57 protein-coding genes and 2 pseudogenes (1 of these 59 running past the window's edge) are annotated in these 56320 nt (G+C 53.5%); 38 read left to right on the forward strand and 21 right to left on the reverse strand.

The window, feature by feature from the left end; translation table 11 throughout:
- The 6 genes from NK55_RS07355 to proB all read right to left on the reverse strand — a co-directional run.
- On the reverse strand, positions 1-764 hold the 5' portion of the coding sequence (locus NK55_RS07355) for a DUF6671 family protein (RefSeq protein WP_024125129.1). It extends 91 nt beyond the left edge of the window; 764 of the gene's 855 nt are visible here — the first part of the coding sequence; the start codon lies at positions 762-764; the stop codon falls past the left edge of the window.
- On the reverse strand, positions 757-1527 hold the full coding sequence (locus NK55_RS07360) for an ABC transporter ATP-binding protein (RefSeq protein WP_024125130.1): 771 nt from the start codon (positions 1525-1527) through the stop codon (positions 757-759). Before NK55_RS07360 ends, NK55_RS07355 begins: the two co-directional genes overlap by 8 nt.
- Entirely contained in the window at positions 1528-2574 is a 1047-nt protein-coding gene (locus NK55_RS07365) for a serine hydrolase (protein WP_225871743.1), read from the reverse strand. It lies immediately after the preceding gene.
- Positions 2575-2579: 5 nt separating this feature from the next.
- Complete coding sequence (locus NK55_RS07370) at positions 2580-3332, reverse strand: RNA methyltransferase (protein WP_024125132.1); 753 nt, start codon at positions 3330-3332, stop codon at positions 2580-2582.
- Positions 3333-3920: 588 nt separating this feature from the next.
- Positions 3921-4928 carry a GntR family transcriptional regulator gene (locus NK55_RS07380; protein ID WP_024125134.1) on the reverse strand — a complete coding sequence of 336 codons (1008 nt, stop codon included), beginning with the start codon at positions 4926-4928 and terminating at the stop codon, positions 3921-3923.
- A gap of 158 nt (positions 4929-5086) precedes the next feature.
- Positions 5087-6196 (reverse strand): glutamate 5-kinase, encoded by a 1110-nt coding sequence (gene proB / locus NK55_RS07385; RefSeq protein ID WP_024125135.1) that lies wholly within the window; start codon positions 6194-6196, stop codon positions 5087-5089.
- 70 nt (positions 6197-6266) lie between these two features.
- Here proB and NK55_RS07390 point away from each other — a divergent pair, with 70 nt between their 5' ends.
- From NK55_RS07390 to NK55_RS07400, 3 genes and pseudogenes are all read left to right on the forward strand, one after another.
- Entirely contained in the window at positions 6267-7070 is an 804-nt protein-coding gene (locus NK55_RS07390) for an inositol monophosphatase family protein (protein WP_024125136.1), read from the forward strand.
- A gap of 325 nt (positions 7071-7395) precedes the next feature.
- Positions 7396-7643, forward strand: a pseudogene (locus tag NK55_RS14225) (DUF29 domain-containing protein).
- Positions 7644-7713: 70 nt separating this feature from the next.
- Positions 7714-7899 carry a hypothetical protein gene (locus tag NK55_RS07400; RefSeq protein WP_024125137.1) on the forward strand — a complete coding sequence of 62 codons (186 nt, stop codon included), beginning with the start codon at positions 7714-7716 and terminating at the stop codon, positions 7897-7899.
- Here the strand turns inward: NK55_RS07400 and NK55_RS07405 are convergent.
- Together NK55_RS07405 and ggt are read right to left on the reverse strand one after the other, a co-directional pair.
- Positions 7896-8480 carry an L-threonylcarbamoyladenylate synthase gene (locus NK55_RS07405; RefSeq protein ID WP_024125138.1) on the reverse strand — a complete coding sequence of 195 codons (585 nt, stop codon included), beginning with the start codon at positions 8478-8480 and terminating at the stop codon, positions 7896-7898. The genes NK55_RS07400 and NK55_RS07405 overlap by 4 nt on opposite strands.
- Before the next feature lie 9 nt (positions 8481-8489).
- Positions 8490-10217, reverse strand: a complete 1728-nt coding sequence (ggt, locus tag NK55_RS07410; protein ID WP_024125139.1) for a gamma-glutamyltransferase — start codon at positions 10215-10217, stop codon at positions 8490-8492.
- Between the two features lie 98 nt (positions 10218-10315).
- Here ggt and NK55_RS07415 point away from each other — a divergent pair, with 98 nt between their 5' ends.
- The 10 genes from NK55_RS07415 (at position 10316) to NK55_RS13190 (ending at position 20992) form a co-directional block, all read left to right on the forward strand.
- A complete protein-coding gene (locus tag NK55_RS07415; RefSeq protein WP_024125140.1) occupies positions 10316-12145 on the forward strand; it encodes an NAD(P)H-quinone oxidoreductase subunit F in 1830 nt (609 codons plus the stop codon).
- A gap of 5 nt (positions 12146-12150) precedes the next feature.
- On the forward strand, positions 12151-13626 hold the full coding sequence (locus tag NK55_RS07420) for an NADH-quinone oxidoreductase subunit M (RefSeq protein WP_041429702.1): 1476 nt from the start codon (positions 12151-12153) through the stop codon (positions 13624-13626).
- Positions 13623-14765, forward strand: a complete 1143-nt coding sequence (locus NK55_RS07425) for a CO2 hydration protein (RefSeq protein WP_024125142.1) — start codon at positions 13623-13625, stop codon at positions 14763-14765. Before NK55_RS07420 ends, NK55_RS07425 begins: the two co-directional genes overlap by 4 nt.
- Positions 14766-14898: 133 nt before the next feature.
- A complete protein-coding gene (gene glyA, locus NK55_RS07430; RefSeq protein ID WP_024125143.1) occupies positions 14899-16176 on the forward strand; it encodes a serine hydroxymethyltransferase in 1278 nt (425 codons plus the stop codon).
- Between the two features lie 28 nt (positions 16177-16204).
- Entirely contained in the window at positions 16205-17251 is a 1047-nt protein-coding gene (locus NK55_RS07435) for a glycosyltransferase family 4 protein (RefSeq protein ID WP_024125144.1), read from the forward strand.
- On the forward strand, positions 17244-18506 hold the full coding sequence (locus tag NK55_RS07440; RefSeq protein ID WP_024125145.1) for a competence/damage-inducible protein A: 1263 nt from the start codon (positions 17244-17246) through the stop codon (positions 18504-18506). Before NK55_RS07435 ends, NK55_RS07440 begins: the two co-directional genes overlap by 8 nt.
- Positions 18503-18931 carry a hypothetical protein gene (locus NK55_RS07445; RefSeq protein ID WP_024125146.1) on the forward strand — a complete coding sequence of 143 codons (429 nt, stop codon included), beginning with the start codon at positions 18503-18505 and terminating at the stop codon, positions 18929-18931. The genes NK55_RS07440 and NK55_RS07445 overlap by 4 nt, the downstream gene beginning before the upstream one ends.
- 13 nt (positions 18932-18944) lie before the next feature.
- The gene (locus tag NK55_RS07450) at positions 18945-19907 is read left to right on the forward strand and encodes a glycosyltransferase family 9 protein (RefSeq protein WP_024125147.1); all 963 of its coding nucleotides are present in this window, start codon (positions 18945-18947) and stop codon (positions 19905-19907) included.
- Entirely contained in the window at positions 19900-20490 is a 591-nt protein-coding gene (locus tag NK55_RS07455; protein ID WP_024125148.1) for an HAD-IIIA family hydrolase, read from the forward strand. Before NK55_RS07450 ends, NK55_RS07455 begins: the two co-directional genes overlap by 8 nt.
- Before the next feature lie 145 nt (positions 20491-20635).
- Complete coding sequence (locus NK55_RS13190) at positions 20636-20992, forward strand: hypothetical protein (RefSeq protein ID WP_162147178.1); 357 nt, start codon at positions 20636-20638, stop codon at positions 20990-20992.
- Here the strand turns inward: NK55_RS13190 and NK55_RS07465 are convergent.
- Entirely contained in the window at positions 20981-21676 is a 696-nt protein-coding gene (locus NK55_RS07465; protein WP_024125149.1) for a Crp/Fnr family transcriptional regulator, read from the reverse strand. The two genes, NK55_RS13190 and NK55_RS07465, sit on opposite strands and share 12 nt — an antisense overlap.
- Before the next feature lie 428 nt (positions 21677-22104).
- On the opposite strand from NK55_RS07465, the pseudogene NK55_RS14275 reads away from it, so the two are divergent.
- The 4 genes and pseudogenes from NK55_RS14275 to NK55_RS07480 all read left to right on the forward strand — a co-directional run.
- Positions 22105-22197 (forward strand): annotated as a pseudogene (locus NK55_RS14275) (DUF2997 domain-containing protein); the annotation flags it as partial.
- 53 nt (positions 22198-22250) lie between these two features.
- Positions 22251-22331, forward strand: coding sequence for a zinc finger domain-containing protein (locus NK55_RS14280; protein WP_225871802.1), 81 nt, complete (start codon positions 22251-22253; stop codon positions 22329-22331).
- A 3-nt stretch (positions 22332-22334) separates the two neighbouring features.
- Positions 22335-22721: a DUF1257 domain-containing protein gene (locus NK55_RS07475; protein ID WP_024125151.1), complete on the forward strand. Its 387-nt coding sequence runs from the start codon at positions 22335-22337 to the stop codon at positions 22719-22721.
- A gap of 24 nt (positions 22722-22745) precedes the next feature.
- Positions 22746-23156 (forward strand): ferredoxin, encoded by a 411-nt coding sequence (locus NK55_RS07480; RefSeq protein WP_024125152.1) that lies wholly within the window; start codon positions 22746-22748, stop codon positions 23154-23156.
- Here NK55_RS07480 and NK55_RS07485 read toward each other — a convergent pair.
- The gene (locus tag NK55_RS07485; protein WP_024125153.1) at positions 23149-23574 is read right to left on the reverse strand and encodes an NfeD family protein; all 426 of its coding nucleotides are present in this window, start codon (positions 23572-23574) and stop codon (positions 23149-23151) included. The genes NK55_RS07480 and NK55_RS07485 overlap by 8 nt on opposite strands.
- 231 nt (positions 23575-23805) lie before the next feature.
- Here NK55_RS07485 and NK55_RS07490 point away from each other — a divergent pair, with 231 nt between their 5' ends.
- The 3 genes from NK55_RS07490 to NK55_RS07500 all read left to right on the forward strand — a co-directional run bounded on the left by NK55_RS07490 (position 23806) and on the right by NK55_RS07500 (position 25522).
- A complete protein-coding gene (locus NK55_RS07490) occupies positions 23806-23982 on the forward strand; it encodes a hypothetical protein (RefSeq protein ID WP_024125154.1) in 177 nt (58 codons plus the stop codon).
- Positions 23983-24123: 141 nt separating this feature from the next.
- Positions 24124-24786 carry an EI24 domain-containing protein gene (locus tag NK55_RS07495; protein ID WP_024125155.1) on the forward strand — a complete coding sequence of 221 codons (663 nt, stop codon included), beginning with the start codon at positions 24124-24126 and terminating at the stop codon, positions 24784-24786.
- Positions 24767-25522 (forward strand): DUF429 domain-containing protein, encoded by a 756-nt coding sequence (locus NK55_RS07500; RefSeq protein WP_024125156.1) that lies wholly within the window; start codon positions 24767-24769, stop codon positions 25520-25522. Before NK55_RS07495 ends, NK55_RS07500 begins: the two co-directional genes overlap by 20 nt.
- On the opposite strand, the gene NK55_RS07505 is transcribed toward NK55_RS07500, so the two are convergent.
- Positions 25519-25818 carry a DUF6825 family protein gene (locus tag NK55_RS07505; RefSeq protein ID WP_024125157.1) on the reverse strand — a complete coding sequence of 100 codons (300 nt, stop codon included), beginning with the start codon at positions 25816-25818 and terminating at the stop codon, positions 25519-25521. The genes NK55_RS07500 and NK55_RS07505 overlap by 4 nt on opposite strands.
- A 293-nt stretch (positions 25819-26111) precedes the next feature.
- On the opposite strand from NK55_RS07505, the gene NK55_RS07510 reads away from it, so the two are divergent.
- A complete protein-coding gene (locus NK55_RS07510; protein ID WP_024125158.1) occupies positions 26112-27797 on the forward strand; it encodes a SulP family inorganic anion transporter in 1686 nt (561 codons plus the stop codon).
- On the opposite strand, the gene NK55_RS07515 is transcribed toward NK55_RS07510, so the two are convergent.
- Genes NK55_RS07515 through dnaK form a run of 4 tightly spaced genes read right to left on the reverse strand, consistent with a single transcriptional unit; the run spans position 27794 to position 32497 of the window.
- Positions 27794-28306: a DNA-3-methyladenine glycosylase gene (locus NK55_RS07515; protein ID WP_255325343.1), complete on the reverse strand. Its 513-nt coding sequence runs from the start codon at positions 28304-28306 to the stop codon at positions 27794-27796. The two genes, NK55_RS07510 and NK55_RS07515, sit on opposite strands and share 4 nt — an antisense overlap.
- A 46-nt stretch (positions 28307-28352) precedes the next feature.
- The gene (locus NK55_RS07520) at positions 28353-29438 is read right to left on the reverse strand and encodes an acyl-CoA dehydrogenase family protein (protein ID WP_024125160.1); all 1086 of its coding nucleotides are present in this window, start codon (positions 29436-29438) and stop codon (positions 28353-28355) included.
- Positions 29439-29441: 3 nt separating this feature from the next.
- Positions 29442-30422 carry a DnaJ C-terminal domain-containing protein gene (locus NK55_RS07525; RefSeq protein ID WP_024125161.1) on the reverse strand — a complete coding sequence of 327 codons (981 nt, stop codon included), beginning with the start codon at positions 30420-30422 and terminating at the stop codon, positions 29442-29444.
- Between the two features lie 50 nt (positions 30423-30472).
- The gene (gene dnaK, locus NK55_RS07530; protein WP_024125162.1) at positions 30473-32497 is read right to left on the reverse strand and encodes a molecular chaperone DnaK; all 2025 of its coding nucleotides are present in this window, start codon (positions 32495-32497) and stop codon (positions 30473-30475) included.
- A 288-nt stretch (positions 32498-32785) separates the two neighbouring features.
- Between dnaK and NK55_RS07535 the strand changes: the two genes are divergently transcribed.
- Together NK55_RS07535 and ribD are read left to right on the forward strand one after the other, a co-directional pair.
- A complete protein-coding gene (locus tag NK55_RS07535) occupies positions 32786-33100 on the forward strand; it encodes a DUF6679 family protein (protein WP_024125163.1) in 315 nt (104 codons plus the stop codon).
- A 9-nt stretch (positions 33101-33109) separates the two neighbouring features.
- On the forward strand, positions 33110-34249 hold the full coding sequence (gene ribD / locus NK55_RS07540; protein WP_024125164.1) for a bifunctional diaminohydroxyphosphoribosylaminopyrimidine deaminase/5-amino-6-(5-phosphoribosylamino)uracil reductase RibD: 1140 nt from the start codon (positions 33110-33112) through the stop codon (positions 34247-34249).
- Here ribD and NK55_RS07545 read toward each other — a convergent pair.
- Complete coding sequence (locus NK55_RS07545) at positions 34221-34691, reverse strand: hypothetical protein (protein ID WP_024125165.1); 471 nt, start codon at positions 34689-34691, stop codon at positions 34221-34223. The genes ribD and NK55_RS07545 overlap by 29 nt on opposite strands.
- 661 nt (positions 34692-35352) lie before the next feature.
- On the opposite strand from NK55_RS07545, the gene NK55_RS14285 reads away from it, so the two are divergent.
- From NK55_RS14285 to NK55_RS07560, 3 genes are all read left to right on the forward strand, one after another.
- Positions 35353-36627 (forward strand): M23 family metallopeptidase, encoded by a 1275-nt coding sequence (locus NK55_RS14285; RefSeq protein ID WP_255325233.1) that lies wholly within the window; start codon positions 35353-35355, stop codon positions 36625-36627.
- 3 nt (positions 36628-36630) lie between these two features.
- The gene (gene cobA / locus NK55_RS07555) at positions 36631-38151 is read left to right on the forward strand and encodes a uroporphyrinogen-III C-methyltransferase (RefSeq protein WP_024125167.1); all 1521 of its coding nucleotides are present in this window, start codon (positions 36631-36633) and stop codon (positions 38149-38151) included.
- 71 nt (positions 38152-38222) lie between these two features.
- Positions 38223-38813: a chromophore lyase CpcT/CpeT gene (locus NK55_RS07560; protein ID WP_024125168.1), complete on the forward strand. Its 591-nt coding sequence runs from the start codon at positions 38223-38225 to the stop codon at positions 38811-38813.
- On the opposite strand, the gene lgt is transcribed toward NK55_RS07560, so the two are convergent.
- The 3 genes from lgt to rpmI are packed head-to-tail and all read right to left on the reverse strand — an operon-like array spanning position 38810 to position 40228.
- On the reverse strand, positions 38810-39616 hold the full coding sequence (gene lgt, locus NK55_RS07565; RefSeq protein WP_024125169.1) for a prolipoprotein diacylglyceryl transferase: 807 nt from the start codon (positions 39614-39616) through the stop codon (positions 38810-38812). The two genes, NK55_RS07560 and lgt, sit on opposite strands and share 4 nt — an antisense overlap.
- Positions 39617-39630: 14 nt before the next feature.
- Positions 39631-39981 (reverse strand): 50S ribosomal protein L20, encoded by a 351-nt coding sequence (gene rplT, locus NK55_RS07570; protein WP_024125170.1) that lies wholly within the window; start codon positions 39979-39981, stop codon positions 39631-39633.
- A 49-nt stretch (positions 39982-40030) separates the two neighbouring features.
- Positions 40031-40228, reverse strand: coding sequence for a 50S ribosomal protein L35 (gene rpmI / locus NK55_RS07575; protein WP_024125171.1), 198 nt, complete (start codon positions 40226-40228; stop codon positions 40031-40033).
- A 65-nt stretch (positions 40229-40293) separates the two neighbouring features.
- Between rpmI and NK55_RS07580 the strand changes: the two genes are divergently transcribed.
- From NK55_RS07580 to NK55_RS07590, 4 genes are read left to right on the forward strand one after another with little or no spacing between them, the layout of a single operon-like run.
- Positions 40294-40692, forward strand: a complete 399-nt coding sequence (locus NK55_RS07580; RefSeq protein ID WP_024125172.1) for a hypothetical protein — start codon at positions 40294-40296, stop codon at positions 40690-40692.
- The gene (locus NK55_RS07585; RefSeq protein WP_225871744.1) at positions 40693-41247 is read left to right on the forward strand and encodes a hypothetical protein; all 555 of its coding nucleotides are present in this window, start codon (positions 40693-40695) and stop codon (positions 41245-41247) included.
- Positions 41244-41423 carry a S4 domain-containing protein gene (locus tag NK55_RS13840; RefSeq protein WP_225871745.1) on the forward strand — a complete coding sequence of 60 codons (180 nt, stop codon included), beginning with the start codon at positions 41244-41246 and terminating at the stop codon, positions 41421-41423. Before NK55_RS07585 ends, NK55_RS13840 begins: the two co-directional genes overlap by 4 nt.
- 4 nt (positions 41424-41427) lie before the next feature.
- The gene (locus NK55_RS07590) at positions 41428-42219 is read left to right on the forward strand and encodes a YdcF family protein (protein WP_024125173.1); all 792 of its coding nucleotides are present in this window, start codon (positions 41428-41430) and stop codon (positions 42217-42219) included.
- On the opposite strand, the gene NK55_RS07595 is transcribed toward NK55_RS07590, so the two are convergent.
- The gene (locus NK55_RS07595; protein ID WP_024125174.1) at positions 42216-43103 is read right to left on the reverse strand and encodes an alpha/beta fold hydrolase; all 888 of its coding nucleotides are present in this window, start codon (positions 43101-43103) and stop codon (positions 42216-42218) included. The two genes, NK55_RS07590 and NK55_RS07595, sit on opposite strands and share 4 nt — an antisense overlap.
- A gap of 298 nt (positions 43104-43401) precedes the next feature.
- On the opposite strand from NK55_RS07595, the gene NK55_RS07600 reads away from it, so the two are divergent.
- The 8 genes from NK55_RS07600 (at position 43402) to NK55_RS07635 (ending at position 55186) form a co-directional block, all read left to right on the forward strand.
- Positions 43402-44412 carry a PstS family phosphate ABC transporter substrate-binding protein gene (locus NK55_RS07600; protein WP_024125175.1) on the forward strand — a complete coding sequence of 337 codons (1011 nt, stop codon included), beginning with the start codon at positions 43402-43404 and terminating at the stop codon, positions 44410-44412.
- Positions 44413-44484: 72 nt separating this feature from the next.
- Positions 44485-45498 carry a phosphate ABC transporter permease subunit PstC gene (gene pstC, locus NK55_RS07605; protein ID WP_024125176.1) on the forward strand — a complete coding sequence of 338 codons (1014 nt, stop codon included), beginning with the start codon at positions 44485-44487 and terminating at the stop codon, positions 45496-45498.
- Positions 45499-46428 (forward strand): phosphate ABC transporter permease PstA, encoded by a 930-nt coding sequence (gene pstA / locus NK55_RS07610; protein WP_024125177.1) that lies wholly within the window; start codon positions 45499-45501, stop codon positions 46426-46428.
- Complete coding sequence (pstB, locus tag NK55_RS07615; RefSeq protein ID WP_024125178.1) at positions 46422-47231, forward strand: phosphate ABC transporter ATP-binding protein PstB; 810 nt, start codon at positions 46422-46424, stop codon at positions 47229-47231. The genes pstA and pstB overlap by 7 nt, the downstream gene beginning before the upstream one ends.
- A 183-nt stretch (positions 47232-47414) precedes the next feature.
- Positions 47415-47690: a Uma2 family endonuclease gene (locus NK55_RS07620; RefSeq protein WP_024125179.1), complete on the forward strand. Its 276-nt coding sequence runs from the start codon at positions 47415-47417 to the stop codon at positions 47688-47690.
- A gap of 158 nt (positions 47691-47848) precedes the next feature.
- Positions 47849-48715 carry a cyanophycinase gene (locus tag NK55_RS07625; protein ID WP_024125180.1) on the forward strand — a complete coding sequence of 289 codons (867 nt, stop codon included), beginning with the start codon at positions 47849-47851 and terminating at the stop codon, positions 48713-48715.
- Between the two features lie 93 nt (positions 48716-48808).
- Entirely contained in the window at positions 48809-51499 is a 2691-nt protein-coding gene (gene cphA / locus NK55_RS07630; RefSeq protein ID WP_024125181.1) for a cyanophycin synthetase, read from the forward strand.
- 42 nt (positions 51500-51541) lie between these two features.
- A complete protein-coding gene (locus NK55_RS07635; RefSeq protein WP_024125182.1) occupies positions 51542-55186 on the forward strand; it encodes a hydantoinase B/oxoprolinase family protein in 3645 nt (1214 codons plus the stop codon).
- 24 nt (positions 55187-55210) lie between these two features.
- On the opposite strand, the gene NK55_RS07640 is transcribed toward NK55_RS07635, so the two are convergent.
- Positions 55211-55612 carry an AbrB family transcriptional regulator gene (locus tag NK55_RS07640; RefSeq protein ID WP_024125183.1) on the reverse strand — a complete coding sequence of 134 codons (402 nt, stop codon included), beginning with the start codon at positions 55610-55612 and terminating at the stop codon, positions 55211-55213.
- Between the last annotated feature and the right edge of the window lie 708 nt (positions 55613-56320).

Raw genomic sequence — 56320 nt, forward strand, 5'->3', positions numbered from 1 at the left:
CGGCTAGCTTTGATTGCACTTGTGGGTGCCCCACACAGTTCACAGGGGAGCCCCGGCAGGTGCTCACGAGCCACAAACCCCGGCGAACCACACTGGGGACAGCCCTGAGCCATTCCTTGAACAAGGTCAGCAGCAGCTTGAGCTATCACCTGCATGCGCGTGGGGTTCATGTGGGCACGCATATCGGTTTCAAGGTGAAGGGTGGAGCTATGGGTTTGCAGGGTGGCGATCGCCCTTTGCAACTGTTCCTCGCTTTGAATCCCTTTGAAAATTGGCGTATTGGGCAGCGGCTCAGCCTGGGCCATCGCAATTAAACCATGGGATGGAAAGCCGACCCGGGCTCCAAAGGCCAAGGCCTCTTCAAGATTACTGACGGTGGCATGGCTAAAGTTAGTGTCTAGGGAGAGGACCTCCCCCCGCAATACCAGATCATGGCGGCGATCTAAAAGAAGGATGAGTTCGCGATCGCTCGGGAGCATCGGAAATTGAGGATGGGGGCCAAAGCTCCCCTCACTGGCAATGACTAAGTCGGCATCCGTTTGCGCCAGCACCGCTTCTGCCTTAGCAAGCGCCGCCTCCGCTTGGGTGCCACAGCGGGGAATTTCACGGCTAAAGGTACCAAAGCGATCGCTATCAAAGTCACTGGCAACCACAACCGTCACCCCTAGGCGGGCAAGGGCAGGGGCAATCACCTGTTCTTTGCCGTGCTTCGTGGCCAGAAGGGCCGTTCGGCCTTGGAAATAGGACTCTGTTGACTTAAACATCACCGCCAAGATAGGCCTCAATCACCTTGGGATCATTTTTCACCCTCAGGGGATCTCCTAGGGCAATGAGTTGACCAAAGTCTAATACGGCCAAGCGATCGCACAAACTCATCACCAAGGGCACATGGTGCTCAATGAGAATTACGGTCAGTTCAAAGGTCTCCTTGAGGCGGCGAATCAACTCACAGAGCTCTTGCTTTTCCTTGGGATTCATGCCCGCAGCCGGTTCATCCAACAAGAGCAAGCGTGGTTGCAGTGCCAAGGCACGCGCCAGTTCAAGGCGGCGTTGTTCACCATAGGGTAAGTTGCCTGCTCGCTCGTGGCGCCGCTCGTAGAGATTGACCCAGTAGAGGAGTTCCTTGGCGCGATTCTCCAAGCGTTCCTGAGCATAGCGTACAGAGGGCGCCCCCCAAAGGTTGGCCCGAAAACTGGCAGGGGCATGGAGATGCTGTCCCAGGCGAACATTCTCCCAAACACTCATCTCCGGAAAGAGGCGAATATTTTGAAACGTGCGGGCAATCCCCAAAGCAGCAATCTGGTGAGGCTTAAGCCGGTGCAAAGGCTGCTGCTGAAACAGGATTTCCCCTGAAGTAAGAGGAATTAACCCCGTCAGGAGGTTAAAAAGGGTGGTTTTACCGGCACCATTGGGGCCAATAATGCCGAAAATTTCACCCGTTTCAACGCTAAAGGATACCCGATCAACAGCCTTGAGGCCACCAAAGGAGCGGCACACATTCCTTAAGGTTAGGAGGGGCTGCACCATCTAAAGCTGAGCGGGAGAAAGTTTCTCAAAGGCTTGGTAAACCATCCGCGAGACTTGGCGAATCAGTTCACTCCCTCGGGGATCATTGTAGGGGCGTTTCACCATCATTGCAGCTACATAGCGTTGGCCATTGGGCATATCTACCATGCCCGCATCCCCAACCACAATACCAATATCTCCCGTTTTGTGGGCAATGGTGGCCCCTTTGCCAAGACCAGCGGGCAAGAGCGTATTAGTGACCGTGCGCCGCATAATGTCTAGCAGGCGATCGCGACTACGGGGCGAGAGAATTTCCCCCTGACCAACTTTGAGCATCAGCGTTGCCAAATCCCGGGGACTAGTGGTGTTGGTGCCCTTCATATCGGGCAGCAGATTGTGGATCACCGTATTTTCTAAGCCCCATTCCTGAAACTGTTGGTTCAGCGCGGCGGTGCCTTCAAGGCGATCAATGATCATATTCGTTGCCGTGTTGTCGCTAATCGTAATCATTAACTCTGCCACCTCAAGGGCGGAGTACTGGGAGTTGGGCTTTTGGTATTGCAATGTACCGGCCTCAGGGGCGATGAGATCGGGGCGCATTGTGAGGCGTTCGTGGAGCCTGACTCGTCCCTCATCCACCGCCTTGAAAAAGGCAACAAGAATGGGAAACTTAATCGTAGAGGCAGCAGGAAAAACCTCATCACCGCCGACATTGAGGGAAGCACCGGAATCTAGATTAAAAAAGTACAGCCCCGCCGTCAGATTGGGTTGACGCGTAACCAGTTGTTGAATTTGCTGTTGCAGGCTGGTCAGTGGGCGTTCGGGGGGCAAGGTTGGACTTGGTGCCTCAGGAGCGATCGCCTGCACTGCTGTGTTCTTTAAGGACAAATCCTGAGGGTGCACTACAGAGAGGAGTGTGCCCACCATCGCAGCAAGGGCCACCCCACTAACGCCACAGCGAAAAGTAATCAAGAACAAATTGGGACGGGGCGGCGGCGGGGGTGTGACTGGCCGAGGGAGTGAGGAAAGACCGGAGGACTGAACCATTGAACGAGACTGAGCAACCATGCCATTTACTTTAGAGGAAAGGTCTCTGAAGGAATCGTGGCTGCGTGCTGAATCGCCCACTCCACCTGACGAACCATGCCCCGCAATAGTGCCACTTCGGCCTCGGTGGGGTAGGCGCGCCCGAGGAGCGATCGCACCTTGGTCATACGACTCGCAGCGGTATGGGGATACAAAAAACCAATCTGGAGCAGCACCTGCTCTAAATGGTCATAAAACCCCTGCAACCGCTCAAAGGGAACAGCATCCCTGTGGGGAAAAGTTCCCACACTGTCGCAGGCCGTCAACCATAACTCATAGCAGCATACGGCAACAGCTTGCGCCAGATTCAAAGATGGATAGGTATTGGCCGTAGGAATTTTCACCAAACCATGGGCACACTCCAATTCTGCATTCGTGAGCCCCCGATCCTCGCGCCCAAACACCAGTGCCGACTGCGCTACAGCCAAGAGTTGCGGTGCTGCCTGACGCGGTGTCCAACAGGGTAATGCCAAATCCGCCACATCTCGCCCCACGGTGGCAAAGACGCGCTGACAATCCGCCAGCGCTGCCTCAAGGGAATCGGTCACTTTTGCTTGCTGCAGCACATCCTCTGCATGAACTGCCCAGCGCTGGGCTAGCTCTCCCTTCGGATCACAGCGGGGACTGACCATCCACAACTGCTGTAACCCCATATTTTTCATGACGCGGGCAATGCTGCCGATATTGATCTCCCCTTGGGGTTCAACGAGGACAATCCGCACTGCAGGAAGGGTATCCACGCTTGCTGGCTGAGCCAAAATAAAAAACAATTAACATTTTTTAGATGATTTTAGAAGACTTTCTTGATCTTTCTCAAGTCCTTAGAAATTCAGGACTTGGCCGCATATTTGATAAATTTAACAACTGTAACACTCTCTGTAGGCTTTTTAGGGCAGTCAGTAAAATTGAAAGTAATTTTTTAGGTGTGACCCCTCCTTTCAAGCCAACTTCCCAAGTCTAGGAAGTTCTCAAGGGATTTCCTAGGTACAGCGTTCTAAAACGTGGGGCAGCCAAGGGGGAGGTGCTTCACTCCTCTAGAGACTTTGACGGCTTCAACTGTGTTCCATCCCTGGGAAAAGAGCTGTGGTGTGAGTTGGCGGCAGGGGTCTTGATTGAGTGGTTAGTTCTGCAAATGAGGAGTCAACTCATGTGGCGTTTTATGAGCTTGCATTGGCCAAAACTCAGTGCTGTCTGCCTCCTGTACTGTGGTCTAGCTGCTGGCCTAGGTCATCTTACGAACCTACAACTGGATGCAATGCAAGGTCAAGCACAAAATCAGCTAGTCCCCCTGGAATTGTCCTATAGGCTGAATGCTCTCAATCCCTGAGTCAAGAGGCTTTGGCTTGGAGAGGAAGATCCTCCGTCAGGCCAATTTCCCGTTTCAGGAGTTCAACCGACTGCGGATCAATGTAGCTTTCGCAGCAAATGAGACGGGGAATACGAATCAACTCATGGCGAGCCGCCGCAATGGCTGCTTTGACTCGTTCGCCACTGGCGCGATCGCTAATGATTGTCTGGGCGCGGTGGACAAGGGCATTCAGCTTATAGCTATCGTTGGCTTGAGCCGTCATCAAGAGGAGCTCATCCCCCCGCAGGCTGTGGATCATTACCTCTGCGACACCCAGTGTACCGGAACTGAGGCTGACCAACCCCAAGCAGGAGCCCTTCGGCAATTGCCGTATTACTTCCAGTTCCCGCTGGTAGTTGTAAATGTCGATGAAAAATACCCGCACGTCCCTATTGCGGGTGACGGCCTCCGTCATGCTGGCAAAATAGCGCACCGTAACTACCGTTGCCGAGGTGTCACCATCGAGAACTGCTGCTAAATCTTCAAGAAAAACCAGTTCCACAGGAATTGGCAGAAGTTGTTGCAATTCCTGAACAATCAGCTCACCTGCCCCTTGATCGTGGCGGGGCACTGTCACCAAAACCCTCACCCCAGCTTTCTGGCGAGCATCAATCTCGGCAAGGAATAACTCGCGAATTTGACCTAAGGAATAGCCCATTTCGAGGAGGGTGTCCACACTTTCTTGAACAATGCGGTGTACAGGCACAACAGCGGGTCGGCGCTGGCGGGGACGGGTTTCCTCTTGGCCAAGGGCACGGACATAAATGCCAGACCCCACTTGGGGTACGACTAAACCAGCGGCTTCAAGGCGTTCGTAAACTTTGCTGATCGTGTTGCGGTGCAACCCGGTTTGCATAGCCAGCTGCCGCGTACTGGGCAAACGATAGCCTGGGGGAAATTGCCGTGCAGCGATCGCAAAACTAATTTGATTAAAGAGCTGAGTTGAAGCAGGAATTTCGCTATCTGGTTGGATGTGGAACTGAACCATACTTTTTCTACCAATCAGGTACTGTCTTAATACGCGTTCCTTGGTGGGGCTATGCCAGATGCAAAACCTACCCCCAATCGCTGCATAAACGGTCACAGTTGGTAAGTAATTTTACCGCACCTACTGCCTATCGTCCTTTTTAGCGCAACCGAACAAGGTTACAGGGTCAGCACTAGGTTGTCACGGTGGACAATTGTATCGGCACCGGCATAGCCGAGGATGTTGGCCAATTCCGTGGATTGTTGCCCCTGCACACGACGAATTTCTTCACTGTTGTAGTTGACAAGGCCACGGGCAATTTCAGCTCCTGCGGGGTCACAGAGCTTAACGGCATCTTGAGCCTGAAACTCCCCTTCCACACGGGTAATGCCTGCTGCTAGGAGGGACTTGCCACCCACGGTAATTGCCTTAACGGCACCCTCGTCTAGCCATAACTCGCCTTTGGGAATGAGGGCACGGGCAATCCAGCGTTTACGGGCATTGATGGTTTTGGGACGAGGTTCAAAGTGGGTGCCCAAGGCTTCACCCGCAAGGATTTTGAGGAGGTTGGTGGGCGATCGCCCATCGGTAATAACGGTGCGCACCCCGGCTTCTGTGGCAATTTCCGCAGCCCGAATTTTGGTGGCCATGCCGCCGGTGCCCCAAGGGGAGCCAGCAGACCCAATTTGAATGGTGTGTGCTAACTCGGCTAAGGAGACCACCCGCTCAATGGGAACGGCTGTCTTATCAATGCGTGGATCCGCTGAATAGAGGCGATCGACATCTGTGAGCAGAAATAACCAATCGGCTTCGACAAGGCTCGCCACAAGGGCTGAGAGGGTATCATTGTCACCAAACTTGAGTTCATCCACCGCCACTGTATCGTTTTCATTGACGATGGGAATGACACCCAGTCCAAACAGCGCTTGAAACGTGTTGTAGATATTCAGGTAGCTCTGGCGATCGACAAAATTTTGCCGTGTCACCAGGATTTGGGCAATGGGCTGACGCAGCACCGCAAAGAGATCATCGTACATCCGCATCAGGTGCCCTTGACCCACTGCTGCCACTGCTTGTTTTTGGGCTAATTGTTGGGGACGTTCTGTCAGGCCCAAGCGCATAGCACCCACGCCCACCGCCCCAGAGGAGACGAGCACCACGCGATCGCCCCGCCGTTGACAGTGACACAGAACCTCCACCAGTTGGGCAATGGTGGCCAAGGCCAGGTTTCCTTCTTTGCCCCCCGTTAAGCTCGATGTGCCAATTTTGACAACCAGTGTTTGTGCCATGGGGAGTCAGGACGAAGATTGCCTAGTGGGTATAGGATCGTGCTCATTGTATCGCGGTGGAAGACAGCCAATGAACTCAGGGTTTTGGTCTGAGGTGCTGGAAACTTGTCAACAGATTCAACAGGTGGTTGCCCCTCGTCTGCTGGAGTGGGCAGGGCAGTCCCCCAGCGATCGCAAAGCCGATGGCAGCCTTGTTACCCGCGCCGACCTTTGGGCCGATCAGAAAATCACTGCGATGCTGCAACAGCAGTTTCCCCACCATGGCTACCTGAGCGAAGAGGGAAACCATACCTACGGTGGTGAACAGTGGTGTTGGATAATTGATCCCATTGATGGCACGACCAACTATAGTCATGGTCTACCCATTTGGTGTATTGCCCTAAGTCTGCTCTACCAAGGCACACCCGTATTTGGCTATGTGCACGTTCCCGGCTTGCAGCAAACGTTTCATGGCTTCTATCAAGCGCCTGATCACGCCAACGGTGCCTATTTGAATGAGAAACCCATTCGCGTCAAGGTCAGTGAGCCAAATTTGCAGACGTTTTTTAGTCTTTGTGCCCGCAGCACCGATGTGCTCAAGCGTTCCTTTCCCTGCAAAATTCGCATGTTGGGATCCGCCAGTTATAATTTGCTGACCGTTGCTGCTGGTTACACGCTCGGGGCCGTTGAGCGCACACCTCGCATTTGGGATCTTGCCCCCGCTTGGCCAATTGTCCATGCGGCCGGTGGTCATTGGCAATGGTTGGACCCACCAGAACCGTGGCAAAGAATGTTTCCCCTGCAGCCGGGACATGAGGCCGGGAGTCGTATCTTTCATACACTGGTGAGTGCCAGTTCCAGCTTGGGACAATTTTTTGCAGCGTACATTGTTTGATGTGCAAATCAAATTCAAATAAATACGATTAAGTAGGATTTAAATACGATAAGTTAAAGATAAATTAAATACAATTAAATACGATAAATTCAAAAAATTTAAATTCAAATAAATACAAAATAAATAGACTAACACAATAAAAATTATGCAAATGAATTTCTATGAAACTGACTTTTCCACCTGAACACTCGCATAGGTGCAGCTGCTCAAGGCAGCAGACTTGGGCTACCTTGATACTGCCCGCTTTGTCGAGGAAATCAAAGCCTTGGCACGGTAGGAGCCTCGAGAGCTGAAGAATTGCCTAGGAGTCTGGATTGGGCATCTCCTGAAGGGGAACTATCAGCCCGAAAAACGCCGTAAAAGCTGGCGAGCAACCATTCGCGAACAACGGCGAGCCTGGAGAAATTGATTCATCAAAACCCAAGCCTTCAGCCCTATCTGCCGCAGGCAAGGCCCATTCAGTCTGGCAAAGATTTAGTGGTTCATGAAACTCCCTTGGACTACCCAGATCTCCCCGAAACTTGCCCCTACACCTTGGAGAAACTCTTAGATAGCCAATTTCCTTGCCCATAGAGACAAACTTCAGCCTGATCCAAGATCCAAGGTGAGGCTATACTGGCAGTGACGACGTGGAGTCGCAATCATGGACATGGCCCAAATTAAAGCTTTAGTGGAAAAAGCCCTAGAAGATAAAATTCTTACCCTCGAAGAGCATGGCCAAATTATTGACGCGGTGCTTTCCGATGGCCAAATTTCCGAGGAAGAGGAAAAAATTTTACAGGAACTCCTCGAACGGGTTGCCTCCGGGGAAATTGATTCCCAATACTAGGGGGTTTCAATCTGCACTCGCCCTTGGCGCAGGATGTGCCACTGCCCCGATTGCCATTGCACCACGGTTGAGGGTTCCGCAGGGCTAGGGGGTAACTGCCAAGGGTGGAGCGTTAAAACTTGGGGAAATTCGCGGGCGATCGCCCCCAATTCAACGAGTGGCGGCTGACCTGAGCGGTTAATACTGGTGGTGGCCAACGGTCCTGTTTGCTGGAGGAGGGCTTGGGCAGGCGGCCAGTCGGGAACTCGTAAGCCAATTGTGCCTGTACCTAGGGGATTCAAACCCGGCGGCAGTTCAGCAGCGGGCAGCACGAAGGTCACTGCCCCCGGCCAATAACGCGCCGCCATTGCCAACCACTGCTCCCATTCAGCAGCACTGCCGCGCACAAAGGGCCAGAGTTGCTCAGGATTAGCGCCCATGAGGATCAAGGGCTTATCCGGTTGACGTTCCTTGGCGGTATAGATCAATTCCCCGCGATCGCAACGACTGGCCAAGGCGGGCACTGTATCTGTGGGAAAACTAATCAACCAATTGCCTGTGCGCACTGCGGCCACCAAGGCGGCCATACTCACCTGTGCCATACCCCTCCTCTACCAGCCAATGGCAGCACCTTCCCCTCGAGGATCGGCTGCCCCTTCTAATTGTCCATGCTCCAAAACGCGAATTAAGCTGGCGTTGCCCCACGGACGGGTTTGTTCTACCCGATAGCCCCACTGCCGCCACGTTTGTATCCAAGCATCAGGCAGGGTTGGCTCGACAAAGAGGATATCCGGTGTCCACTGCTGATGAATCCGAGGACTAGCAATGGCGGTGGCGGCATCCTGCCCTAAATCAACGACGTTCAAAAACAGTTGCAGCACAGTGCTAATAATTCGACTGCCGCCGGGGGAGCCTAAAACCATATTGAGGCGGTTGTCTTTTAGCACAATTGTTGGACTCATGCTTGAGAGGGGACGCTTACCCGGTTCGATACCATTGGCTAGGGGAGTCTTGTCCGATTGAATACCGACAACACCAAAGAGATTGGGTTGATTGGGGGCAATGGCAAAATCATCCATTTCATTGTTCAACAGAATCCCCGTTTGCGGCACAACCACACCCGCCCCAAAGGGCCCATTGATTGTAAATGTCAAGCTGACGGCATTCCCTTGGGCATCCACCACATTTAGGTGACTGGTATTGTCCGACTCTGCGAGTTGGATCGGGGTTGCCGCGCTCACAGCACTTTGGGGACGGGCACGACGGGGAAGAATTTCAGTGACCCGCTGTTGGGCATAGTGACGACTGGTGAGGGCAGCGACAGGCACAGGCACAAAGTCACTATCTCCGAGGTAACGGGCGCGATCAGCATAGGCAATTTGCATCACGCTGGCTAGGTAGTGACCGCGATCGCTGGCGATAGGAGCAGGGGGCAACAGTTGCCAGAGGTTGAGCATTTGCACAAGGGTAACGCCACCAGAAGAGGGGGGTGGCATCGAACAGACCTGAAACGCACGGTAGGTGCCACAAATTGGCTCTCGCCAAACGGGGCGATAGGTTCGTAAATCCTCTTGGGTCATTTTGCCCCCTTGCTGCACCATAAAGTCGGCGATCGCTCTAGCAATCCAACCCTCATAAAAGCTTCTCGGATTGCGGGCGATCGTCGCCAAGGTTTTTGCCAAGTCTGGCTGTTGAATCACCGTACCCAAGGGGGGAACTTGGCCATCTCTGAGGAAAATACGCGCGGCAGTAGCATCCTGCCGCAGAACGGCTTGGCGCATTGTCGCCCACTGCCGATAAGAGGGAGTAACGGCAAATCCCTGCTGAGCGGCCTGAATGGCGGGAGTGACGACCTGAGACCAGGGCAGTTGACCATAGCGTTGGTGCAAAGCAGCTAGGCCAGCAACGGTGCCGGGGGTGCCTGCGGTTAAGACCCCATCCAAACTGGCACGGGGAATCACCTCCCCCTTCTCGTTGAGATACATCGTTGGTGTCGCTTGCAGGGGTGCCCGCTCCCGAAAATCAAGGGCACGAATGGTTTGGGATTGGGCGTGATACACAAGGGCAAAGCCACCACCGCCCAGCCCCGCCGCATAGGGCTCAACAACGGCAATCATCAATGCAGTTGCCACCGCTGCATCCACAGCATTGCCCCCTGCTTTGAGAATGTCTCTACCTGCTTTTGCTGCGGCAGGTTGAGCCGCTGTAACCATTCCCCGCTGGCTAAGCGTTTGAGCGGGGGCAGGGAGAGCAGGAAAAAGTGTAACGGCTAGGACAATCACGAGGAGGGGCGATCGCCCCCACTGCTCAACCTTCCCTAGAGTGAACCCTTGCCCCATGATTGATTGACTCAAAACTGCTGCAGAACCCCAGCTTGTAAAATACACGAAGAGAGCATGATTGCAAACGTCCTCAACCGTCAAGGTTCATTTTTGCCATGTCAAATTCACTGTTAGAAACCAGTTGGTGGGTGCCCTGTTATGGCTTGGTGGGGGCAGCCCTGACCTTGCCTTGGGCCAGCGGTTATGTGCGGCGCACAGGGCCGCGACCCGCAGCCTATTTCAATTTACTGATGACGGTTGTTGCTTTTGTGCATGGGTTTTTCCTATTGCAACAAACTCGCAGTGGTGCCACCGCAACGATTGTTTGGCATTGGCTACAGGCGCCGGGACTCGATCTCTCATTTTCATTACTCATCAACAGTGTCTCCACAAGTGCCATGGAATTGGTGACAGGTCTGAGTATCCTCGCCCAGATTTTTGCCTTGGGTTATCTCGAAAAGGACTGGGGCATGGCCCGCTTCTTTGCCTTAATGGGCTTTTTTGAGGCGGCTCTCAGTGGCATTGCAATTAGTGACTCGCTGCTCCTGAGCTATGGCCTGTTGGAGATGCTGACCCTCTCTACCTATTTACTGATTGGCTTCTGGTATGCTCAGCCCCTTGTGGTCAAAGCAGCAAGGGATGCCTTTCTCACCAAACGGGTGGGGGATATTCTCCTGCTGATGGGGGTGGTGGCGGTTGGCAGCCTGGCGGGGAGTTATGATTTTCCCAATCTCTATGAATGGGCAGAGCAGGTGAATTTGCCAGAAGGTTGGGGCTTTTTACTGGGCCTAGCCTTGATTGCGGGGCCCACTGGTAAATGTGCTCAAGTACCTTTGCATCTGTGGCTCGATGAAGCTATGGAAGGACCCAACCCCGCCTCCATTATGCGGAACTCGGTAGTGGTGGCTGCGGGAGCCTATATTCTGATTAAGCTACAGCCGATTCTGATAGCCTGCCCAGGGGCAAACATTGCCTTGATTGCGATCGGGGCAGTCACCGCCATCAGTGAATCCCTGGTCTCGATTGCCCAAATTGACATTAAACGGGCACTGTCCCACTCAACGAGTGCCTATCTGGGACTGGTGTTTATTGGGGTCGGCACGAATTGGACAGATTTCGCCCTGTTTGTATTGCTTACCCATGCGATCGCTAAGGCACTGCTGTTTATGAGTATTGGCAGTGTGATTATGACCACCAACTCTCAGGATTTGACAGAATTGGGGGGGTTAGGCGAACGGATGCCGGCCACGAGTTCGGCCTTTGTTATCGGCGGTCTATCCCTGATTGGCTGTCTGCCCTTGGGGGCCTTTTGGTCGTTTTATCGCGGCATTAGCTACTACTGGCAAACAATGCCTTGGTTGGTGGGTTTGATTTTAGTCGTCAATGTGCTGACGGCTGTGAACCTCACCCGTGTCTTTCGCCTGGTCTTCCTCGGGCCTGCTCAACCCAAAACCCGCCGTGCCCCTGAAGTGCCTTGGCCTCTGGCAGTGCCGATGGTGACTTTGAGTATTTTGAATATGCTGGTGCCTTTTATCTTGCAGCGGGTGCAGTTGTTACCAGAGACTATGGATTGGACAATTGTGGCTCTGCTTGTGGTCTCGGGATTGGCGGGTATTCTTTTGGGCGGCTTTGTTAACCTCAAACGCAGTTGGACGCGCCCCATCAAGGTACCATTGCGCTTTGTGCAGGATCTGCTGGCCTACGATTTTTACATTGAGGAGTTGTATCGCTATACCGTGGTCTGGGCAGTGCGATCGCTCTCGCAGTTGAGCACTTGGGTAGACCGCCACATTGTGGATCGGATCGTGAATACAACGGGTGCAGCGTCCCTCGTTGGGGGTGAATTGCTGAAATACAGTGCCAGCGGTCAATCCCAAGCCTACTTACTGCTGGTGTTTATTGGTGTGGCGATTCTTGGGGGGGCGATCGCGTGGCTACTGCTGTAATGCCGCTGTTGAGTTTCCTCCTCTGGGTGCCCCTGTTGGGTGCCCTTGCCCTCAGCCTGCTGCCCGCTGGGAGTTTGGGGCGGACGTACCGCAGTTTAGCCGCTGTGGTGATGGCGATCGCCCTGGTGGTCAGTCTCGCGATCGCCCGTCTATTTGATCCCAGCAATGCAGCACCGCAATTAACCGAGGTAGTTCCTTGGCTAGAGCCACTGGGCTTGAGCTATCGCCTGAGCGTGGATGGCCTGTCGCTGCCCCTATTGGTCTTAAATAATTTCCTGACGCTGATTGCCCTATTGGCCACTTCTGTCCACTTGCCCCGTCCTCGGTTGTATTACCCACTGGTACTGCTGTTGAATGCGGGTGTCAGTGGCGCCTTTTTGGCCGATAATTTGCTGCTGTTTTTCCTCTTCTATGAATTGGAGTTGATTCCCCTCTATCTTTTGATTGCCATTTGGGGTGGGGCGCGGCGAAGTTATGCGGCCACCAAGTTTCTAATTTACACGGCCATTTCGGGGGTTCTGCTCTTGGCTGGATTTCTGGGGCTAGTGTGGTTAGCCCATGCCCCCTCCTTTGACTTTGACGCCCAATTATCCACCCTCTTGCCCCTAAGCTCACAACTTGTTCTGCTGGGGCTGATTTTAGTGGGCTTTGGCATCAAGATTCCCCTAGTGCCCTTCCATACTTGGCTACCCGATGCCCACGTCGAAGCCTCCACTCCCGTTTCTGTGCTGCTGGCAGGGGTGCTCCTGAAACTAGGGACCTATGGGTTAGTGCGCTTTGGGGTGCAGTTATTCCCGCAGGCATGGCAGGTCTTGGCGCCTGGGTTGGCCACTTGGGCGGTGGTCAGTGTTCTCTACGGTTCTCTGATGGCGATCTCCCAAACCGATATGAAAAAAATGGTGGCCTACAGTTCCATTGGCCATATGGGGTTTGTCCTCTTAGCCACTGCCACTGCCACACCCTTGAGCATGTTGGCCGCTATTGCCCAAATGATGAGCCACGGGCTAATTTCTGCGCTTCTCTTTTTGCTGGTGGGGGTTGTCTATGAAAAAACCGGCAGCCGCAACATTGAGGTACTGCGGGGATTGCTGAACCCTGAGCGGGGGCTGCCCCTGATTGGTAGTCTGATGATTGTTGGGGTCATGGCCAGTGGTGGTATCCCCGGCATGGTGGGCTTTGTGGCGGAGTTCCTGATCTTCCGCAGTAGTTTTCCCGCCTTCCCAGGGCAAACGCTCCTATGTATGGTGGGTACGGGCTTAACGTCGGTGTATTTTCTTCTGCTGGTGAACCGCGTCTTTTTTGGTCGTCTGCCCAATGAGTTGACAGATTTGCCGCCCGTTGCTTGGGGCGATCGCCTCCCGAGCCTCCTATTAGCCGCGCTAATTTTGATCTTAGGGGTTGTTCCCAACTGGTTGATCCATTGGAGTAAAACCACGGTTAGCCTTCTTGTTACTGCTGTTGCTACGCTGCCCACACCATGACCCTGACTACCGTTACTCCAACCTCCCTACATCAAGAACTGCGTACCGCCATCCTAGAGCGGTTGCTCCACGGTCAAGCCCTGTTACCGGATACACCAACCCATGTAATGGAAGTGGTGGGCATCCTCAAAAGCTATGGGGTAGTGCTCAAGGCCTATGCAGAAAATCTCTGCGACATTAGTGAGCGGCAGTTTCTTGTTCTCTTTCCCTTTTTCAAATACTTCAATGGCGAGATTACCATTCCCAAGCTGCTGCGCCACTGGTGGCACGACCGCATTAACTATGAATATGCTGAGTACTGTATGCGTGCCATGATGTGGCATGGGGGTGGCGGTCTTGATGCCTTCCTCGATTCGGCAGAATTTCGGCAATTAGCCGGCAAGGCGATCGCCGCCAAGCTGCGGGGCAACCCCCTAATGCAACTGGTGAATCGGCTTTTTCCAGAGTTTTTGCTGGAAACGGTGCGGATGCTCTGCTACTACAGTGGCTTGGGGCAGTTTTGGACAGTAATGTATCCCATCTTTCTCACCTTGAGCGATCGCTATGATGCGGGCGAGATTCGCAGCATTCCCGATGTGGTAGATCACATTCGGGCCGGTCTGATTGCCGCTGCCAATCGCCCCATTACCTATCGCGTCAAGCTCCACGGCCAGACCTACGAGATTCTCCCCGCCAGTGCTGGACTCACCTTTTTGCCAGACACAGCGATTCCCTATGTCGAAGCTGTGTTTATACGGGGCACCCCCTTCTTTGGCCTCATTTCCTTCAATGCCCAAGCCCAGCAAATTTCCCGCGATCCAGCGGAGTTTGGCTATGGCGCCCTGTTTGCAGATCCCATTCCCACAGGGGCGGCTGGTATTCCCCCCACGCTGCTAATGCAGGATATGCGCCACTATCTCCCCTCCTATCTTTTGGCGTTCTATCGTTGCCAAGGCCGAGGTGAAGATGATCTGCGAGTAAAAATTTGCCAAACCTTCCAAAAATCAATGTTTTGCGTCACCACAGCGGCAATCACTGCCCTAGCTCCCTATCCCTGGACAACCACCGACCCCCAAGAGCAAGCCGCCAATCGAGCATTCTACGAAACGTGGCTGGATCGCCTCGAAACCTCTCGCCTCTGGAATGTTCAAGTTAGCTAGGGCACGCTTTTAGCCCCTGAGGAGAACCTGGAATACCCCCCTGGAAAACTATCTGCGTGCCCTAAGGAGGAATTAAAGGTGTGACCGCGATAAGATAGTAAAGCAGTTCATCTTCCTTCACACTGACAATAAAATGACCCATATTGATTGGCTTGCGCAAACGGATCCGTTGGTTGCTGAAATGGTACAGCGGGAAGTCCAGCGGCAGCAGCAACACCTCGAACTGATTGCCAGCGAAAACTTTACTTCCCCTGCGGTGATGGCCGCTCAAGGGACGGTTCTCACCAATAAATATGCCGAGGGATTGCCGGGCAAACGCTACTACGGTGGCTGCGAATTTGTGGATGAAGTGGAGCAACTGGCCATCGATCGCGCCAAGGAACTCTTTGGTGCTGCCCATGCCAACGTTCAGCCTCACTCCGGTGCCCAAGCCAATTTTGCCGTCTTTTTGGCACTGCTCAATCCCGGCGACACGATTATGGGGATGGATTTGTCCCACGGTGGCCATCTAACCCACGGTTCTCCCGTCAACGTTTCCGGTAAATGGTTTAACGTCGTTCACTACGGTGTTCATCCTGAAACGGAACGCCTCGATATGGATCAGGTGCGGGATTTAGCACGGCAGCACCGTCCTAAGCTAATTATCTGTGGCTATTCCGCCTATCCTCGCATTATTCCCTTTGCTGAGTTTCGCCAAATTGCCGATGAAGTGGGGGCCTACCTCATGGCCGATATTGCCCACATTGCCGGTTTAGTAGCCAGTGGTTACCATCCCAATCCCGTACCCCTCTGCGATGTCGTGACAACCACCACCCACAAAACCCTGCGCGGTCCTCGCGGCGGCCTGATTCTTACCCGTGATGAAGAGTTGGGCAAAAAGTTGGATAAAGCGGTCTTTCCCGGTACCCAAGGGGGGCCACTGGAGCACGTTATTGCCGCTAAGGCCGTGGCTTTTGGTGAGGCTCTCAAACCAGAATTCAAAGCCTATTCTGGGCAAGTGATCCGCAATGCCCAAGCCCTCGCTGCGGGGCTGCAAGCGCGGCAACTGCGCCTTGTCTCTGGGGGCACCGATAACCATTTGATGCTCATTGACCTGCGATCGGTGAATCTAACAGGCAAAGAGGCCGATCGCCTGATGGGGGAAATCAACATCACCACCAACAAAAACACCATTCCCTTTGACCCTGCCTCTCCTTTTGTGACCAGTGGTCTGCGTTTGGGAACGCCAGCCTTGACAACCCGTGGCTTCACAGAAGTTGAGTTTGCAGAAGTGGCTGACATCATTAGCGATCGCCTGCATGCCCCAGAGGATGAAGCCATCAAAAATCGCTGCCGCGACCGGGTGGCTGCCCTCTGCGCTAAATTTCCCCTCTATCCCCACTTGCAATTGCCGCAACCAGTGCTAGCCTAAGAGGGGATGCTGCCAATACCCTGAGCAGATGCTGTACCACCTGATTGCCTTCCTTGCTGCCATTGCCGTTGTCCTCTTGGTCACCCCCCTTGTCAATGACCTTGGACATAAAGCAGGGTTTGTGGATCACCCCAATGAACGTAAGATTCATAACCGTCCCATGGTGCGCTTGGGAGGCGTCTCTATCTTTTTGGGCAATCTAGTGGGGCTGCTGATTGTTTGGAATGCGGGGGGGTTTGGTGTTCTGCCGCAGCCGGCGGAGTATGAAATTTGGGGGGTGACCTTAGGAGGGGTGGCCTTTTTTCTCATTGGCCTCGCTGATGATCTATTGACTTTGCCGGCGCTCCTGCGCCTTGCCCTGCAATTTCTAGTGGCGGCAATTGTTTGGGCAGTGGGCGTCAAAATTCGCATTATCACTGTGCCCTTTGTCGGCACCGTGGACTTAGGTTGGCTGAGTTTGCCCCTCACCACCGTCTGGCTTGTCGGCATTGCCAATGCCATTAACTTTATTGATGGTGTGGATGGGCTAGCGGCAGGGGTATCCGGCATTGCTGCCCTGGCAATGTTTTTTGTGTGTATGCTCATGGGGGAGCCGGAGGCGGGACTATTGGCCGCAGCCCTGGCAGGGGGGGCCTTGGGATTTCTGCGCTATAACTTCAATCCAGCCCAAATTTTCATGGGCGATGGCGGTGCCTACTTCATGGGCTTTACCCTTGCTGGCTTGGGGATCATTGGCCTTGTTAAGGCCTACACCGCGGTGGCGATTCTCCTGCCCCTATTGATTCTAGCGGTGCCCATTGTGGATACCTCAACGGTGGTTTTCAGCCGGCTGCGGCGGGGGCAATCTCCCTTTGCACCGGATAAGAGACACTTGCACCATCGCCTTCTCAAGGCAGGACTTTCGCAGCGGGTGACAGTGCTCTTTATTTACTGCTTGACCCTGTGGGTGGGCAGTCTTGCTTTAGCTTTGGCGGGTTTGCCGGGAGGATGGGGCTATGCCGTGGCAGCGTCTCTTCTGATGGGCTTTGCCTCGTGGTATGTGTGGCAACGGGTGCGCAGCAGCGAAAATGACTGAAACAATAAGTGCAGAAATTATTTGCGTAGGGACAGAATTGCTGCTGGGGGAGATTCTCAACAGTAATGCCCAATTTTTGGCCCAGCAACTGGCGAGCTTGGGTATTCCCCACTACTACCAAACGGTGGTTGGCGACAATCCGACTCGCATTAAAAAAGTGGTGGCCATTGCCTGCGATCGCGCCCGCCTCCTCATCTTTACCGGTGGCCTTGGCCCCACCCCCGATGATCTCACCACCGAAACCCTAGCGGATTTCTTTCAAGCCCCCCTAGAGGAACGTCCCGAAATTCTTGCTGATTTAGAGCGCAAATATGCCCAGCGGGGCGGCTTTAGTCCCAGTAACCGCAAGCAGGCTCTCCTGCCTGTGGGGGCGCAGATTCTCCCCAACCCCTTGGGGACTGCCCCCGGCATGATCTGGCAGCCGCGCACTGGCTTAACGATTCTCACCTTTCCCGGTGTCCCCGCTGAAATGAAGCAGATGTGGCACGAAACCGCCGTGCCCTTTTTGCGCTCCCAAGGCTGGGGCAAGGAAGTAATTTACAGCCGTGTACTGCGTTTCTGGGGCATTCCAGAATCCGTGCTTGCAGAAAAAGTGGCTGCCCAAATTGCCCGCGAGCATCCCACTGTGGCTCCCTATGCGAGCAATGGTGAAGCCCGTCTGCGCATTACCGCACGTGCCAAGGACGAAGCGGCAGCTCAGCAACTGATTCAGCCCGTCGAAGCCGAGATTCGCCAAATTGTGGGTTTAGACTGCTATGGTGCCGATGAGGATACCCTTGCCGGTGTGGTGGGGCGGCTGCTGCAGGAACGACACCAAACAGTGGCGGTGGCAGAGTCCTGCACAGGGGGTGGTCTGGGGGAGATGTTGACGCGCTTGCCAGGGAGTTCTCTCCATTTCAAAGGGGGCGTCATTGCCTATGCCAACGAAGTTAAGGTGAACTTATTGGGAGTGAATCCTCAGGATCTAGAGCAAGAGGGCGCCGTGAGTGCGGTGGTGGCCACCCAGATGGCGCTAGGCGTCAAGACGCGCTTGGCCAGTGATTGGGGTGTCAGTATTACCGGCATTGCTGGTCCGGGGGGAGCGACGCTCACTAAACCCGTGGGACTGGTCTATATTGGTGTCGCACTGCCCAATGGTGAGGTCATGACCCGGGAATTTCGCATTAGCGGTCAACGGGGACGGGATTGGATACGCTATCTGAGCACTATGAATGCCCTAGATCTCCTGCGGCGACAGTTGTTGGTGAATCCATGAGTCACGGTCTGCTCTGGTTACCCCTATTGGCGGTTTTTATTGTGCTGGCAGGGTTGGGTTGGGTCGAGTACCGCAAGCTGGAACACTATCGCCAGTGGGCACAGCAATTTGAAGCCAGTAAGTACGATATTGCTGCTGTTGTTGGTCAGCAGGGCGATCGCCTGACGTGGGGAGAACCAACCCCCAAGGGCATTGTTAATCTGCAAACCTGTCACTTATCAACAGTTCAAAGAGTTTGGGTCGAGTGTAGGGGCCAGGAGATTGAGACAGATACCAGCCCTGCCAAGGGCACCATTCATCTAGTGCTGCAAACCAACACAGGAGAGCACTGTCGCATTCCGTTCACAGAGCTGCCCCTTGCCTTCGCATGGCGCGATCGCCTGCAACCAAAACTTGCAGGTAAAATTGAGGGCGAGTTTGCATAAGTTCTAAACCCCTATGAAACGTATCGTGGCGTTGGTGCCCGGCGGCATTGGTGATCAAATCTTATTTTTTCCCACCCTTGATGATCTCAAAGCCCATTTTCCAGAGGCGCAGTTGGATGTGGTGGTTGAACCCCGGGCCGTGGCTGCCTACCAATTGAGTGGCAGTGTTCACCAAGTGATTCCCTTTAACTTCAAAGACCGCAATGCCCTGGCGGATTGGGCCAACCTGATTGGTACACTGCGGGAGGGAGAGTACGATGCAATTCTCTCCTTAGGGCGGAGTAAAGCGGTGCGCTTCCTGCTGTGGCTGACGGGGATTCCCAAGCGAGTCGGCTTTGCCAAACTCAATCCCTTGGGATTCCTCACCGATGCCATCCCTGTCAACCTTGAGCAGTACAGTGCCGCCACCTACCACGATTTACTCAAAGCCTTTGGGATCACTACCCCCTGTCCCTTGCCCAAGGCAGTGATTACCGCTGCAGATAGGCAGTGGGCAACCGCGGAGCAACAACGCCTAGGCCTTTCCGGTGGGTATCGTCTCTTGCACGGCGGCTCTAGTCAAATGGCCCTCAGCAAGGGGATTAACAAAATTTACCCCCCCACCCGTTGGGTTGAGGTCATCCAGACACTGGCACAGGAGGAGCCACATCTTCCTTTTATTGTGGTTTGTGGGCCTGAGGATCAAGGATGGGTGAGGGCACTGACGCAGGCGCTACCCAACATTAAAATTAGCTATCCTCCAGACTTGCGCAAACTGGCGGCTCTCATGCAACAGGCACAACAGATTCTCTGTACAGACAGTGGCCCGATGCACCTTGGGGTGGCAGTGGGTACCCCCCTTGTGGCGCTTTTTGGCCCTACGGATCCCGCCAAACTCCTGCCTGCGGATCCCCGTTTTCGTGCCGTCAAGTCCACCACAGGCAACATGGCCGATATTCCCGTTTCAGCAGTGATTGAGGCGGCTTGCCATGGCTAGACCGGCGGTCTTTCTTGATCGGGATGGCGTGCTGAACCAGGAGGTGGGCTACATTCATCACCTCGAGGACTTGCAGTTAATTCCGGGTGTTGCCCAGGCAGTCCGACGGCTCAATGATGCGGGGTGGTTTTGCTGCTTAGCTTCTAATCAGTCAGGTCCGGCGCGGGATTATTACAGCATCGATCACGTCCATGCTCTGCACCACAGACTTCAGGAGTTGCTAGCCGCCAGTGCCGGTGCGGTGTTGGATGCGGTTTATTTCTGCCCTGATCTCAGCCGTCCCGAAGGGGGAGTGGTTGCCGACTATGCGGGCTGGACAACCTGGCGCAAACCCAACACGGGAATGCTGGTGGCAGCGGCTTGGGATCATGACTTAGATCTCAGCCGCAGTGTGATGGTAGGCGACAAGGCCACTGATATTGATCTGGCGCGGAATGCTGGCTGCTATGGCATTTTAGTACAAACCGGCTTTGGCGATCGCGTCCTTGAGGGCAGTTATCAGCACGCCAGTCAACCCGATTACATTGCAGAGGACTTAGCCGCTGCCGTAGAGTGGATTTGTACTCACCTTGCCCCCCGTTAGGGATGACTTCATCGCCGGAGTATACCAAATTTCCCCTTGCCCTACTGTTGCTGGTGGTTCTGGGCTACGTACTTGTGGGCTGGTATTTGTCTGCCTATCCTTGGATGTGGTCGGCCTATGCTTCTTTTTTGCAGCTATTCTAACAGTGTTTCTCGTGGGTGGCACCTCTAGCCTCTTGCGATCGCGCCAGAGCAACCCTAGAAATATCTTTAGTAGCTTAATGATGCGCGTGGGCACCCCCAGTCTCTTTACAGTGCTGGTGCTGAGTACCGCTGTGACCCTTGCCATTATTGCCTTTCGGGTCTTTAGTGTGATTGCCATCCTCATTGGCACCGAAATTCTCGTGCGGATTGAAATGAAAGCCGCCGGCTACAAGAACTGGCAAATTATGCTAGTGGTCATTCAAATGGCGATTTTAGGGGTGTTCATTGGCCGGAGTATTGGGCACTACATACCATCCTCTCCAGAGCAATCATTATCGTTTCTCATCCTAAAGGAGTAAGTTTTCTAGAGCACGCAAATTAGTAATGCACAAGCAGTCTTGAGTGCGGCGAATAATCCCCTTACGCTCCAGTTTCCCCAGCACCCGTGTCACCGTTTCTCGCGCCATGCCACTCAGACTACTTAATTCACGGTGGGGTAGATTGGGAATTTCTAAGCCATCGGTTCCCTGTCGCCCTTGACCATCTGCCAAAAACAGCAGAATATCCGCCACCCGTGACATACTATCGGCTTCCCGCAGCCGCAGCCGCCGATTCACTTGCCGTAGCCGTCGTGCCATTAACTTGGCGAGGCGTATTCCTGCTTGGGGTTCAGTATTGACGAGATTGACAAAATCCGCCGCGGGCATGTTGGCCACAACCGTCGGTGTTAGGGTAATCACATCCGTTGAGCGGGGCACTTCCTCTAGGGGTGCCATTTCGCCAAAGAGTTCTCCAGGGCCAAGGATATTCAGGGTGATTTCTTTGCCATCCATGTTGTAGGTGCGAATTTTGACCCAGCCACTGAGAATAAAGTAAACCGATGTGCCCCAGTCATTCTCCAGCAGGATCACTCGGTTGGCAGGATGCTGACGTGTCACCACATGGGCTAGGGCTTTCTCTACCACCGCCTGCGGTAAATCCCGAAAAAAGGGCGTATTTTGCAACGATAATTCAGGTGCAGGAGAACTACGCCGTTGTTGCATAGAGGTCAAGGCCGAAAGGACGAGGGCAGAGGTTCAGCAGATAGGTGGTCAGATATGGCTCGAAATGAACACCTGTAATCTTAGCACTGCTATCTATAATCACAGTAAATGTATCTGTAACGTTAGAAAACGCGACCGTGGTCCAATAGTGACGACTGTTGATCTGAACTGTTAGGACATGCTGCCCCTCCCTGCCCTCTCAGTCACATGTACATATCTGTTATTAATCCCTGAAGCAGAGAAAGCTCTATAGATTGCCCTATTATCTGTTTTACTCAGGGTCTTAGGGAAACGACTGCGGAGTGTAAAGTTTATTAAAGACCTTGACTCCTTTGGTTAGCCTTCGTCACAATGAGTTTCATAGGTTGGGATTTGAATTTTATCCTCGTAAGCGGTTTGTCATAACTGCGAGTGAGTCGGTTGTGCCAATGCTAGAAACCCTTGAATTTGTTATTTATCCCGATGGCCGCGTCGTTGAAACGGTGACGGGAATTGCTGGGGCATCCTGTGCTGAGGTGACTGCTGCCATTGAAGCACAACTCGGATGTGTCATTAGCCAACAGCCCACCGCAGAATACTATGCTTCCCAAGAGGAAGAAAATCAATTGGTTGTTCAATCTGTCCCCTCCCAGTGGTAATCGTTGAGGATTGGTGATCCATGTCGCACTTCAGCCAAATCAAAACCCAAATTCGGAGTTTACCTGCTTTACAAGCTGCCCTAACGGACTTGGGCTTACCGTGGCAATCTGGCTCTCAAGAAGTGCGCGGGTTTCGCGGTCAAACCCAAACCGCTCAAGTGGTTGTTCCCCAAGAGAATGGCTATGACATTGGCTTTCGCTGGAATGGCACTGAGTACGAGCTAGTGGCGGATTTGGAGTTTTGGCAGCAGGCATGGTCAGTGGATCGCTTTTTGAATAAAGTTACCCAACGCTATGCCTACCATGCGGTGCTGCAATCTGCAACGGAACAGGGCTTTCAAGTGCAGGCCACAGAACAGCAGGCCGATGGTAGTGTCAAGGTCGTGCTGCAACGCTGGCGTTCCTAGCCTCTCACGCAAATGGATCGGCAGATGGGTCAGCCCCTTGGTTTAGAACCAGAGCTTGGTGGTCAACTGCGCCAAAGTGAATCTCGCAGTGGCTATGAACCTGAACTAGGGGGAGCCCATCGCCAACGCGGTGTCTATGTCGATGAAATTACCTGTATTGGCTGCAAACACTGTGCCCATGTGGCGCGAAATACATTTTATATCGAGCCTAACTACGGGCGATCGCGGGTGGTGCGCCAAGATGGTGACCCCCTTGAACTGATTCAAGAAGCCATTGATACTTGTCCCGTCGATTGCATCCATTGGGTAGATTACACGGAATTAAAACGGCTGGAAAAAGAGCGCCTCGACCAGGTAGTTCCCCTTGCCGGTTTTCCCATTGATCCAGCCACTACACACCGCAAGAAACGGCGATCGCCCCCTAGGGCTAAATAGCATCTTCAGGCATCACAATGAGCGTTGTTCCCTGACGGCCAATGACAATCACCCGCTGATGTTCGGGAATGACCAAGTGGGGATCGTCACAGCGAGCCTGCCAAGAAATCCCTTCGTACAGTACTCGCCCCGTTTCGCCAGCGGGAATTCTCGTGATTGTTTTGGCCTCGGCGGCTTCCTTGAGCACTGGCGGAACTCGCTTCGGTTGATAGCGCCGCAACAGAAAGACCACAACAATGGAGAGCACCATCCAAAGGAGAATTTGTACTGAAAAGCTGGGAATTAGGAACGAGAGAAATGCAACAATAAGAGCACTGAGGCCGATGGTGGCTTCCATAAAAGCCGTCGGCAAAACAAGCTCCATCACAAAAAGGATGATGGCAAGAATTAACCAAATCAAAAAGGGAGACAGGGGCATTGCTCTTATCACCCAAGATGGCTACTTCAACAATAGCTTAAACTTCCCTGATCCAGTGGGCGGATTTAACTAGTTTGAATACTTCAATGCTCGTCAAAAGATCAATGCTGGTCAAAAGAGCTCTACTGGAACTTACAAGGGTGACCCTGCGTCAGGGGAGCTAGCGCTCAAGGGAGACTCCTCCAATTCTGTACAATGATGAATTTGATGAATTTAATGAGGCAAACAACAATGACGGATCTATTTATCCCCCTGCTGGTGGGACTCTTCACCCTTGGACTGTTGACGAGTTGGCTATGGCGACCGACAGCAACGCCGATTTCCCGTGCTGAACAGGCCAATACCCCTAATTTTGTTGCCGATGCCCCACCGCCGGATGATGAAGGTACACCGCCCCGCCGTGGATAGGCGAGGATTTCCCTAGAAGATTCTAGAACTGGCTAATGGAGTGATCAAGCAGCTTTGGTCAGCAGCACAGCAGTTTCAGGCGGGTTTCTTTGCCTTTGGCCGTGGTCTTTTTTTATAGCCCGTTATCATCTTTGGGGCTATGTGCTGTTACCTGCCTTCTTGAGCCTCCTTCTGGGGGTAACGCTCATCATTGCTGCTTTCTGGGCTGTTCAAGTCGTTGGCAATTATTGGTTTGTTGCTGAGGAATGGCAGTGGCTCTACCAAGGGTTCATTGATATTTTGGCAACCCTCCTTGCTGTCTTTTTAGCCCTGATTGGCTATCAAACACTGATTCCCCTTGTGGTGATTCCTTTCCTTGGCCCCCTGCTTAACCGTGTTGAAAAAATTACCACGGGACAAACAATCGAGGTGGGGTGGCAGCGTGATTTATGGAATGCCGTTGTCGGTAGCTGGTTTGCCCTGCGGGATGCGGTGGTGCAGGTGATTTTTCTGCTGCTTTCATTTTTAACGGGACCACTGCAACCTGTCGTGATGGCGATCGTCAATAGTTTCTTTCTAGGGCGCGGCAGTTTTGATTACCTCCTTGAAAAACACAGCACTTCTTTAAGGGAGCGCAAACTTTTGACCCGTGCCTATAGGCCACAGATCTATGGCCTTGGTTTGGCGCAGTTTTTGGGGCTGTTGATCCCCTTAGTTGGTTTGGTACTGGTACCGGCAGTGGGGGTGGTGGCTGCTGCTTTGCTCATTCAAGATCATCCACCGCAACAACAGTTGATGGCAGCGAATGCGGTTTCTCGGCGTTGATCTGGCTTGGCAAGGAGGGGCATCAGGGTACTGCTGTTTGCAGTGGCAGGGGCAAGATTTGGCGGTGGTTGCCCTCGATCGCGCCTGTGATACGCAGGAACTCTTGGCATGGATTGAGCGGGATGCACCCTCTGGGCAAGCAGCAATGGTGGCGGTGGATGCGCCCCTAATTATTCCCAATCCCAGGGGTATGCGCTCCTGCGATCGCCAGTCCCATCAAGTCCTTGGGCGCTACCATGCTGGCTGTTATCCTGCGAATCAGCAGTCCCCCTTTGCAAGCCACACCACGGGTTTCAGTGAAGCCCTCAGCCAACGGGGCTTTCACCATGCCCCTACCATCGGGCCGCAGCAATCGGGACGGTTTCAAATTGAAGTCTTCCCCCATGCTACGGCGATCGCCCTCTTTGAGCTTGATCAAATCATCAAGTACAAAAAAGGCCGCCTTGCAGAGCGACGCAGGGGGTTAGCTCGTCTTCGAGAGTTAATGACAAGCCGCCTTTGCCACTGTGAGCCGTCCCTAAGGTTGCAGTTCCCGGAAGCACTGCCCACCAGTGGGCGCGATCTCAAAGGGCTGGAAGATCAACTGGATGCGATTCTCTGTGCCTATACAGCAGCCTATTGGTGGTACTGGGGGAGCGATCGCCACTGGGTGTTCGGCACCGAGTCATTTTCACCAGCGCCAGCAACCACCGAGGCCTACCTCACAACAGGATATATCGTTGTTCCCCGTCGCTAACTTTCACGATTGCGGTAGCGCTGCAGTTCCGTGCGTAGGGCCGCAATTTCAGCGCGCAAATCATCAATCAGAGCTTGCCAATCCACCCGTTGGCTCCCCCGCGGCACCACCATTTCGGCTTCTTGGCGGGCACGAGTCTGTACCTCTTCCATGAATTCATGGAGCCGCTGCCGCTGCTCGGCATCAAATCGCCCCACTTGACTTAGGAATTCGACAAACAAATGCTGCGCCTGATCACGCAGGAGCGTTGCGGTCGCTCGACCAAGGAAAAAGGCCTCCAGCGGCGATTGACTCATAGGAGTGTCGTTCCTCATAGGTTGCGTCTCTCAATCCCTGAGTGTAACAAAGTTTTACAGTCAACAGGCCTTGCCTTGTCCCCATTCCCCAGCTTTTTCCTATAGAAGAGATAAGAAACTCTTTGACATTTTACTAGCCAAGTTATCCCCAGAAAAGCATAGAATTACTTCAATTAAATCTCCTCTTATCATAGCTATAAGCAAGGTACAAGGATACTCCCTCAGGGCTAGGGGTTCCTCTCAATCATGCTCTAGCTATGAAACCCTCTCTAAATTCGCCAAAAGGGACAGAAATGCTAACCAATTTAGTTAATCGAGTTCACTTTCGCTATTGGCGTGGCGATCTCTTTGGTGGGCTAACTGCCGCCATTGTTGCCTTGCCAATGGCCTTGGCCTTTGGGGTCACCTCTGGGGCTGGTGCAACGGCGGGACTCTACTGCGTGGTCTTTCTTGGCTTTTTTGCAGCTCTTTTTGGGGGCACGCCAACACTCATTTCCAATCCCACAGGGCCAATGACCGTCGTGATTACGGCAGTGATCACCCGACTGACCAGTGAATATCCCGAACAGGGGTTATCCATGGCCTTTACGGTGGTGATGCTAGCGGGCTGTTTTCAAATCCTCTTTGGTCTGTTGCGGCTGGGCAAATACATCACCCTCATGCCCTACACCGTGATTTCTGGCTTTATGTCGGGGATTGGCCTGATCATGATCCTGCTGCAAATTGGCCCACTGTTGGGGCACAGCAGTAAAGGTGGGGTCTTGGGGGCAGTGCAAAACTTGCCAGAGTGGATTCAAACACTGAACCCAGCGGCCCTTACTTTGGGCTTATTCACCCTTGGACTCATTTATTTCACACCCCAGAAAATTCGTCGGCTTGTGCCGCCACAGCTCCTCGCCTTGGTTTTGGGCACGATTCTATCAGTGGTCTTTTTTGCGGATGCCGGTTTGGCCCGCATTGGCACAATTCCCACTGGTCTGCCAGAGTTTGTGCCGCCGACTTTTACGCTGCCTGCTCTGAAAACGATGATTGTGGACGGGGCAATGCTGGGGATGCTCGGCTGTATTGATTCGCTCCTTACCTCGGTGATTGCCGATAGCATTACCCGTACCCAGCATGATTCCAATAAGGAACTGATTGGCCAAGGTATTGGTAACCTGCTGTCTGGCTTGTTTGGTGGTCTGCCCGGTGCCGGTGCCACGATGGGCACAGTGGTGAATATTCAAGCGGGAGGACGCACCTGCTTATCGGGTATGATCCACGCCGTGATTCTGCTGATGGTGGTGCTGTGGGCTGCACCGTTGACGGAACCGATTCCCAATGCAGTCTTGGCGGGGATTTTAATCAAGGTGGGGATTGACATCATCGACTGGAATTTTCTCAAACGTGCCCACCTCCTGTCGCTGCGGGCGGCTTTCATTATGTATGGCGTGATGCTGCTGACTGTCTTTGTGGACTTAATTGTAGCTGTGGGGGTTGGGGTCTTTATTGCCAATATGCTGACGATCAAGCGCTTGGCGGATCTGCAATCGGAGGAGGTGAAGGCGATTACCCACGCTGATGATCAAGCACCCCTGACCGCCGAGGAAAAAGCACTCTTCCACGAAGCTAAGGGTCAACTGTTGCTCCTCCACCTTGGGGGCCCGATGAGTTTTGGCTCCGCTTGGGCAATTTCGCAGCGGCAGGCAATCATGGCGGACTATAGGGTGCTGATTCTGGATGTCAGCAGTGTGCCGCTGTTGGGGGTGACGGCAGCGCTGGCCATTGAGTCGCTCATCCAAGAGGCGCAAAAGCATGGTTTAGCGATTTTTCTGGTGAATGGTTCGGCAGATAAGGTGCAACAGCGGCTCCAACGCTTTCGCATTTTGGATCGGTTGCCCGCTGATCATGTGGTGAGCGATCGCCGACAAGCCCTTGAAAAGGCCATCCAGTTTCTTCGCCAACCAAAGGAATTGCTGAAGGTGACAACGGGTAGCTAGGAATAGCGGGAGACGGCAGGGTTTCCCTGCACATACCACCGCCACGGAATCTCCTGCCCCTGGGAAATGCCAATGCGGGTGGTCTGCACCACCGGGTCTGTCAGGGGCTGGGGTGGTTTTTCTAACCAGAGACCGCTCTCTTGCCCTAGCATCAGGCCAGAAAGCCGGCGATCGATCCCCAGGACTCGGCACAGTTTTCCCGGACCAGCGGCCCTAGGGGGCGGCAAGGGCGGGCTGAGCATCTCTAGGGCACGAATGAGAACAGCACTGGCAAAGTTTGGGCGATCGCTAGCGATATTCAAGCAGTGGTGAATGCCATAGATTTGATAGACATAGATGGTGCCCGGTGCCGCAAACATGGGAGCATTGCGAGCAGTTTGGCGACGGTAGCCATGGCAAGCGGGATCCCCTGCCATATAGGCCTCGGTTTCGACAATGCGGCCACGGTAGAGCTGACCATTGGCCTGTTGGCGCACGAGAATACACCCCAGTAATTCTTCAGCGACCACTGGGGCAGGACGAGCAAACCAATCAAGGGGCAGACACTGGTCTTGCTCAATGGAAACTCTGTTCAAGCCACAAATCCTCCATCAAGGCATGGCGTAGCGGCCCATTCAAGCCAGAGACGGTGTAGAGCATTGCTTCGCGATAGAGACGCTGCACGGTGTGACTCAACATTAAGGCACTGCCACCCGTTGTAATCAGGGCAGCTTGAGCTGCTTGGACGGCAAGGTGGATGGCGGCGGCGCGCAGTTGGGCATGGTAGGGGGGATTGACCTCCTCTAGCTCCCTTTGAATCTGGTCGTAAAGGCGGTGCCAGCGATCGCGCAAGTGGTGATAGAGGTCTTTGGCGTCGACACTCTCGGCTAGAATCTGCAAACTAGCACGGGCACAGCCCATGGGGGCGGCACTGCCCCGCAGCAACTGCTGGCGATCGCGAATAGCCAGCCAATCTGCCGCAGCGATACCCACCACCTCTGCCGGCGGGACTAACCAATCCACCAGCTCTGCCTGCACCGTTTGGGTTGAGGGCACAGCAGCTAGAGGTAGGGGCAATGAGAGGTGCAAAATGCCGCCGCCGGCCTGTTGGGCGTTGATAAAAGGCATGAGGGCAAAGAGAATACGCTGATCCGGTAGGGGAGCGGCAGCGATAAACATTGTCATGTGCTGAAAACCACTGAGCCAGGGCAACGTTCCCCGCAGGAGATAGCCCTCACTGGTGGGTTGAGCTTGCAGCTCCCCTAGGTTGTGGCGCAGATGGGAAAAGCTGATACCCACCAACACCTGCCCCTTCATTAAGTCCGCCAAGTAGGCTTGGGCAACGCTCCCTTCAGGGTGTTCGAGAATGATGCCCAAGGCGGATTGATGTTGTGCCACCAAAAAGGCAAGGGCACCGGAGGTTTGTGCCAGTTGTAAGCTCAAATGCCACAGCGTACGGCGATCGCACTCCAATCCCCCGACTGCTTTGGGTACCCCCAAACGAAAAATGCCCAAGTTTCCTAAGGCTTGCAGGCTCTCCGATAAAAGGGAGTTTTGCTGATCAAGGCGGTTGGCCATGGGAGCGACCACGCCAGTGAGGTATGTCTGAATGTCCTTGAGAAGAGGCTGCGCTGCCAAATCAGCAAAAGCTAGGGCATCCATAGCTCAGGAGTAGGCCAGATGGGCACGGGGGTTGTAGGACTCAATGGCCTGAAGCTGCCGGTAGAGATCCCGTTCGGCATCGCTCAGTTGGGGCGGCAGCGTAATTACAATTTCCACCAGTTGGTCACCGCGATCGCCATCGGGACGAGGGTAGCCTTTACCCGCCAGTCGCAAACGCTGTCCTGTCCGTACCCCTGCTGGAACCATCATTTTTACCCAACCATCCAGGGTCGGAGCTTCAATTTGCCCCCCAAGGGCAGCCTCACTGGGGGTCACGGGCAGTTCACAGACAATGTCATAGTCCTCCAGGCGAAAGAGGGGATGGGGAGTCACTTGAATTTTCAGATAAAGATCACCGCCACCAGTGCCTTGACCCCGCAGCCGAATCCGCTGACCGGTAACCATCCCCGGTGGCAGCGTCACTTCTAGGGAGCGCCCATCTCCAAGGCGAATCCGCTCCCGTCCTCCTTCGTAGGCTTTTTCGAGGGGGATTTCTAGGGTGGCTTCAGCATCGCGACGACTCACAGCGGTATAGACGGTTTTGACGGTGCCGGGGCGAAAGTAGTCTGTCTCTATGGTAGACGAGCGACGGGGGGGATCCGCAGAAACCGTAGAAGTGCGGGGCGATCGCCGACCCAACAGTTGATCCAAAAACTCTTGAAAATTATCTTCACTGAGGTCGGGTTCTTCCCTAACACTAGTACCATTGCGACGAGCCATAGGGGTGCGTTGGGAAGGGCGAGTGCGAAAGCCAGGCTGTGACCAATATTCACCGTAGCGATCGTATTGCTCACGGCGAGCCGGATCACTGAGGACTTGGTAGGCTTCACTAATGTCTTTGAACTTCTCTTCAGCGGCGCGATCGCCGGGATTCAGATCGGGATGATACCGCCGAGCCAGCCGCCGATAGGCGCGCTTAATCTCCTCAAGGCTGGCATCCCGATCCACGCCCAAAAGCTGGTAGTAATCTCGAAAATTACGCATCGACAGTCCTAATCTACACTCACAGTTGCCGCAAAGAATACAAAAAAGCCCTACCAGTCGTCGTCATCCCAATCGTCCCATGGGGCTGAATCACTGCGCTGGGAGTAGCTGCGGGAACGCCGCGTGCGGGGTGGCTCATCCCATTCATCCTCATAATTATCGCGCCGCCGCTCTCGACCCCGCACCGCATCGAGACCTTTATTCACCGCTTCCCTAAGGTTGGGCAGCTTAAAGATCTCTTCATCGTCTTCCGCCTCCTCTTCCCTCAGGCGCAGTTGACGGACAAAGTCGTAGAGCCGCTCTTCAAGGGCAGCGTAGGTGAGGTCAATCTGGCGATCGTCCTCATTGCGAATGGCCTCCTGCAATTGCCGCACTAGAGCCTCAATACCACGGCGCTGCTCAGCGGCAAATTGATAGCCAAATTCCTGAGCCGCTTCCCGCAATTGGCGTTCAGCTCGGTTCATCAAATCCTGGGCGCGGTTGCGCTTCTCAATGCGGGCCCGCCGCTGGCGATCGCCCGCTGCATTGGACTCAGCATCCAAGAGCATCTGCTGAATTTCCTCTTCACTCAGGGTTGATGCCCCCTGAATGACCACACTTTGCTCACGGCCGCTAAAGCGATCCAAGGCCACCACTTGGAGCAGGCCATTGGCATCCAAGTCAAAGGACACTTGAATTTGGGGCACCCCCCGAGGCGCTGGCGGAATGCCGGTTAACTTAAAGCGTCCCAGGGACTTATTGTGGGCTGCCAGTTCCCGCTCCCCCTGAACCACGTGGATTTCTACTTGGCTTTGGTTATTTTCTGAGGTTGAAAAAATATCGGAGCGACGCACCGGAATCGTCGTATTGCGGGGAATCAGCACCTTAGTCACGCCGCCAATGGTTTCCACCCCTAGGGAAAGGGGCGTTACATCCAACAGCAGGATATCTTTCACATCCCCTGCGAGAATCCCTGCTTGAATCGCAGCACCGACGGCCACCACTTCATCGGGGTTGACATTTTGCTTCGGTTCACGGCCAATCATCTGCCGCACCAGATCCTGCACCATGGGCATTCGCGTCGCACCACCCACAAGTACCACGGCATCAATTTGACTGGGGGTTAAATGGGCGTCCATCAGGGCCTGTTCGACCGGATAGCGCAGCCGTTGCAGTAGGTCTTGGCTAAGGTCCTCAAATTGGCGACGACTGAGGGTGGTTTCAATGTGTTTCGGCCCCTCTGCTGTGGCAGTGACAAAGGGCAGATCGATATTGGTTTCCAGTAGGCCGGAAAGTTCAATTTTGGCTTTTTCGGCAGCATCAGTGAGCCGTTGCAGCGACTGGCGATCGCGCCGTAAATCAATGCCTTCCTTAGCAAGGAAGTCTTCGGCTAGCCAGTCCACAATCAACTTATCAAAGTCATTGCCCCCCAGTTGAGTATCGCCGCTGGTGGCCTTCACTTCAAACACGCCATCACCGACCTCGAGAATGGAGACATCAAAGGTGCCACCGCCCAGGTCAAAAACGAGAATCGTCTGCTCCTGCTGGCGATCGAGACCATAGGCCAGCGCTGCCGCGGTGGGTTCATTGATAATGCGCCGCACATTGAGACCCGCAATACGTCCAGCATCACGGGTCGCTTGCCGCTGCGAGTCATTAAAGTAGGCGGGTACAGTAATCACCGCATCGGTGACGGGTTCCCCTAGGTAGCGGCTGGCATCCTCCACCAGCTTGCGCAAGACCATGGCTGAAATTTCTTCGGGGGCAAATTCCCGTTGCAGCCGTGGGCACTTGATGCGCACTTTCCCCGATTCATCGCGGCGAATCGTATAGGGTACCCGCTTGGACTCCGCCGTTAGTTCACTGTATTCGCGGCCAATAAAGCGCTTCACGGCATAGAAGGTGTTTTGGGGATTGAGCACCGCCTGCCGTCGCGCCAACTGCCCCACAAGGCGCTCGCCGTCTTTGCCAAAGGCCACCACAGAAGGAGTGGTGCGGGAGCCTTCTGCATTGGCAATCACAACGGGTTTTCCCCCTTCCAGTACAGCAATGACGGAATTGGTTGTCCCCAGATCAATGCCAACAATTTTGCCCATGCCGCTTGAACGACTCCGCACTGGTTAGAATAAATGAATAGCGTTATAGTAACGGATTATTTACCCTTTGTTACGCTTATTCGATTGTACGAGATCTGCCCCAGACCGTCAGAATCACTCTTTCCCCTGTGCTGCGCGATCGCTACAACGATATGGACAACTTCCGTCCCCCCACCTCACCTTTACCGCTGCTCATCTGTGGATTCTAACGGTTAAGATGACAGGCAAGAGGTTGCAGCACAGCTTATCAACTGTTGCTACGCCCAATTCCGAGAAGGAGACTGTTCTATGCTACACCGCAAGCTTTATCAACTCTATACCGACGGCCAAGAAGTCTGGATTTACTTGCGGGATCAACAACGCCTGATTGACCGGGCACGCATTGTGGACATCGAAGGAAATGTGGTTACCATCCGCTACGAAACGGAGGAAGACGACGAAGTGTGTGCTTGGGAAGAGATCGTCAATATCGAAAGTATTGGCTCCATTTCACGGCGGCTCGCAGCAGTTCCCCGAGGCTATGCAGAGCTACCCATTGCTGATGAATGTCCAGAGGCGGAGCAACTGCCGAAGCATTCCTCGGAAACCGAACACGAGCGTTAATTCTTACTCATGCGCTCAGCCCCCGTTGTGGAGGAAATAGCCACGATTGATGCCCAGTATATGGGGCGCTGCCTTGAGTTAGCGGCTCGGGCCAAAGGCCGCACGGCTCCGAATCCCCTCGTGGGCTGTGTGATTGTGGCGGAGGGACGCGTCATTGGGGAGGGGTTTCATCCCAAGGCAGGGGAACCCCATGCCGAGGTCTTTGCCCTGCGCAGTGTCAGCGAGAGCGATCGCCCCCTCCTCAGCAAGGCCACCCTCTACGTCAACCTTGAACCCTGCAACCACTATGGCCGCACACCCCCCTGTACCGAGGCAATTGTTGCTGCTGGTATTCCCAAGGTGGTGGTGGGCATGATTGATCCGAATCCTCAAGTAGCCGGAGCAGGGGTAGAGCGGCTGCGCGCAGCGGGCATAGAAGTCACTGTTGGCGTGCGGGAAGCAGACTGTCAACGCCTGAACGAAGCGTTTGTCCATCGGGTGCGCTACCAGCGTCCCTTTGGCATTTTTAAGTACGCCATGACCCTCGATGGCAAAATTGCCTCTAGGGCAGGTCATAGTCTCTGGGTGAGTGGCGAAGCCGCACGCGCCATGGTGCATCAACTGCGCTCTGAATGCGATGCTGTCATTGTGGGGGGCAATACCGTGCGGCTGGATAATCCCCTCTTGACCTCCCGCCATGAGCACAATCCCCTACGGGTGGTGATGAGCCGTACCCTTGATCTGCCGCGGGATGCCTCTTTGTGGGAAACAACCACCGCTGCGACCTTGGTGGTTACTTCCGCTTCGCCCCAGCATCCCCTAATTCCCCAACTGCAGGCACAGGGTGTGGAGGTGGTGCACCAAGAGCCGCTAACACCGACCGCCGTTATGGCACTGCTTTATCAACGGGGCATCATGACCGTGCTTTGGGAATGTGGCGGTTCCCTCGCAGCGGCAGCGATCGCCGAAGGCATGGTACAGAAGGTGTGGGCGTTTATTGCGCCAAAAATTATCGGTGGCTTCGATGCCCCCGCCCCAGTGGCCGATTTAGGCTTAACCAAAATGCATGAGGCCTTGTGCCTAGAGGACGTGACTTGGCAAGCCGTGGGCGAGGACATTCTCGTAGTGGGCTACCTACCGTCTAGGCCTCCGGTTCCGTCACTTCAATAATGGTGCAGCCCGTTTCTGTGGGGGGGGTATCCGCCTGCTCATAGAGCAAATCAATCCACAGGGACTCTGGGTAAGGCTTACGGCTAGAGACATAAAAAAGCCAATGCTGGCTGACGTTGAGGGACTCGCGCCGCAGCTTGGCCATTGCAGGGGTTGTAATCAGCCGTAAGGCGGCGTTGGCATTGCGCCACTGCTCAATAATTCCAGCGGCGACCCGCAGGATTTCCCCCTGGCTATTTTCTAATTCCAAAATGGCATCAATGTGGATACTCTCCCACCAGTGCCGTGGATCCCTGAGATCCAATCCTTGGCCATCCATATAGTCAATCAGGTTGGGGAGATGTGCGCGAATGAAGTTTTGGACAACACTAAATGGAGGAAAAGGGCGCAAAACTTTGAGGTGGCTCGCTGTTTGTTGAAACCACAGCTTGTGGTAAGTCATGGGAACGAAGCTCCGTCAGAAAGGCGATCGCCAAAAATCGTTACAAACTCGTTTATTCTACCAAGCAAGCTTGCTTTGATTGTCCCTAGGAGCAAAGATGAATATGTGCCACTTTTAACTCAATTTGGCACAAGTGTTATAGGACAATTTGGGTGTAACAGCCAACGATAAGAAGGATATCAACTCAGTTAAATTATTAAAAAAATTATAAATACTGATTGGCTAACTTTACTCTACTTATTCATTTATTGGCAATAACGATTTTTCTTTCACGGGCACTAATCCAGCTCAAGTCAGGATGAATTCAGGTTTTTTGATTATTAGCCAGCAGGTAGAAAATTCGTATTTTTATTTTACAGCAGATAACTCATCCCCCAGAGATGGCAAAGCAAGGCAGAGGGGAGACTTGTCATTTGGTTGGGGATTGGGTAAAGTCACCTAGAAGTTTCGTCGTGGTGCCAAAACACCCTTTGCATCAACAACAGATTGGGACAGTTTTAGGCATAGCTGCGGCGAGTGGCCTCCGGCTACCTTGAAGCATTGCCCATGATGTGTGTTCTCAGTTCACTGCTTTGTTGAATCACTGTAGATTTTGTGTGCGAGGAGGATTACCTTGAGCAACAATAGTTTGACCTCTACCGCCTCTCAGGATGCACCGCTTGTGTCTGCTGCTATGCTTGGTCGTTCGCTGCGCTCCCTTTGTTCCTATCTGCCCCTGCTGGGTACCTTTGTTCTGATTCAGCCTACCCACGCCCTTGATCTGACCACTCTTGCGAACGATCTGGGTTCAAAGGACGTGCGCCCCGAATCTCTCAGCATGCCCTCTCTTTTCAGCCCCGAAAGCCAAGACTCCCCTGCTGAATTTGAAAATCTTTTATCCGCCGACAAAACCAACTTCCTCGTGGATGTTAGCCAAGGGGCATGGCAACGCACTATCCAGCCGCAGGTGAGTTTTGCCCCGCTCTCCCTGAGAAGACCAGCGCTGACCCTTTCTGCCTCTGCTTCCTTTGACCACCTCAGTCGTCCATTTGAACCCACCTTCAAAGTGGTGGATCGTCGGGTTCGCACTAATAGCTTGGCAGATCTGGTGACTCAAGCCACCACCTCTGTTGTTGCTTCCTTGGCCATTGATACCCCCTTTGGGATGGGTGGCTCTTTGGAACAAACCACGGCCAACGTTGAACCACAATTCGCCGAGGGGGAAACCACGCCCCTCTCCGAGCGGGTGACATTTGTGAATTCCTCAGCAGCACCTACTTCCACTTCAACCCTAGGGTCTGTCCCCTTTGGGCGTGCTTCTGAGCGGCAGCGTCGCACTAGCCCTGCTCTGCTTGCAGTCCAGCAAACCCCTACTCGCCCGGCTCTACTCCAGCCTAGCGTTGTGAGGCGCCCGCAAACAACAACGGTAACGGTACCCACCCCTGCCGCTGTACAACCCATTGCGCCCCCTGTGCCCGTCAAGGTGGCACGCTCAATTATCAATCCACCGTTACCCAGTCCTCTTGACTTACCCCCTCTACCGAACGCCGATCGCTTCCTGCCGAGCCTAACCACGAACTTTATTTGGCCGGCGCGGGGGGTGTTGACTTCTGGCTTTGGCCCCCGCTGGGGACGGATGCACCGGGGGATTGATATTGCGGCTCCCATTGGCACGCCCATTTATGCTGCCGCTGCCGGTGTGGTCACCTACTCCCAGTGGAACTCTGGTGGCTACGGCAATCTGGTGGAAATTCGCCACGCCGATGGGACGCTGACGCTCTATGCCCACAACCATCGCAACTTGGTACGTGTGGGTCAATACGTTGAGCAGGGTCAGCAGATTGCCGAAATGGGCAGTACTGGACGCAGCACAGGCCCCCACGTCCACTTTGAAGTGCATCCCCAAGGGCAGGGGGCTGTTAACCCAATGATCTTCCTGCAACGCAGCCAAGGGTAGTCATTGACGGTCTATTTTGTGGGTGCGGGGTTAGGTACCCCCGACTCTCTCACGCTCGAAGCATGGACCTGCCTTCAGCAGGCGCAGGTGGTTCTTTACGATGCCCTGCTCTCCCCTAGCCTCCTTGAACTCACCCCCGCTGATTGCTTGCGGGTGGCGGTGGGCAAGCGCGCAGGAACTGAGGCCGTTCCGCAATTGGAAATCAACCGCCTTTTAGTGGCCTACGGCCAGCAGTATCGGCGGGTTGTTCGTCTCAAAAGTGGCGATCCGGGGCTGTTTGGCCGTTTGCATCAGGAACTTGAGGCTGTTTTGGGGGCAGGTTTAGAGGCTGTGGTGATTGCGGGGGTGTCCTCAGCGCTGGCGGCACCTTTATTGGCTGGCATCTGCGTGACAGCAAAGGACGTGAGTCAGTCCGTAGCCATTCTGTCGGGGCATGCACCGGAGACACTTCCCTGGCCAGCGATCGCCCAAATGGAGACGCTGATTTTTTTGATGGCCACCCGTTCCCTGCGATATATTGCCGAGGAATTGCTGCGGCAGGGGCGATCGCCCACCGAAGGATTGGCGATTCTGCAATGGGCGGGGCAACCCCAGCAACAATTCTGGTTTGGCACCCTAGAGACCTATCTGAAGACGCCTCACTTTCCAGACATGGCTCCTGCGGTCGTTGTCATTGGCGCGATCGCCCAAAAACGCTACCCGTTGGCTAGTCTAGATCTGGTCTTTCCTGAATTTTTGAGGATTTCCCCATCATCAATGTCTCCCCTCTACGGCAAAACGATTCTCGTCACTCGTGCGGCAGCTCAAGCGAGTGAGTTTACTCAGCAACTTATAGCAGCCGGTGCCACCGTTTTAGAAATGCCGACACTGGAAATCGTTCCCCCTAGTTCTTGGCAGCCCCTCGATCGGGCCCTGGCAGAACTCGATACCTTTGACTGGCTGATTCTGACTTCCCACAATGCCGTTACGTTTTTTATGAAACGGTTACACAGTCATGGCAAGGATAGCCGTGCCCTCGCGGGTCTCAAGATTGCTGTCGTCGGTGAAAAAACTGCCCAAACCCTTAGCAGTTACGGCTTAGGGGCTGACTTCACCCCCAGGGAATTTGTCGCCGATGCCCTAGTGGTAGAATTCCCAGAACCTGTGGCCGGGTTGCGTTTTCTTTTTCCACGGGTTGAAAAGGGCGGACGACCCGTCCTAGGGGAGGCCTTTACGGCGGCTGGGGCTGAGGTGGTTGAGGTGCCTGCCTACAATTCATGCTGTCCCCAAACCGTTGATGCCCAAGTTTTAGGAGCGCTGCAAGCGGGTCAAGTGGATATGGTCACGTTTACCAGTTCTAAGACGGTGAAACACTTTTGCCAATTAGTGGGTCCTCAGGCGGCAGAGTTACTTCAGAATGTGCAGATTGCCAGTATCGGGCCGCAAACCTCCCAAACTTGCCGTGAGCTCTTGGGACGAGTGGATACTGAAGCCACAGAGCATACCCTGGAGGGACTCCTTCAGGCATTATTACGGATAGCTTAGGACTTGGGGATAAAGAAGGTACCTCAATCCGCTAGTGTGAAAAAAGGACTGTTGTAAAGCAATTGTGGAGCATGACCCACGCAACCGATGTGTTGACGCTTGGCCGTTGGATGGCGGCGGATTTTAGTAACCAAGCGCAAGCCTTTGAGAATCCTCCCTTCTATGCCCATATTCGGGTGTGTATGCGTCCCCTTCCCAGTGGTGTTCTGGAGGGTATTGCCCTTTATGTGGAACAGGCCTATGACTATCTCCTAGGCGTCCCCTACCGCACACGGGTTTTGGAACTAGTGCCCGCCAATGATCACATTGTCATTAAAAATTATGTACTCAAGGATGAAAAACGCTTCTTTGGGGCAGCTCGCGATCGCCAGCGGCTTCAGGCCATGCGAGCCGATGATCTTGAACTCCTCTGTGGCTGCAATATGCTCACCTACTGGACAGGGCATAGTTTTCGCGGTGAAGTGGAGCCGGGCAAAGCCTGTAAAGTTGTGCGTAAGGGACGGGAAACCTATCTCGATAGCACGTTTGAAATTGATGGCGATCGCTTCATTAGCCACGATCGCGGACGGGATCCCGAAACCGATGAGCACGTTTGGGGATCCGTAGCCGGCCCCTTTCACTTTGTCCGCTGGCAGAGCTTTGCCGATGAAATTATTGCCTAGGTGGCTTGCCAATCTGGCAACGGCTTGCCTTGATAATACAGGCGAAAGAGTCCCCAAGCTCCTAGGGCGATCGCTACCAAGCTGACCACTTGAGCAATTCGCAGAGGGCCCAGCATCAGGCTATCCATGCGCAGCCCTTCAATCCAAAAGCGACCCAAGCTGTAGGCGATGGCATAGACCATCAGAAGCGTCCCCGGCTTTTGATAGCGAGGTTGACGAAAGAGCCACAGCAGGAGCAGAAAAACCCCCAAATTCCAAAGAGACTCATAGAGAAACGTGGGGTGGTAATAGGCTTCGTTGATTAGCTGAGGAGGACGCTGTGGCGCAGGGATATAGAGTTTCCACGGCAAATCAGTGGGGGCACCAAAGGCCTCAGAGTTGAAAAAATTACCCCAGCGACCAATGGCCTGTCCCAAAACCAATGAAGGGGCAACCACATCCGCCACTTGCCAAAAGGAAAGCCGCTGCACATAGGTAAAGATAGCCATCGCCACCATGCCACCGAGAATGGCGCCGTGAATGGCAATGCCGCCTTTCCATATTTGAAGCACTTGATCTAGATGTTTTTGATAAAAGCCCCAGTTAAAGGCGACGTAATAGAGTCGTGCAGCGGGAATAGCTGCAACCACAAGCCAAATGGATAGATCCGCAATCTGATCAGGGTCAATCTGCCGCTGGCGTGCCAAGCGCTGACTCAGCCAGAGGCCAATAAAAACAGCGACAGCAATCAATAACCCGTACCACCGAAGGGTGATAAACCCTAGCTCAAGGGTGGCACCGGGGGATTGGAAAGTGGCGATCATGCCTAGGGCAAGTTCTAAACGGCGCGAGCAGTCTGAATGACAGTGGCAAAGGCATCGGCATCCAGGACAGCCAATTGAGCCAGCATCTTGCGATTCAGTTGAATGTCTGCTTTTTTCAGGGCACCCATGAGTTGACTGTAGCTCATGCCATGTTGACGCGCAGCAGCGTTAATGCGGGCAATCCAGAGCCGCCGAAAGTCGCGTTTGCGCCGCCGGCGATCGCGATAGGCATTGCACAGTGCCTTCATGACCACCTGATTTGCCGTGCGGAAGAGCTTCGAGTGCCCCGCCCGATAGCCCTTGGCGAGCTTGAGAATTTTTTTACGCCGTTTGCGGGCAACGTTACCCCGCTTGACCCTTGCCATAGTTCAACTTCACCCTTAATCAAAAACCGAAAAACTGAAAATTGATAAATTAAGCGTAGGGCAGCATCAGCGATACTCGCTCAATATCCCGTGGATCGACCAGGGCTTTATGGGAAAGACGATTCTTGCGATCGCTCCCCTTGTGTTCGAGTAAGTGATTTTTGTTGGCCTTGCGGCGGACAAACTTACCACTGCCCGTCGTCCGAAATCGTTTAGCAGCAGCGCGACGTGTTTTTAGCTTTGGCATAGCTTTGCCCTATTTTAGACACAGCTTACTAGTGTACTATTTTGAAGAGAGTCTTGGCAAGCTGCATGGAACTGGAGTTTATTCCTGTCGAAGAGTTTTATTTTGCCCTTACACTGGCCATGCGTACCCTCGAAGATTTGGGCGATGCGGCATTTGTGGAGCGGGTGCGATCGCGCTTGCAAGAGCGGTTTGGTCAGGCCTCGACTGTGGCTGCTGCCAAGCAAAACACCTTTAACTATGTCTTTCGGGTCAAGGGGGTTGACAATAGTCCGGCACCGCAATTAATCCTTTCGATTGCCGACTGGCAGGGAAAAATCCGCCTCAGCAGTGACTACGGCTGGACATTGGATGCACAGCGCAAAACCATCCGCACTGAAAAATTTGGCGATCGCCCCCAATTTTGCCAACAGGTGAAAGCCTACTTAGCCCAATGGCTGGAACTGCCGCAATTTCTCGAGGCCTAAATGTTTGACCTAGGAACCGCCCTTGACACAGCCATTAAAACCTGGTCGGTGGTGCATACCCCCTTTTTGCCCCCAGATCGGGTGGTGGAGGTACTAGGCACCCTTGAGCAACGAGCCGATGTCCATGGCCTAGCCTGGGGAGGGTATCCTCAAGCGGAGCGCTGTCGGCTGGCGATCGCCCCCATTGAACTTCGTCTTGAGGAGCAACAGCCTCCCCTGGCTTTGGTGCGAATCACCGGCAACTTTCTCTTTGATGCGGCTACCTACAGTGATTTTGAGCAAGCGATCGCCAATGGGGGTCTCGAAGAAGGGGATTATGGGGATGTCATTCTCCTGGGAGAACGGGGAGCACAGGTCATTCTCATCCCTGAGAAAGTCTCCACCCTACAAAAAGAGTTAAAACAAGTGCGCACAGTACCGGTGACTGTTGATCTCTGTGACTGGTCAGAACTGGCCGTAGCGCCCCCCAACGGAAATCCCTCAGTACCGTCGAAGCATCATTGCGCTTGGATGCCGTGGCCTCAGCCGGATTTGGGGTTTCCCGCAGTAAGATGAGCGAGTGGATTAGCCAAGGGCTAGTGCGGGTCAATTGGCAAATGGTGCAGCAACCGCGGCATCTCCTTAAGGTCAATGACCTCATTGCCATTCGCGGCAAAGGGCGATTGCAGATTCAAGCCATTCAAGTCACCAAGAAGGAGCGCTACCGCATTCAGATGGAGCGGATTCGCTAAAGCGATGGATCTACTGCTATCGAAATTGCTGCCACCGCTGCTGTATCCATTGTCTTTGGCCTGTTGGGCGCTAGTTTTTGCCATTGTGCGCTTTTGGCGTGCCCCCAAACAGGCAGCGATCGCCCTGGTCATTGCCCTAGGTATTTTACTCTTGAGCGGGAATGACTATGTGGCAGCCGCTCTTATTGCTTCCCTAGAGCGGCAGTATTTACCCCCTGATCCGATGCCCAAAGCTGCAGCCATCGTTGTTCTCGGTGGTGCTGTTGTTCCCCAAAGCGCCCCGCGCCCTTGGATCGAAGTCACAGAAAAAGGCGATCGCATTCTCTACGGTGCCCACCTCTTTCGCCAAGGCTATGCCCCCCACCTCATCCTTAGTGGTGGCCGCATTGACTGGCTCAGCGAACCCTTTCAGCGGGGCGAGGCGACAGATATGGCGGAAATTGCCACCACCTGCGGCGTGCCAATGGACAAGATTCTGCTGGACACCACCTCCCTAAATACCTATGAAAATGCCGTGAACGTCAAAGCCCTTCTTGAAAAACATTCCATTCAGGGAGAGCTACTGCTGGTGACATCCGCCTACCACATGCCCCGCGCCGTCGCCATTTTTCATCGTTTGGGGATGAACATCATTCCAGCACCCACAGACTATCGCTACCCCTCGATCGCGCGATCGCCCACCTGGCAAAACCTATTCCTCAGCCTGATCCCCAATCCCTACAACGTGGACATCACCACCATTGCCCTGCGGGAATATCAAGGTCTTCTCATTTATAGGCTGCGCGGTTGGCTTTAGAGGGCTTGGCCACGCAGAAACGCCTGACACACCTCCACAAAGGCAGGGGCTGACTCATAGGGCAGGACATTGCGCCCCGGAATTACCTCCCCTTGCACATTGGGAAATGTCTTGGCATAAAACTCTAGGCGTTCTGCAGGTGATTCAGCCCCACCATCGCGACTGATACTGGAAGCCTGATCCCCCATCACCACAAGCACTGGTTGACGAATATCCCGCATTTTCTGACGGTAATCCCGCCGCCAAAAACCCGCGAGGAAAGAGTACACTGCATGGCGACTCTCAAGATCAGCAGCCCCCACCGCCAGCATCCTGAGCCATTCGTCATCCACATCCTCCCCCTTAGCAAACAGTTGATTGATTGAAAAGCGACGCAGAAAACTTTTCTGACGCGCATAGAGATAGAAAACGCGACCCAATGGCGAGTCAAAAAGATTCCAACGTACCTTCTGCCACCTAGGGTCAGTATTTTCAGACACCAAAGCAGGGGCAGGTGGGCCACTGAGGATCAGTGCTCTTACTACTTGAGGATTAAGATGTACTAGCTCCATCGCTACGGGAAACAATGCCCCTTGAACAACAAGGATCACTGGTTGGCAGATCTCAGATGTAATGAAGAAATGTAACTGAGCTGCCCAATCTTCCGGATAGTAGGCGCAATGGGGCAAATCACTCTGGCCACAGCCCAGCAAATCAGGAATATAAAATGAATAACTTGCCCCTTGAGATTGCCAATAGCTGACACAGCGCTCCCAAAACTGCCCAGAAAGCCCCACCCCCACGGGATGGATAAAGAGAATGGGGGAGCCTCCTGCTTGAGAACTGAAGCGATAGGCGCAGGAAAAGCCCTGCCACTGATAGATTTTAGAGATGAATGACGGCATTGCAAACAATCCTTCAATAGTTTCTTCAGTGTTTCTTCAATATTTCCGTAGCCCAGAGTTAACGTCTAACACTGAACCCAGCAGATAAGTGGCCTGCGTGAATAACAGGGTTGATCCCCAATATGCAGTGATATTTTAAACAAACTTTTACCTTCTCTTAACTCCATCCCGTAAATGTTTGACTATGCTGGCGATGGGGACATCGTAGCGGCTTACCACTTGGAAACGTGTGGGTAACCGCCACCCCGAAGCTACTGTACACCGTAAAGGGTTGTTTACTCCGCTAGGAAACAGTACCATGTTGACATCCGCAAAACGCTATGCCCCTCTGGGGATATTTGCCGCTGTGGCGGCCCTTTCCGCTAGCCTAATACCCCCTACCTTGTCCCAAGAAGCCCCCACGATTCGTATCGATGGCTCCAGCACAGTCTACCCTGTCACTGAAGCCGTGGCCGAAGCTTTTCAAAAAGCTGAAGGGGGCAAAATTCGTGTTACTGTAGGCATCTCCGGTACCGGTGGCGGCTTCAAAAAGTTTTGCCGCGGTGAAACCGACATCTCCAATGCCTCCCGCCCCATTTTGGCCAAGGAAATGGAGGCCTGCAAAGCAGCTGGCGTCCAGTACATTGAGCTGCCAGTTGCCTATGATGCCCTCACCGTAGTTGTGAACCCCCAAAATACTTGGGCGAAAAGCCTGACTGTTGCTGAACTGAAAAAGATTTGGGAACCAGGCTCTACAATCAACAACTGGAACCAAGTGCGCAAAGAGTTTCCGAATATTCCTCTAAAACTCTTTGGTGCAGGAGCAGATTCCGGTACCTTTGACTACTTCACTGAGGCCATCAACGGTAAAGCAAAAGCTAGCCGCAAGGATTACACTGCCAGCGAGGATGATAATGTTCTTGTCCAAGGGGTATCCCGCGAGCGGGGAGCCCTCGGCTACTTCGGCTATGCTTACTACGCAGAAAACAAAAACAAGCTGAAGCCAGTGGCCATTGACAACGGCAAGGGTCCGGTGATGCCCTCTGAAAAAACAGTAGTTAACGGTACCTATCAGCCACTCTCCCGACCCATCTTTATCTATGTCAACGCTAAAGCTGCACAACGTCCTGAGGTGAAAAAATTTGTCACCTACTACCTGAACAACGCTCCTGCGATGGTCAAGAAAGTTAAGTATGTTCCTCTTCCCGCTAGTGCCTATAAAAAAATTCTTGCCAACTTTAGCAAGAATCGCATTGGCACCATTTTTGGCGGTAAAGAGGCAGTTGGTCTCACCATCAATGAGTTACTGAGTCTAGAGGCCAAGGAGTAGTCTAAGATAGGGGGAAGGAAGCCAAACTTTGGCGCCTTTCCCCAATTGATTTTATGTAGCAGAATCCTATCTATGATCGATCAACCCCTGGCCCCGCGCATTGAACTGCCCATTTCGGCAAGTGCTCGACAAAAACGTATCTGGTTAGAGCGCATTATTGGGTCTGGCCTCTTTGTGGCGGCATTTTCTTCGGTGATGATCACCACCATCATCATCTACATTCTTTTTAGTGAAACTGTTATCTTTTTCCAGAAAGTGATGGCGGTGCATCAGGAGTCCCTAATAGGTGCCCTTGCAGAATTTTTAACAACCACAGAGTGGTCCCCTTTAATTGAGCCAGTCAGCATTGGGGTGTGGGCACTGCTATCGGCAACAATTACGACCTGTACTATTGCCAGCTTTGTTGCGATCCCATTTGGCACGATTGGTGCAATTTATCTGAGTGAGTTTGCTCCGGCAAAGGTGCGAGAAATTCTGAAGCCGATTTTGGAACTATTGGCTGCTGTACCCACAGTGGTCTATGGCTATTTTGCCCTCCTATTTGTTACGCCATTGCTCCAGAAAATCATTTTGGGTGTACAGCAATGGTATGCACCCGGGAAGGAACCATGGGAATACTACGAGCTACCCGGATTTAATATGCTGGGCGCTGGCATTGTGGTTGGTTTGATGGTCATTCCCTATATTATGAGTATGTCTGAGGATGCCCTGCAAGCTATTCCTTCACACCTACGGGAAGGTTCTTATGCTATGGGGGCAACTCGCCTACAAACAGCTTTGCGGGTACTATTACCTGCGGCAACCTCAGGTTTAATTGCCGCCTACATCTTGGGTTTAGCACGGGCGGTCGGGGAAACAATGATTGTTGCTGTAGCTGCTGGTTTGCAGCCTAAATTTACCTTCAATCCCCTTGAAGGGGCAGCAACAACAACGGCCTATATTGTCTCGGCGAGTCTTGGAGACCTGCCCCATGGTTCCTTGGAGTACCAATCTATTTTTGCAGCAGGCATCATGCTCTTTTTGGTGACATTCCTCATGAATGTGGCCGGTTACTTTATCAGCCGCCGCTATCGGGAGGTGTACTAAATGATTGACATATTACGGAATCCGCTGGCAATTCGAGCCTCTATAGAGGTACGAACGCGCTGGGAAAAGTTTTTTATTTTCTTGGGCTTCTTTTCTGTCTTCATTGCCCTACTGACACTGGTACTCCTAGTGGGAAATTTGCTCCTACGGGGAGCTCCACTCCTGAACTGGAGGTTTTTCATGTCACCTCCTAGTGGAGATGCGGCTGAAGCAGGCATTTTAACGGCATGGGTAGGTAGCTTACTGGTTATTCTAGTTACAATTACGGTTGCTGTACCACTGGGAGTGGCAGCCGGCATCTACCTTGAAGAGTACGCGCCGAAGAATTGGATTCTTGATTTCATTGAAATCAATATCACTAATTTGGCCGGTGTTCCTTCCATCATTTATGGCCTGTTGGCTCTAGGGTTTTTTGTTTATATTCTCAAGTGGGGTGAGAGTATTCTTACCGCTGGCTGTACCCTAGCCTTGTTGATTTTACCGGTGATCATTGTCGCCACACGGGAAGCGATTCGCGCGATTCCCCAAGGTATTCGTGAGGGCGCCTATGCTGTGGGAGCCACCCGTTGGCAAACCATTGCCGATCATATCTTGCCCTACTCAATGGGTGGGATTCTCACTGGTGTGATTGTGGGGGTGTCGCGAGCCTTGGGAGAAACGGCTCCACTAGTAACCATTGGTGCGTTAACCTTTATCACGTTTTTGCCGGAAGCGCCATTAAAGGGGGAGTTTCCCTATATTTCGTTCAAATGGCTCTGGTCACCCTTTACCGTGTTGCCAATTCAAATGTTTAACTGGGTGTCACGCCCGCAAGAAGAGTTTCAGGTAAATGCAGCGGCGGCAGGGATTGTGCTGCTTGTTTTGACCTTGGGTGTCAACGCGGCAGCTATTTATCTTCGTTATCGTTTTAGGAAGAGCATCAAATGGTAAAACCAACAGATTCAGGACAGGGAGTTCCGCCAACGAAGCAGTCCTTAAAAAAGCTGGCTGAAGTGCGGAATCTGAACTTCTACTACAAGAGCAACCAAGCACTGAAGAATATCAACCTGTCGGTTTATGAAAAGCAAGTAACAGCTTTGATCGGCCCTTCCGGTTGTGGCAAGACAACATTGCTGCGCTGCTTCAACCGCATGCATGATCTGTATCCTGGTAATCGCTACGAAGGGGAAATCTGGCTAGGGGATGAAAACCCGCGTAACCTCTTGGAGATGGATCCCATTGAAGTGCGCATGCAGATTGGCATGGTCTTCCAAAAGCCAAACCCTTTCCCTAAGTCTATTTACGAGAATGTTGCCTACGGCCTGCGCATCCGTGGCATCACTAACCGCGCTGTTCTTGATGAGGTAGTGGAGCGATCGCTCCGCAATGCTGCCCTCTGGGATGAAGTTAAAGATCGCCTCAAAGAGCCGGGTACTTCTCTTTCGGGAGGACAGCAGCAGCGACTCTGTATTGCCCGTGCTCTTGCTACTAATCCGGAGCTGATTCTCTTTGATGAGCCCACTTCTGCTTTGGATCCAATTGCAACAGTCAGTATTGAGAACCTGATTACGGAGCTGAAGGATCAAGTCACTATTTTGATTGTGACCCACAATATGCAGCAGGCCATTCGCATTTCCCAGTTCACCGCCTTTATGTACCTCGGCGAGCTGGTGGAGTACAACGACACCATGTCTATTTTTACGAAGCCCGTGGAGCAGAAGACCGCCGATTACGTCAATGGTCGTTTCGGTTGATTCCCTGGGCCACTGCAAGTCTGCTTAAGAAGGGGGTCTAAGGGGGACGTGGGATTGCCCATGGATGGCCGTCCTAGGGCTAATGGTTATTCCTTCTCGCTCTAGGGGCGCAGGGATGTTGGCACCGCTGGGGTCAACTGCTGCACGAGTGAGGAGGATTATATCCAGGGCGCACCGCAACTGGTGTTTGCCAGTGCTGCCTACAACCGGCATGATCAGCTCAGGGGGAACCGCCTCAATGGCGTTCAGGCATACCTCCTCTGGTGTCCCCGCGATCGCCAGATTCACTGGTTTTGCTTAGAAGCAGGGGAATACCCGTCACTCCCTGCTGATACTGAGGGGATTATCGGCAGCCGCCACTTCCCCGGACTTTGGCTTGCCCCTGAGGCATTACTTGTCCATGAGTTGGGTACTGTCTTGCGGGGACTACAACAGGGAATGGCCACTCCTGAACATTAAGCGTTTGTAGAAATCTGGATCGAAACTTAAAAATTTTCCCTAATCTGGCATTATGCTGTATAGAATCCCCGTGTCAATAGTGGCGTATTGGCATCGCCCTTGCCAAACCCAGGAATTCTGTCTGTCTGCCGATTGAACGTTTTATTCACCGTAGCCCTATGTTGCAATTAGACCCCATTTCCAAAACGACCAATCAACATTCTGGTCACAAAGGTTTAGTGATGGCGATCGGGGGAGCGGAGGACAAAGTACGTGGGCGACAAATTCTCACCACTTTTTGTCAACGGGCTGGCGGCCTAGATGCCGTCATTGGTGTTATTCCCTCTGCTTCCCGTGAACCCGATGCCATGGGGCGGCTCTACCACGATATTTTCCGCGATATTGGCGTGCGGGAAGTGGACGTTCTATTGGTAGGCGATCGCGCCGATGCTGAACAGGAAGAGATGCTGACTCGCTTGAGTCGCTGTACTGGAATCTTTATGTCTGGAGGCGATCAACTGCGTTTGTCGGCGCTGCTGGATGAAACCCGCCTCCTGTACCAATTGCGCCATCAAGTCTGGGAAGGCAAATCCATCCTTGGGGGTACCAGTGCCGGTGCCGCTGTCATGGGTGAGTGCATGATTGCCAGTGGGGGCAGCAATGAAGCCCCAAACCGCTCCCTAGTAGATTTGGCCACAGGCTTGGGTATTCTTCCCGATATTTTAGTGGATCAGCACTTCCACAACCGCAATCGTTTGGCGCGCCTGATTAGCGCCATTTCTGCTTATCCCGACAAGCTAGGTGTTGGCATTGATGAAGATACTTGTGCCATGTTTGAAGCCGATGGTACGCTGCGGGTTCTTGGTCGTGGCTCTGTCACTATTGTTGATCCTCGGGATGTCAGCTACACGAACTACGCCCATGTGGATGTCAACGAACCTCTGAGTATCTACAACTTGCGCCTACATATTCTCAGTGATGGTGACTGCTACGATCTCCGCACCCATCAAGTGCAGCATAAGTGCATTTTGCCTCCCCTAAACTAAGTTTTTGGGAAAGTGTTGCTTAAGATACAGCTTATTGCGTCACTCCCCTCAAAACTAAAGATGGTAAGTTGTCCTTAAAAAAGCCACTCTTCTATGAAGATTCTGAAATTACAAACGCTGCGGGGTCCCAATTACTGGAGCATTCGGCGTCATAAGCTGATTGTCATGCGTTTAGATCTAGAAGAGGTGGCCAATACCCCCTCCAACCAGATTCCCGGGTTTGTGGACGGGTTGGTGCGGGTTTTACCCAGTCTTTACAATCATTTTTGCTCCCTTGGCCACGCCGGGGGCTTTCTCACCCGCCTACGAGAAGGCACCTATCTGGGTCATGTGGTCGAACATGTCGCCCTCGAACTCCAAGAACTGGCAGGGATGTCCGTTGGTTTTGGCCGCACACGGGAGACCTCAACGCCGGGGGTGTATCAAGTAGTCTACGAATACCAAGTGGAAGAAGCAGGCCGCTATGCCGGCCGAGCAGCCGTGCGACTGTGCCAAAGCATTATCGATAGGGGCACCTATCCCCAGCGAGAACTGGATCAGGATCTCGCCGATCTCCGGCAGTTGAAAGCAAAGGCCTCCCTTGGCCCGAGTACGGAAGCGATTGTCCGCGAAGCCGAAGCCCGCAATATCCCTTGGTTTGAGTTGAGCAGTCGCTCGATTATTCAATTGGGCTATGGTGCCCGCAGTCATCGGATACAAGCCACGTTGAGCGATCGCAGTAGCATCTTGGCAGTTGAACTTGCAGGGGACAAAGAAGGGGCAAAGCGACTGCTTCAGGATGCGGGAATTCCTGTGCCAAAGGGAACCGTGGTCCGCTACATTGAAGACCTCCCCGAAGCCATTGAGGAGATCGGTGGCTACCCTATTGTCATTAAGCCCCTCAACGGCAACCACGGTCGGGGGATTACGATTGACATCAACACCCTAGAAGACGCTGAAGAAGCCTTTGAAATTGCCAGCAGCATCTCCAAATCAGTCATTGTGGAACGCTATCATGCGGGTCGCGACTTCCGGGTTCTAGTGGTCAATGGCAAAGTGGTCGCTGCTGCTGAACGGGTGCCCGCCCATGTCATTGGCGACGGCCGCTCTACCATTGAAGAACTCATTGAGCAAACAAACCAAGACCCGCAGCGGGGAGACGGTCACGATAATATCCTCACCCGCATTGAGGTCAACCACGACACTTGGACACTCCTGGAAAAACAGGGCTATACCCTGAATACGGTCTTGCAACCGGGGGAAATTTGTTATCTACGGGCCACGGCGAACCTGAGTACCGGTGGCATTGCCGTTGATCGCACCGATGAAATTCACCCGGAAAATGTTTGGATTTGCCAGCGGGCCGCTCGGATTATTGGTCTGGATATTGCCGGTATTGACGTTGTCAGCCCCGATATTAGTCAGCCCCTGCCTAAAGTTGGCGGTGTGATTGTGGAAGTCAATGCCGCTCCCGGCTTTCGCATGCACACGAACCCCAGCCAAGGGATTGCCCGCAATGTTGCTGAACCAGTGTTGAATATGCTCTTTCCACCGGGAACGCCTTGCCGCATCCCGATCTTTGCCATTACAGGCACCAATGGTAAAACCACCACCACCCGTCTCATTGCCCATATCTGCAAACAAACGGGGCAAACCGTTGGCTACACCACCACAGATGGCATCTATATTGGGGATTATCTGGTGGAAAAAGGAGACACCACAGGCCCCCAAAGTGCTCAACTAATCCTGCAGGACCCCACCGTTGAGATTGCCGTCCTCGAAACGGCGCGAGGCGGTATTCTCCGCTCCGGCTTGGGCTTTGACCACTGTGATGTCGGGGTGGTGCTCAATGTGCAGGCCGACCACCTTGGCCTTGGCGATATTGACACCGTTGAGCAATTGGCGGACTTAAAGGCAGTGGTGGTGGAATCCGCCTGGCCAAATGGCTACGCTGTTTTGAATGCCGATGACCCCCTAGTGGCGGGAATGGCACGCCAAGTCAAAGCGCAAGTGGCCTATTTCTCGATGAATCCCCACAATCCAATCATTCGGCAGCATATCCAGCAGGGGGGACTCGCCGCTGTTTATGAAAATGGCTATCTCTCAATTTTGAAAGGGGACTGGACGCTGCGGATTGAGCAGGCAGAAAATGTGCCCATTACCCTTGGGGCTCGAGCGGGCTTTATGATTGCCAATGCCCTCGCTGCCAGTCTAGCCGCCTTTGCCCAAGGCATCAGTATTGAGCATATTCGCGCTGCCTTGACCACGTTCCGAAGCTCGGTGGAGCAAACCCCCGGTCGGATGAACCTCTTTGATTTGGGGCAATTTAGTGTCTTGGTGGATTATGCCCACAATCCAGCAGGGTATGAGGCCATTGGTGAATTTGTCCAAAAATGGCCGGGGCAGCGCATTGGTGTCATTGGAGGACCGGGCGATCGCCGCGATCAAGACTTGGAACAACTGGGGGAACTCTCGGCGAAAATTTTTGATTGGATCATCATTAAGGAAGATGATGATACCCGTGGCCGGCCCCGTGGCGATGCCGCCTATTGGATTGAGCGGGGGGTACATCACCACAGTGTCCAGCGGCAATACGATATCATCCATGACGAGGTGGCAGCGATTCAATTTGCCCTTGATCGGGCTCCCAAAGGATCCTTAGTGGTGATCTTTCCAGCGGAAGTGAGCCGCACGATTCAACTGATTCGCCAGCATCAGCAACGACTCCAAGGGGAAACGACCAATGGCTTTCACAGTGAGGGAATGCCCACCAGTGGTGATCTCAACCCCTCCATCTCTCATTAGGGAGTTTCTCTACCGCTGGCAACGCTGATAGTATCACCCTCAATGAGCAGTCATCAGATCCAAGGTAAATGGCAATTTTGGATCGATCGCGGCGGCACGTTCACGGATATCGTCGCCCGCCGTCCCGATGGCCACATAGTGGTACACAAGCTGCTCTCAGAGAATCCAGAGCAGTATCGCGATGCGGCGGTAGCGGGAATTCGTACCCTCATGGGGTTGGCAGGGGATGCCCCCATTCCCAGTGAAGCCGTTGAAATTGTGAAACTGGGGACAACGGTGGCCACCAATGCTCTTTTGGAGCGCAAAGGCGAGCCAACGGTTCTCCTTATCACCCAAGGCTTTGGGGATGCGCTAGCCATTGGCTACCAAAACCGCCCCGATCTCTTTGCCCTAGGAATTGAGCAACCGCCGCCTCTTTACACCAAGGTTATTGAAGTTAAAGAGCGGGTCAGTGCCCAAGGGGAAATTCTCGTCCCCCTTGATTTGGCGGCGCTGAAACCACAACTGGCAGCGGTTTATAACCAAGGTATCCGCAGTTGTGCCATTGTCTTCGTCCATGGCTACCGTTACCCTGACCATGAGCAACAGGTGGCCGCCTTGGCAAGGGAAATGGGCTTTACCCAAGTGTCCGTTTCCCATGAGGTGAGTGGCCTCATTAAGCTGGTGAGCCGCGGTGATACGACGGTTGTCGATGCCTATTTGTCACCGGTACTGGGTCGCTATCTTCAGGGGGTGCAGGCGGAGCTAGGGGAGATTCCCCTTTACTGTATGCAGTCGAATGGCGGTGTCGTGGCGGCTTCCTGCTTTCGCGGTAAGGATAGTCTGCTGTCAGGCCCGGCGGGGGGGATGGTGGGGGTGGTGCGTACCGCCTTAGCTGCAGGGATTGAGCGGCTGATTGGTTTAGATATGGGGGGCACCTCCACCGATGTCTGCCACTATCGTCACAATTCTGATGCCCCTTGGCCAGAGTATGAGCGGTGGCAGGAAACCACGATTGCCGGTGTGCGGTTGCGATCGCCCCTCCTGGCAGTGCATACGGTGGCAGCCGGTGGGGGCTCCATTTTGCGGTTTGATCAGGGTCGCTACCAAGTGGGGCCAGAGTCTGCGGGTGCCAATCCCGGACCAGCGGCCTATCGTCGGGGTGGCCCCCTGACGATTACCGATGCCAATCTCCTCTTGGGGAAAATTCAGCCCGCCTATTTCCCTGCTGTCTTTGGGGCCGATGGTCAACAGCCTTTGGATCGCAAGACGGTCGAACAGCGATTTGCTCAACTGCGCCAAGAAATCTACGAGAGCACGGGGGATGCCCGCAGTGTCGCCGATGTGGCCGCTGGTTTTATTGAGGTGGCCGTGAATACAATGGCACAGGCAATTAAGAAAATTTCCCTGGAGCAGGGGCATGATGTGCGCGAGTACACCCTCTGCTCTTTTGGCGGTGCAGGAGGGCAACATGCCTGTTTAATTGCTGAAGCCCTGGGAATGGCCCAAGTTTATATTCACCCCTACGCGGGGGTGCTCTCGGCCTACGGCATCGGTCAGGCGGAGTTGCGGGTGCTCAAGGAGCAGACGATTGAACAACCTTTGATCCCCGATGGGTTTGCTGAACTCCAGGGACAAATTGAGCGCCTCAAGGCTCAAGTGGTGGCTGAACTCGCTGCCCAAGGGGTTGATCCCTCGCAAATTCAAAGTCAAGTGCGCATTGGCCTAGGGTATATCGGCACCGATACAACGCTGTGGGTGCCTTGGTCAGATCAAGAAACCATGGCAGCGTCCTTTGCCCAAGCCCATTGCGATCGCTATGGGTTCAATTTACGGGGGCGATCGCTGCGGGTGGGTCAAATTGCTGTTGAGGCTGTTGCCCTGCAGGCGATGCCAAGCGTCACCGTACCTGCAGCTACTGGCGAACTCATTCCCCTTGACCATGTACCAGTTTACAGCAAAGGCCAATGGCACCAAGCGCCAGTCTATGCGCGCGATCGCCTGCCGGCCCATCAGGTCATTGCAGGGGTGGCCCTGATCTTAGATACGACGGGCACCAACGTGGTTGAGGCGGGCTGGCAGGCCAAAGTGGATGAGCAAGGGGGGCTGTGGCTGCGTCCTCTCCAGGCCTTAGCGGCAACACCAAAGCAGATTGCTCCTACGGTTGCCGATCCCGTACAGTTGGGCATTTTTCAGCAGCTGTTTCGCGCTATTGCTGAGCAAATGGGGGTCACACTCCAGCAGACCAGTGCCTCGGTGAATATCAAAGAACGGTTGGATTTTTCCTGTGCTCTCTTTGATGGCGCCGGCAACCTCGTGGCCAATGCTCCCCATATCCCTGTGCATCTGGGGTCAATGAGCGAAAGTGTCAAGGCACTCTTGGCAGAGAAAAACAATGCCCTCCGTGCGGGTCAGGTTTTTGCCACGAATAATCCCTATCGCGGTGGTACCCACCTGCCGGATATTACTGTGATTACGCCGGTGTTTCTGAAGGGGGAAGCACACCCTGCTTTCTTTGTCGCTTCGCGGGGGCACCATGCTGACATTGGGGGCATCAGTCCTGGGTCAATGCCTGCCAATAGTACCGATGTCCGCCAAGAGGGGATTCTCTTTGACAATGTACTGCTGGTAGATGGTGGGGAGTTTCAAGGGGAGGCCATTTATCAGCTATTAACCCAAGGGCCTTGGCCAGCCCGCTATCCTGAACAGAATATCGCCGATTTGCAAGCGCAAATTGCCGCTAACCAGCGAGGAGCCCAAGAACTGATTGCGCTGTGCGATCGCTATGGTCGCGCGGTAGTCGCTGCCTATATGGAATTTAGCCAGGCCAATGCCGCTGAATGTGTGCGCCAATGCCTGCGATCGCTCCCAGGGGGCCGCTTTTGCGTTGCCATGGACAACGGCAGCCAAATTCAGGTGCAAATCACGATTGATACCACTCAAGGTGTAGCTTGCCTAGATTTTGCGGGAACCTCCAAGCAAACCCACGATAACTTCAATGCCCCCCTCGCCATTACTAAGGCAGCAGTCCTGTACGTCCTGCGGACACTGGTGCAGGAGGATATTCCCCTCAATGCCGGCTGTCTGCGGCCCATTGAGCTGCGGGTGCCGGAAGGCTGTCTATTAAACCCAACGTTTCCGGCGGCGGTGGTGGCTGGGAATGTGGAAACTTCACAAACTCTGGCCAATGCCCTCTATGGTGCCCTCGGTATTATGGCGGCGGCTCAGGGAACGATGAACAACCTTAGCTTTGGGAGCGATCGCTATCAATACTACGAAACCATCTGTGGTGGCGCTGGGGCAGGAGCCACCTTTGCCGGAGCCAGTACTGTGCAAACCCACATGACCAACTCTCGGCTCACTGATGTGGAAGTGCTGGAAAGCCGCTACCCCGTGATTGTTTGGGAGTTTTGCCGTCGCCGGGGCAGTGGTGGCAAGGGACAGCAATCAGGCGGCGATGGGGCCATTCGCGTCCTTGAGTTTCGTGAACCTATGACCGTCAGCCTCCTCAGCCAATCGCGGAAAATCCCCCCTTTTGGACTGTTTGGGGGTGAAGGTGGGGCAGTGGGTGAAAATCAATGGCTGAAACCTGGCGCCCCCCCCTCTCCTTTGCCCGGAACGGCCACCATTACTGTCGCGGCGGGCGATCGCCTGCGGATTTGTACCCCCGGCGGTGGTGGCTTTGGGGTACCTCATCTCTCAGATTAGATATATCAATATATATCAATCAAGTTAATCTTCGTCATCGGTGGGTTGACCGTTGCTGCTTACTTGTTTTAAGTGAATGTGCTTCCGGCCAAGGGTAATTTCAAATTCATCCCCCGGTTTGAGATTCATTTGCTTGGTATAGGCTGCACCAATGAGCAAATTGCCATTGGCTTGTACCGTAATTCGATAACTGGCACTGCGCCCCCCTCGGCTGCCACCGCGGCCTGACCTACTGTCAAGATTTACGCCCAAGGCTTCAAGAAGTGCCTTATTAAACTTCAGTTTGCTGATCCGCTCCTTGCCGGTTTTGGTCACGGTGTAGTAGCCACAGGCCTTTGCTTTTTCTTCGTGGCTGAGATGTTCCAGTTGTTTGTACTTTTCTAATAAAGCAGCACCTGTCAAGGGTTCTACTGGTTTGCGTCCCATTTTAACCTACCTTTTCAATGATCAAGTACTGTCTATTCATTGGCGATTCGATCAAAGATTGCCAAAGCGTGACAGCGAAGTCGTAATGAATGAGTGTCTATCTTTAGCAAACCATAATTTTTTTCAGAATTCAAGTTGCGATCGCCCTTGAGTCGGGGTTTTACATTTCCTTTGGAGGAGTTACATTGACAGCCCATTTCACAGCCACAGAAGAGGCTCAAAAAATGTGAGGGCCAGTGTAAAGAAGTCCTTTACCCCTCTGACAGCCCTTTTCGCAGGTGTGGCACAGGCTCAACACTACAAAAGCAATGATGAAAAAGGATTCGATTGCCGTTGAGATATCCCACATTTAAGACAACGAAAGTACATGCTCCACACTTTAGCAAGTGACTCTAATAAAACTTACAGCACTTTTTGCAAGACTTGAATATGCAAACCACGGTCGCTTCAGTGTGGGGCGGAAAAGCCGGAGGGTGACTTTCGTCCACAAGTTGTTAAAGTAAAGGCAATCCTCAATATTGCTGAAGAACTCCAACACTCAGAAGGGAACTCAAATCCACCACTTCTATGCCAAGAAGTATGCCAAGAAGTGTGTCTGCAGGAGTGGGATAGGCTAAAGGCAATCGTAATAGATGAGTGGCGCTGAAGCGGGGCGCGATCGGCCACTCTCTTCGGTAGGATTCGCAGCAGTTGCCAAAGATAGCTGTC

This window comes from Thermosynechococcus sp. NK55a (assembly GCF_000505665.1).
GTDB lineage: Bacteria > Cyanobacteriota > Cyanobacteriia > Thermosynechococcales > Thermosynechococcaceae > Thermosynechococcus.

Excerpts from the sequence above, each read along its gene's own strand:
- NK55_RS07360 (WP_024125130.1), bottom strand. The coding sequence starts at position 1,527 with ATGGTGCAGCCCCTCCTAACCTTAAGGAATGTGTGCCGCTCCTTTGGT.
- NK55_RS07365 (WP_225871743.1), bottom strand. The coding sequence starts at position 2,574 with ATGGTTGCTCAGTCTCGTTCAATGGTTCAGTCCTCCGGTCTTTCCTCA.
- NK55_RS07380 (WP_024125134.1), bottom strand. The coding sequence starts at position 4,928 with ATGGTTCAGTTCCACATCCAACCAGATAGCGAAATTCCTGCTTCAACT.
- proB (WP_024125135.1), bottom strand. The coding sequence starts at position 6,196 with ATGGCACAAACACTGGTTGTCAAAATTGGCACATCGAGCTTAACGGGG.
- NK55_RS07390 (WP_024125136.1), top strand. The coding sequence starts at position 6,267 with ATGAACTCAGGGTTTTGGTCTGAGGTGCTGGAAACTTGTCAACAGATT.
- NK55_RS07400 (WP_024125137.1), top strand. The coding sequence starts at position 7,714 with ATGGACATGGCCCAAATTAAAGCTTTAGTGGAAAAAGCCCTAGAAGAT.
- NK55_RS07405 (WP_024125138.1), bottom strand. The coding sequence starts at position 8,480 with ATGGCACAGGTGAGTATGGCCGCCTTGGTGGCCGCAGTGCGCACAGGC.
- ggt (WP_024125139.1), bottom strand. The coding sequence starts at position 10,217 with ATGGGGCAAGGGTTCACTCTAGGGAAGGTTGAGCAGTGGGGGCGATCG.
- NK55_RS07415 (WP_024125140.1), top strand. The coding sequence starts at position 10,316 with ATGTCAAATTCACTGTTAGAAACCAGTTGGTGGGTGCCCTGTTATGGC.
- NK55_RS07425 (WP_024125142.1), top strand. The coding sequence starts at position 13,623 with ATGACCCTGACTACCGTTACTCCAACCTCCCTACATCAAGAACTGCGT.
- glyA (WP_024125143.1), top strand. The coding sequence starts at position 14,899 with ATGACCCATATTGATTGGCTTGCGCAAACGGATCCGTTGGTTGCTGAA.
- NK55_RS07435 (WP_024125144.1), top strand. The coding sequence starts at position 16,205 with ATGCTGTACCACCTGATTGCCTTCCTTGCTGCCATTGCCGTTGTCCTC.
- NK55_RS07440 (WP_024125145.1), top strand. The coding sequence starts at position 17,244 with ATGACTGAAACAATAAGTGCAGAAATTATTTGCGTAGGGACAGAATTG.
- NK55_RS07445 (WP_024125146.1), top strand. The coding sequence starts at position 18,503 with ATGAGTCACGGTCTGCTCTGGTTACCCCTATTGGCGGTTTTTATTGTG.
- NK55_RS07450 (WP_024125147.1), top strand. The coding sequence starts at position 18,945 with ATGAAACGTATCGTGGCGTTGGTGCCCGGCGGCATTGGTGATCAAATC.
- NK55_RS07455 (WP_024125148.1), top strand. The coding sequence starts at position 19,900 with ATGGCTAGACCGGCGGTCTTTCTTGATCGGGATGGCGTGCTGAACCAG.
- NK55_RS07465 (WP_024125149.1), bottom strand. The coding sequence starts at position 21,676 with ATGCAACAACGGCGTAGTTCTCCTGCACCTGAATTATCGTTGCAAAAT.
- NK55_RS07475 (WP_024125151.1), top strand. The coding sequence starts at position 22,335 with ATGTCGCACTTCAGCCAAATCAAAACCCAAATTCGGAGTTTACCTGCT.
- NK55_RS07480 (WP_024125152.1), top strand. The coding sequence starts at position 22,746 with ATGGGTCAGCCCCTTGGTTTAGAACCAGAGCTTGGTGGTCAACTGCGC.
- NK55_RS07485 (WP_024125153.1), bottom strand. The coding sequence starts at position 23,574 with ATGCCCCTGTCTCCCTTTTTGATTTGGTTAATTCTTGCCATCATCCTT.
- NK55_RS07490 (WP_024125154.1), top strand. The coding sequence starts at position 23,806 with ATGACGGATCTATTTATCCCCCTGCTGGTGGGACTCTTCACCCTTGGA.
- NK55_RS07500 (WP_024125156.1), top strand. The coding sequence starts at position 24,767 with ATGCGGTTTCTCGGCGTTGATCTGGCTTGGCAAGGAGGGGCATCAGGG.
- NK55_RS07505 (WP_024125157.1), bottom strand. The coding sequence starts at position 25,818 with ATGAGTCAATCGCCGCTGGAGGCCTTTTTCCTTGGTCGAGCGACCGCA.
- NK55_RS07510 (WP_024125158.1), top strand. The coding sequence starts at position 26,112 with ATGCTAACCAATTTAGTTAATCGAGTTCACTTTCGCTATTGGCGTGGC.
- NK55_RS07520 (WP_024125160.1), bottom strand. The coding sequence starts at position 29,438 with ATGGATGCCCTAGCTTTTGCTGATTTGGCAGCGCAGCCTCTTCTCAAG.
- NK55_RS07525 (WP_024125161.1), bottom strand. The coding sequence starts at position 30,422 with ATGCGTAATTTTCGAGATTACTACCAGCTTTTGGGCGTGGATCGGGAT.
- dnaK (WP_024125162.1), bottom strand. The coding sequence starts at position 32,497 with ATGGGCAAAATTGTTGGCATTGATCTGGGGACAACCAATTCCGTCATT.
- NK55_RS07535 (WP_024125163.1), top strand. The coding sequence starts at position 32,786 with ATGCTACACCGCAAGCTTTATCAACTCTATACCGACGGCCAAGAAGTC.
- ribD (WP_024125164.1), top strand. The coding sequence starts at position 33,110 with ATGCGCTCAGCCCCCGTTGTGGAGGAAATAGCCACGATTGATGCCCAG.
- NK55_RS07545 (WP_024125165.1), bottom strand. The coding sequence starts at position 34,691 with ATGACTTACCACAAGCTGTGGTTTCAACAAACAGCGAGCCACCTCAAA.
- NK55_RS07560 (WP_024125168.1), top strand. The coding sequence starts at position 38,223 with ATGACCCACGCAACCGATGTGTTGACGCTTGGCCGTTGGATGGCGGCG.
- lgt (WP_024125169.1), bottom strand. The coding sequence starts at position 39,616 with ATGATCGCCACTTTCCAATCCCCCGGTGCCACCCTTGAGCTAGGGTTT.
- rplT (WP_024125170.1), bottom strand. The coding sequence starts at position 39,981 with ATGGCAAGGGTCAAGCGGGGTAACGTTGCCCGCAAACGGCGTAAAAAA.
- rpmI (WP_024125171.1), bottom strand. The coding sequence starts at position 40,228 with ATGCCAAAGCTAAAAACACGTCGCGCTGCTGCTAAACGATTTCGGACG.
- NK55_RS07580 (WP_024125172.1), top strand. The coding sequence starts at position 40,294 with ATGGAACTGGAGTTTATTCCTGTCGAAGAGTTTTATTTTGCCCTTACA.
- NK55_RS07585 (WP_225871744.1), top strand. The coding sequence starts at position 40,693 with ATGTTTGACCTAGGAACCGCCCTTGACACAGCCATTAAAACCTGGTCG.
- NK55_RS13840 (WP_225871745.1), top strand. The coding sequence starts at position 41,244 with ATGAGCGAGTGGATTAGCCAAGGGCTAGTGCGGGTCAATTGGCAAATG.
- NK55_RS07590 (WP_024125173.1), top strand. The coding sequence starts at position 41,428 with ATGGATCTACTGCTATCGAAATTGCTGCCACCGCTGCTGTATCCATTG.
- NK55_RS07595 (WP_024125174.1), bottom strand. The coding sequence starts at position 43,103 with ATGCCGTCATTCATCTCTAAAATCTATCAGTGGCAGGGCTTTTCCTGC.
- NK55_RS07600 (WP_024125175.1), top strand. The coding sequence starts at position 43,402 with ATGTTGACATCCGCAAAACGCTATGCCCCTCTGGGGATATTTGCCGCT.
- pstC (WP_024125176.1), top strand. The coding sequence starts at position 44,485 with ATGATCGATCAACCCCTGGCCCCGCGCATTGAACTGCCCATTTCGGCA.
- pstA (WP_024125177.1), top strand. The coding sequence starts at position 45,499 with ATGATTGACATATTACGGAATCCGCTGGCAATTCGAGCCTCTATAGAG.
- pstB (WP_024125178.1), top strand. The coding sequence starts at position 46,422 with ATGGTAAAACCAACAGATTCAGGACAGGGAGTTCCGCCAACGAAGCAG.
- NK55_RS07625 (WP_024125180.1), top strand. The coding sequence starts at position 47,849 with ATGTTGCAATTAGACCCCATTTCCAAAACGACCAATCAACATTCTGGT.
- cphA (WP_024125181.1), top strand. The coding sequence starts at position 48,809 with ATGAAGATTCTGAAATTACAAACGCTGCGGGGTCCCAATTACTGGAGC.
- NK55_RS07635 (WP_024125182.1), top strand. The coding sequence starts at position 51,542 with ATGAGCAGTCATCAGATCCAAGGTAAATGGCAATTTTGGATCGATCGC.
- NK55_RS07640 (WP_024125183.1), bottom strand. The coding sequence starts at position 55,612 with ATGGGACGCAAACCAGTAGAACCCTTGACAGGTGCTGCTTTATTAGAA.